The sequence below is a fragment of the Bradyrhizobium sp. 76 genome, from assembly GCF_023073025.1.
Lineage (GTDB): Bacteria > Pseudomonadota > Alphaproteobacteria > Rhizobiales > Xanthobacteraceae > Bradyrhizobium.
On record NZ_JADPIS010000035.1, the window covers coordinates 54,527 to 112,197 of the forward strand.

Annotated in this window: 45 protein-coding genes (1 of these 45 cut by a window edge); 23 read left to right on the forward strand and 22 right to left on the reverse strand. The window is 63.2% G+C overall.

Annotated elements, in window-relative coordinates:
* The first annotated feature begins 350 nt into the window (after window positions 1–350).
* Window positions 351–1,508, forward strand: a complete 1,158-nt coding sequence (locus tag IVB48_RS08150; RefSeq protein ID WP_247399247.1) for a GGDEF domain-containing protein — start codon at window positions 351–353, stop codon at window positions 1,506–1,508.
* A gap of 63 nt (window positions 1,509–1,571) precedes the next feature.
* Window positions 1,572–2,675, forward strand: a complete 1,104-nt coding sequence (locus IVB48_RS08155) for a DUF2336 domain-containing protein (protein WP_247399248.1) — start codon at window positions 1,572–1,574, stop codon at window positions 2,673–2,675.
* Window positions 2,676–2,685: 10 nt separating this feature from the next.
* Here the strand turns inward: IVB48_RS08155 and IVB48_RS08160 are convergent, their stop codons facing one another.
* Window positions 2,686–3,324 (reverse strand): DUF1109 domain-containing protein, encoded by a 639-nt coding sequence (locus IVB48_RS08160; protein ID WP_027516884.1) that lies wholly within the window; start codon window positions 3,322–3,324, stop codon window positions 2,686–2,688.
* Window positions 3,325–3,326: 2 nt separating this feature from the next.
* Window positions 3,327–3,872, reverse strand: coding sequence for a sigma-70 family RNA polymerase sigma factor (locus tag IVB48_RS08165; RefSeq protein WP_027569038.1), 546 nt, complete (start codon window positions 3,870–3,872; stop codon window positions 3,327–3,329).
* 288 nt (window positions 3,873–4,160) lie between these two features.
* On the opposite strand from IVB48_RS08165, the gene IVB48_RS08170 reads away from it, so the two are divergent.
* The 6 genes from IVB48_RS08170 (at window position 4,161) to IVB48_RS08195 (ending at window position 9,807) form a co-directional block, all read left to right on the forward strand.
* Entirely contained in the window at window positions 4,161–4,826 is a 666-nt protein-coding gene (locus tag IVB48_RS08170; RefSeq protein ID WP_247399250.1) for a hypothetical protein, read from the forward strand.
* A gap of 162 nt (window positions 4,827–4,988) precedes the next feature.
* Window positions 4,989–5,768, forward strand: coding sequence for an enoyl-CoA hydratase (locus tag IVB48_RS08175; RefSeq protein ID WP_027516881.1), 780 nt, complete (start codon window positions 4,989–4,991; stop codon window positions 5,766–5,768).
* A gap of 184 nt (window positions 5,769–5,952) precedes the next feature.
* Window positions 5,953–7,383 (forward strand): TolC family outer membrane protein, encoded by a 1,431-nt coding sequence (locus IVB48_RS08180; protein ID WP_027569036.1) that lies wholly within the window; start codon window positions 5,953–5,955, stop codon window positions 7,381–7,383.
* 25 nt (window positions 7,384–7,408) lie between these two features.
* On the forward strand, window positions 7,409–7,966 hold the full coding sequence (locus IVB48_RS08185) for a hypothetical protein (RefSeq protein ID WP_027569035.1): 558 nt from the start codon (window positions 7,409–7,411) through the stop codon (window positions 7,964–7,966).
* A gap of 51 nt (window positions 7,967–8,017) precedes the next feature.
* Complete coding sequence (locus IVB48_RS08190) at window positions 8,018–8,980, forward strand: amidohydrolase family protein (RefSeq protein WP_247399251.1); 963 nt, start codon at window positions 8,018–8,020, stop codon at window positions 8,978–8,980.
* Between the two features lie 200 nt (window positions 8,981–9,180).
* Window positions 9,181–9,807 (forward strand): LysE family transporter, encoded by a 627-nt coding sequence (locus IVB48_RS08195; protein WP_027569033.1) that lies wholly within the window; start codon window positions 9,181–9,183, stop codon window positions 9,805–9,807.
* 9 nt (window positions 9,808–9,816) lie between these two features.
* Here the strand turns inward: IVB48_RS08195 and IVB48_RS08200 are convergent, their stop codons facing one another.
* From IVB48_RS08200 to IVB48_RS08210, 3 genes are all read right to left on the reverse strand, one after another.
* Complete coding sequence (locus IVB48_RS08200; RefSeq protein WP_247359900.1) at window positions 9,817–12,933, reverse strand: CusA/CzcA family heavy metal efflux RND transporter; 3,117 nt, start codon at window positions 12,931–12,933, stop codon at window positions 9,817–9,819.
* Between the two features lie 38 nt (window positions 12,934–12,971).
* Window positions 12,972–14,216, reverse strand: coding sequence for an efflux RND transporter periplasmic adaptor subunit (locus IVB48_RS08205; RefSeq protein WP_247399253.1), 1,245 nt, complete (start codon window positions 14,214–14,216; stop codon window positions 12,972–12,974).
* 145 nt (window positions 14,217–14,361) lie between these two features.
* Window positions 14,362–15,774, reverse strand: a complete 1,413-nt coding sequence (locus IVB48_RS08210) for a CoA transferase (RefSeq protein WP_247399255.1) — start codon at window positions 15,772–15,774, stop codon at window positions 14,362–14,364.
* A gap of 54 nt (window positions 15,775–15,828) precedes the next feature.
* Here IVB48_RS08210 and IVB48_RS08215 point away from each other — a divergent pair, with 54 nt between their 5' ends.
* Together IVB48_RS08215 and IVB48_RS08220 are read left to right on the forward strand one after the other, a co-directional pair.
* A complete protein-coding gene (locus IVB48_RS08215; protein ID WP_007593600.1) occupies window positions 15,829–16,116 on the forward strand; it encodes a hypothetical protein in 288 nt (95 codons plus the stop codon).
* A 175-nt stretch (window positions 16,117–16,291) separates the two neighbouring features.
* A complete protein-coding gene (locus tag IVB48_RS08220) occupies window positions 16,292–17,062 on the forward strand; it encodes an SDR family oxidoreductase (RefSeq protein WP_247399257.1) in 771 nt (256 codons plus the stop codon).
* 245 nt (window positions 17,063–17,307) lie between these two features.
* Here IVB48_RS08220 and IVB48_RS08225 read toward each other — a convergent pair whose 3' ends face one another.
* The 3 genes from IVB48_RS08225 to IVB48_RS08235 are packed head-to-tail and all read right to left on the reverse strand — an operon-like array spanning window position 17,308 to window position 22,950.
* Window positions 17,308–20,676 carry an error-prone DNA polymerase gene (locus IVB48_RS08225; protein WP_247399259.1) on the reverse strand — a complete coding sequence of 1,123 codons (3,369 nt, stop codon included), beginning with the start codon at window positions 20,674–20,676 and terminating at the stop codon, window positions 17,308–17,310.
* Window positions 20,673–22,265, reverse strand: coding sequence for a DNA polymerase Y family protein (locus IVB48_RS08230; RefSeq protein ID WP_247399263.1), 1,593 nt, complete (start codon window positions 22,263–22,265; stop codon window positions 20,673–20,675). Before IVB48_RS08230 ends, IVB48_RS08225 begins: the two co-directional genes overlap by 4 nt.
* Window positions 22,162–22,950: a DNA repair protein gene (locus tag IVB48_RS08235; protein WP_247359906.1), complete on the reverse strand. Its 789-nt coding sequence runs from the start codon at window positions 22,948–22,950 to the stop codon at window positions 22,162–22,164. The genes IVB48_RS08230 and IVB48_RS08235 overlap by 104 nt, the downstream gene beginning before the upstream one ends.
* 163 nt (window positions 22,951–23,113) lie before the next feature.
* Here IVB48_RS08235 and IVB48_RS08240 point away from each other — a divergent pair, with 163 nt between their 5' ends.
* The 3 genes from IVB48_RS08240 to IVB48_RS08250 all read left to right on the forward strand — a co-directional run bounded on the left by IVB48_RS08240 (window position 23,114) and on the right by IVB48_RS08250 (window position 27,518).
* On the forward strand, window positions 23,114–24,349 hold the full coding sequence (locus IVB48_RS08240; RefSeq protein ID WP_247399266.1) for a putative DNA modification/repair radical SAM protein: 1,236 nt from the start codon (window positions 23,114–23,116) through the stop codon (window positions 24,347–24,349).
* The gene (locus tag IVB48_RS08245) at window positions 24,349–25,791 is read left to right on the forward strand and encodes a UdgX family uracil-DNA binding protein (protein ID WP_247399269.1); all 1,443 of its coding nucleotides are present in this window, start codon (window positions 24,349–24,351) and stop codon (window positions 25,789–25,791) included. The genes IVB48_RS08240 and IVB48_RS08245 overlap by 1 nt, the downstream gene beginning before the upstream one ends.
* Window positions 25,792–25,889: 98 nt before the next feature.
* The gene (locus IVB48_RS08250) at window positions 25,890–27,518 is read left to right on the forward strand and encodes an inorganic phosphate transporter (RefSeq protein WP_247399271.1); all 1,629 of its coding nucleotides are present in this window, start codon (window positions 25,890–25,892) and stop codon (window positions 27,516–27,518) included.
* 118 nt (window positions 27,519–27,636) lie between these two features.
* Here the strand turns inward: IVB48_RS08250 and IVB48_RS08255 are convergent, their stop codons facing one another.
* Window positions 27,637–28,809 (reverse strand): M20 aminoacylase family protein, encoded by a 1,173-nt coding sequence (locus IVB48_RS08255; protein ID WP_247399273.1) that lies wholly within the window; start codon window positions 28,807–28,809, stop codon window positions 27,637–27,639.
* 200 nt (window positions 28,810–29,009) lie between these two features.
* On the opposite strand from IVB48_RS08255, the gene IVB48_RS08260 reads away from it, so the two are divergent.
* From IVB48_RS08260 to IVB48_RS08280, 5 genes are all read left to right on the forward strand, one after another.
* Window positions 29,010–30,629, forward strand: a complete 1,620-nt coding sequence (locus tag IVB48_RS08260; protein ID WP_247399275.1) for a GMC family oxidoreductase N-terminal domain-containing protein — start codon at window positions 29,010–29,012, stop codon at window positions 30,627–30,629.
* 188 nt (window positions 30,630–30,817) lie between these two features.
* Window positions 30,818–31,762: a metallophosphoesterase gene (locus tag IVB48_RS08265; protein ID WP_247399277.1), complete on the forward strand. Its 945-nt coding sequence runs from the start codon at window positions 30,818–30,820 to the stop codon at window positions 31,760–31,762.
* A 23-nt stretch (window positions 31,763–31,785) separates the two neighbouring features.
* Window positions 31,786–32,121, forward strand: coding sequence for a cupredoxin family copper-binding protein (locus IVB48_RS08270; RefSeq protein WP_247399279.1), 336 nt, complete (start codon window positions 31,786–31,788; stop codon window positions 32,119–32,121).
* Window positions 32,122–32,278: 157 nt separating this feature from the next.
* Window positions 32,279–32,827, forward strand: coding sequence for a sigma-70 family RNA polymerase sigma factor (locus IVB48_RS08275; RefSeq protein WP_247399281.1), 549 nt, complete (start codon window positions 32,279–32,281; stop codon window positions 32,825–32,827).
* Window positions 32,824–33,585 carry an anti-sigma factor gene (locus tag IVB48_RS08280; RefSeq protein WP_027569017.1) on the forward strand — a complete coding sequence of 254 codons (762 nt, stop codon included), beginning with the start codon at window positions 32,824–32,826 and terminating at the stop codon, window positions 33,583–33,585. Before IVB48_RS08275 ends, IVB48_RS08280 begins: the two co-directional genes overlap by 4 nt.
* 15 nt (window positions 33,586–33,600) lie before the next feature.
* Here IVB48_RS08280 and IVB48_RS08285 read toward each other — a convergent pair whose 3' ends face one another.
* Both IVB48_RS08285 and hpnO read right to left on the reverse strand, forming a co-directional pair.
* On the reverse strand, window positions 33,601–34,005 hold the full coding sequence (locus tag IVB48_RS08285) for a GFA family protein (RefSeq protein ID WP_247288711.1): 405 nt from the start codon (window positions 34,003–34,005) through the stop codon (window positions 33,601–33,603).
* 115 nt (window positions 34,006–34,120) lie between these two features.
* Complete coding sequence (gene hpnO / locus IVB48_RS08290; RefSeq protein ID WP_007608097.1) at window positions 34,121–35,512, reverse strand: aminobacteriohopanetriol synthase HpnO; 1,392 nt, start codon at window positions 35,510–35,512, stop codon at window positions 34,121–34,123.
* A 141-nt stretch (window positions 35,513–35,653) separates the two neighbouring features.
* Here hpnO and IVB48_RS08295 point away from each other — a divergent pair, with 141 nt between their 5' ends.
* Window positions 35,654–36,286: a DUF2147 domain-containing protein gene (locus IVB48_RS08295; protein WP_247399283.1), complete on the forward strand. Its 633-nt coding sequence runs from the start codon at window positions 35,654–35,656 to the stop codon at window positions 36,284–36,286.
* Here the strand turns inward: IVB48_RS08295 and IVB48_RS08300 are convergent.
* A complete protein-coding gene (locus IVB48_RS08300; protein ID WP_247399285.1) occupies window positions 36,254–38,842 on the reverse strand; it encodes an MMPL family transporter in 2,589 nt (862 codons plus the stop codon). The genes IVB48_RS08295 and IVB48_RS08300 overlap by 33 nt on opposite strands.
* A gap of 460 nt (window positions 38,843–39,302) precedes the next feature.
* Here IVB48_RS08300 and ispH point away from each other — a divergent pair, with 460 nt between their 5' ends.
* Both ispH and hpnH read left to right on the forward strand, forming a co-directional pair.
* Window positions 39,303–40,229: a 4-hydroxy-3-methylbut-2-enyl diphosphate reductase gene (ispH, locus tag IVB48_RS08305; protein ID WP_247399288.1), complete on the forward strand. Its 927-nt coding sequence runs from the start codon at window positions 39,303–39,305 to the stop codon at window positions 40,227–40,229.
* A 35-nt stretch (window positions 40,230–40,264) separates the two neighbouring features.
* On the forward strand, window positions 40,265–41,425 hold the full coding sequence (gene hpnH / locus IVB48_RS08310; protein ID WP_027569013.1) for an adenosyl-hopene transferase HpnH: 1,161 nt from the start codon (window positions 40,265–40,267) through the stop codon (window positions 41,423–41,425).
* Window positions 41,426–41,986: 561 nt separating this feature from the next.
* Here the strand turns inward: hpnH and IVB48_RS08315 are convergent.
* The 3 genes from IVB48_RS08315 to IVB48_RS08325 form a co-directional block, all read right to left on the reverse strand.
* On the reverse strand, window positions 41,987–42,622 hold the full coding sequence (locus IVB48_RS08315; RefSeq protein ID WP_247399291.1) for a hypothetical protein: 636 nt from the start codon (window positions 42,620–42,622) through the stop codon (window positions 41,987–41,989).
* A 69-nt stretch (window positions 42,623–42,691) separates the two neighbouring features.
* Entirely contained in the window at window positions 42,692–48,277 is a 5,586-nt protein-coding gene (locus tag IVB48_RS08320; RefSeq protein ID WP_247399295.1) for an RHS repeat-associated core domain-containing protein, read from the reverse strand.
* 137 nt (window positions 48,278–48,414) lie between these two features.
* Window positions 48,415–48,708, reverse strand: a complete 294-nt coding sequence (locus tag IVB48_RS08325; RefSeq protein WP_247399297.1) for an RHS repeat domain-containing protein — start codon at window positions 48,706–48,708, stop codon at window positions 48,415–48,417.
* Between the two features lie 192 nt (window positions 48,709–48,900).
* Between IVB48_RS08325 and IVB48_RS08330 the strand changes: the two genes are divergently transcribed.
* Window positions 48,901–49,821 carry a hypothetical protein gene (locus IVB48_RS08330; RefSeq protein WP_247399300.1) on the forward strand — a complete coding sequence of 307 codons (921 nt, stop codon included), beginning with the start codon at window positions 48,901–48,903 and terminating at the stop codon, window positions 49,819–49,821.
* 21 nt (window positions 49,822–49,842) lie between these two features.
* Here IVB48_RS08330 and IVB48_RS08335 read toward each other — a convergent pair whose 3' ends face one another.
* The 6 genes from IVB48_RS08335 to IVB48_RS08360 all read right to left on the reverse strand — a co-directional run bounded on the left by IVB48_RS08335 (window position 49,843) and on the right by IVB48_RS08360 (window position 56,027).
* Complete coding sequence (locus IVB48_RS08335; protein ID WP_247399302.1) at window positions 49,843–50,592, reverse strand: phosphorylase; 750 nt, start codon at window positions 50,590–50,592, stop codon at window positions 49,843–49,845.
* Window positions 50,589–52,556: a squalene--hopene cyclase gene (gene shc, locus IVB48_RS08340; RefSeq protein WP_247399305.1), complete on the reverse strand. Its 1,968-nt coding sequence runs from the start codon at window positions 52,554–52,556 to the stop codon at window positions 50,589–50,591. The genes IVB48_RS08335 and shc overlap by 4 nt, the downstream gene beginning before the upstream one ends.
* A gap of 76 nt (window positions 52,557–52,632) precedes the next feature.
* Complete coding sequence (gene hpnE, locus IVB48_RS08345; RefSeq protein ID WP_247359918.1) at window positions 52,633–53,886, reverse strand: hydroxysqualene dehydroxylase HpnE; 1,254 nt, start codon at window positions 53,884–53,886, stop codon at window positions 52,633–52,635.
* A complete protein-coding gene (gene hpnD, locus IVB48_RS08350; RefSeq protein ID WP_247359919.1) occupies window positions 53,886–54,725 on the reverse strand; it encodes a presqualene diphosphate synthase HpnD in 840 nt (279 codons plus the stop codon). Before hpnD ends, hpnE begins: the two co-directional genes overlap by 1 nt.
* Window positions 54,715–55,599, reverse strand: a complete 885-nt coding sequence (hpnC, locus tag IVB48_RS08355) for a squalene synthase HpnC (RefSeq protein WP_247399308.1) — start codon at window positions 55,597–55,599, stop codon at window positions 54,715–54,717. Before hpnC ends, hpnD begins: the two co-directional genes overlap by 11 nt.
* Window positions 55,600–55,793: 194 nt before the next feature.
* On the reverse strand, window positions 55,794–56,027 hold the full coding sequence (locus tag IVB48_RS08360) for a hypothetical protein (RefSeq protein WP_007593627.1): 234 nt from the start codon (window positions 56,025–56,027) through the stop codon (window positions 55,794–55,796).
* Between the two features lie 460 nt (window positions 56,028–56,487).
* On the opposite strand from IVB48_RS08360, the gene IVB48_RS08365 reads away from it, so the two are divergent.
* Window positions 56,488–56,985: a hypothetical protein gene (locus tag IVB48_RS08365; RefSeq protein ID WP_027516853.1), complete on the forward strand. Its 498-nt coding sequence runs from the start codon at window positions 56,488–56,490 to the stop codon at window positions 56,983–56,985.
* A gap of 122 nt (window positions 56,986–57,107) precedes the next feature.
* On the opposite strand, the gene IVB48_RS08370 is transcribed toward IVB48_RS08365, so the two are convergent.
* On the reverse strand, window positions 57,108–57,671 hold the 3' end of the coding sequence (locus IVB48_RS08370; protein ID WP_247399310.1) for an MMPL family transporter. Its footprint extends 1,803 nt past the window's final position; 564 of the gene's 2,367 nt are visible here — the last part of the coding sequence; its start codon lies beyond the right edge, outside the window; it ends in the stop codon at window positions 57,108–57,110.

Sequence of the window (57,671 nt, forward strand, 5' to 3'; positions counted from 1 at the left end):
GGGAGGCTGTGTGATCTACCCCACATACGCGAAATTTCCTGTTGCCACCCGCGGCTGGGCGCCTCGCTCAAGAACGGTAACATAGTAATGAAGCACTTTCCTGAGCAATGCCGTCCCAGTAGAGACGGCCCGACGTGCATGGAACCTTAGCAGCCTAGCACGACATATGTCTTCCGAAGCCCTGCTTTGGCTCGACCCCGTCGCACACGATGCCTAATCGCCGGCAAATTCCTGGAGCGATCGACGTCCCCTGCTGCCGCGCTGCACAGCGTGGATTCGGTTTCGAAGGATACCAAACCTAAAGGCTTGCGACGTAGATTTTTGAGCTGACATCCACCACTGGCGGGACCATGAGCACGGCTGCGACGTCCTTTCCCGAGAGGAATGCCGCTGAGGCCGCGGATCTCGCCTTGACGACCGAGGCAGCGGCACCCGAGGTCCTGGCACGCCGGATCCGGCAGCGGCGCCAGATGTATGTCGGCCAGGTGGCGAGCTATTCGCTCGGCGCCTCCGTCCTGCTGCTCTACGCCTTTGACGGCGTGATCTCCATGGGCGTTCCGTCGCTGTTCTGGCTCAGCGGCCTGCTGATCATCGGTACCTTCACCGTGCTATCGGAAGCGGGCTTCGGCGACCGGTTCGAGGATCATTACCTCACCGTCTTCCAGATCTCGGCGCATATGACGCTGCAGCTGCTGTTCCTGCTCGCGGTGCCGACAGTCGGAGTCGCGTTCCTGGCCGTGCTGTTTCTGATCTTCGCCTTCGGCACGCTTCGTATGACATCGAGCCAGGCAATGCTCACCTGGGGTCTCACCACTTGCGGGCTCGCGTTGGTCTTCCTCGCCTCGGACTTGCCAATCGGACTGCCGGTTACGACCCAGCTGCAACGGGCGGCATCGATGCTGTGCTTCGTGCTGGTGATCGGCCAGTGCGCCTTCCTCGGCCTGTTCGGCGCCACGTTGCGCAAGATCCTGTACCGGCGCAGCATCGAGCTGAAGGCCGCCTATCGGCGCATCGAGGAACTGGCGGAGCTCGACGAGCTCACTGGCTCCTACAACCGCCGCTGTATCATGCGGCTTCTCGACGCCGAGATCGAAAAATCGCGGCAGACATCGACCCCTTGCGCGATCGCACTGATCGATCTCGACTGGTTCAAGCGCATCAACGACGCCCATGGCCATCCCGTCGGCGACGAGGTGCTGCGCACCTTCGCGATCACCATTTTCGCCAACATCCGCCCGGCCGACTGCTTCGGCCGCTACGGCGGCGAGGAATTCTTGCTGCTGCTGCCAGGGATGGACGGCGATGCGGCGTCACGCATGCTCGATCGGCTGCGCGGCATCGTCGCCGATCTGGACTGGAGCGCATTCTCCCCGGGCATGCGCGTGACCATTTCCGCGGGCGTCGTGACGCTACGCGACAACGATACTGCCGACACGTTTCTCGTGCGCGCCGATAGCGCGCTCTATTCCGCCAAGGCACAGGGGCGCAACCGCATTGCGACGAGCTGACCAATCCATTTTCTCCCGGCGCGACAGAAGCCGCGGCCGGGCCGAACGCTCCAGGACAGGGCAATGAGATCCAAACCCGGAAAATCATCCGAGAGTCTGCTCGAGGAATTGCAAACTGCGCTCTCGCACGGCACCGTTGCGCACCGGGTCGAGACGTTGCGCCGCGTCACCGATCTGTTCGTGGGCAACGCGGTGGACTATTCCGACGACCACGTCCGCGTGTTCGACGACGTGTTCCAATGCCTGATCGAGCGGATCGAGACGTCCGCCAGGGCGCTGCTCGCCGACCGCCTCGCATCGATCGCGGCTGCGCCGCCGAAGATCATCCGCACACTCGCGCTCGACGAGGTGATCGAGGTTTCCGGCCCGGTACTGTCGAAATCCGAACGGCTGGACGAGGCGACCCTGATGGAGATCGCACGCACCAGGGGCCAGGCCCATCTCAAGGCGATCTCGCTGCGGCGGGTGCTGTCGGAAGCGCTGACCGACGTGCTGGTAACCCGCGGCAACGAGGATGTGGTGCAATCGACCGTCAGCAATCCGGGCGCGCAACTGTCCGAGGGAAGTCTCGCCGACCTCGTGACCCGCGCCGAACGTGACGACGACCTCGCCAGCTGCATCGGCCTGCGGGCCGACCTGCCCCGCCATCATTATTTGAAGCTGGTCGCGAAGGCCTCCTTGACCGTGCGCCGGAAGCTGGAGGCCGCGCATCCGGAGCTCGCGGACGACGTGTCCAGCGCGGTCCAGGAAGCGGCTCAGCGGATCCGCGCCGCCACCACGACCCGGCAGACCGAGATGGCGCGGGCGCTGGTGAAGTCGCTGCACGAGGACGGCCGCCTGACCGAACTCCAGGTCGCCACCTTCGCAGAGCAGGGCAAGTTCGACGAGACCAATGCCGGGCTCGCGGCGCTTGCGGGCGTCGCAGTCGAGACCGCCGAGACCATGATGATCGAAAGCCGGGTCGAGGGCGTGATGATCCTCGCCAAGGTCGCGGCCATGCAATGGTCGAGCGTCCGCGCCATCATCGCCCTGCGCGAGAAGCTCTCAGGCGGCCCTCAGACCGACATGCTGACGCTGCGCGACGCTTACGAGGCGCTGCGCAGCTCGACCGCGCAGCAGGTGCTGCGCTTCCACCGCATGCAGCAGGGCGCGACGCCGGCGGCGTGAAGCTGGCGAGCTAGTAGCGTAGGACCCTCGCCCCCACCAGCGCGCCAATTGCCGTCACCAGCGCGGTGGCGAGCGTGTACCAGGTCGCGACGAACAGCGGCGAGTCATCGGTGCAGTGCGAGGCGTACAGCGTCGCGGCAAGGCCCGCCGACACCAGGCCGGCGAGCGCACCGGCGAGCGCGGGGTGCGACGGAGCACCGTGGCGCAGGCCGAACAGGGCCCCCGCAAGCAGCGGCAGCGACATCGCGGGGATTGCGAACAGGCACACCCTGGAATTCTTGCCCATCAAACGCATCGTCATCGGCATGGCCGGCGCCATCATCGCCTCGCTGCCGATCGCCACCGCGAGCAGCCCGACGGGCAGCAGCAGCAGCCAGCCCCAGCCACGCAGCAAAGCTTCGGGACGCGACAGATGCAGGCTGACGATGATCGCCGGGATCGCGAGCGACAGCGTGACCGCGAACTTCATGTCGAAGAACGGGTTGCGCATCGCGCTCATCACGTCGTGACGCACACCGAGGAAGGTGGCGAAGATCAGGATCGACAGCGGCGCGGCGACCAGCAGCGCCATGGTCAGCACCGCGCCGACGCGCGGCGGGCGATGGGCGTTGTCGGCCGCGAGGGAGCGAATGAGTTGATCGGTATCCATGACTAGTGGTCCCGCAGTTTGGCTGTCAGCGCCGCAAGTCCGCGATGCAGCGCGACCCGCACCGCGCCCTCGCTCATCGAATATTTCGCCGCCGTGTCCTTGATCGAGGTGCTGTCGACCGCGATCGACTGCAACACGTCGCGCTGGCGTTGCGGCAGCGTATTGAGCTGGCTGGCGACTTCGCCGGCCGAGACCGTCTCCTGCGGCGCCTCGCCCGGCAGGATCTCGGCGAAATCGTCGATGTTGACGAAGATCCGCCTGCCCCGTCGCCGCAGCATGTCGATCAGCTTGTTGCGGCCGATCGCAAACAGCCACGGGGCGAAGGGGGCTTCGCTGTCCCAGGTGTGCCGCTTCAGATGCACCGCCAACAGAATCTCCTGCACGATATCCTCGGCCTGGTCGGGAGGCTGCCCGGCCCGCGCCAGGCCGCGCCTCGCGGCAGCGCGCAGCACAGGCGTGACCGCCTTCAACAGACGATGATACGCCGCGTCATCGCCTGCCATGGCCGACCGCATCAGGTCGGTCCACTCGTCCTCACGTCCGCGCACGCGCGCCCCTCACCATGCAATTCGGCCGTTCTTTCAGTTTGTTACGCCGGCGGCAGCATGATCACGAACTCGTGATCATGCTTGGCCACGCAACCGATACGGCCGTCAGGATCTGCGACGGCTCATAACACCGATCGGTCCCGTACGCACCCGCGGCCGGCCGCGACGGCAAGGGTTTGCCGCGCTTTTGCCCGGTGTGGCCCGAAGATTCCCATTTTCTGCCCCGCTGTCGTCACGCGCCAGGGTCTCTGTTCGGTCCGGGACGGGCGGACTTGGGGAGATGTCAACATGATGAAAGCCAGCGGGCGCGCGGCCCTGATTCTCCTGGCCGGGCTTTTCGTGCTGTTCGGGGGCGTTGCACAGGCGGCGCCGAGTCCAGCCGCTAGCAGCAAGTCGGACGGCGCAGGCAAACAGGCGGACGAGGTCAAGCCGAGCAAGCAGCGGCGTCACACGTCGCGCCACCGCGACAACGCCAAGACGGCGCAGAAATCCGACGACAAGGCCGACAAGAAGGACGCTGCGGCAACGGCCGGCGAGGCGAAGGCCGACAATCGTGAGGTCCCGGCCTCGAGCCAGATGCCGCCGGAAGTCACCAACGCCAATGCGCAGCTCGCCGCCGCCGATACGCCGACCGCGGCTGCCGCCTCAGCAATGACCGGCCGGGCCAACGACAACGTCCAGGCCGCGGCCGATAATACCGCCGCCCCGAACCCCGATAGCCAGGTCGTCGCACCCGATCAGCTCAACGATATCGACCGCGCCCTGCAACAGGACAACGCGCCGGCGCAGAAGGCGGTGATTGCCGCAATCGACGCGCAGCCGCGTCCGGCACCGGTGATGGCAAGCAGCCAGCAGAGCTCGGCCTGGGACCAGAGCTCCCTGATCGGAAAGATCTTCATCGGCGTCGGCACGCTGCTGACGCTGGCCTCCGCCGCGCGCATGTTCATGGCGTGACTTTGGCTTGATTACGGCCTGATCGCCGGCCCGCGGGACCTCGTCCGGAACGCGCATCTCGCCGCGTGTTCCGGCCGTTCCTGCTCCGATGGCTTTAGCGCCTCTTGAAGCCCACCGCGCCAGCGGGCACATTGCCCGCTCAACCAAAAGCGTGGGTGGAGCATGAGCACGTTCGAACACATCATCGTCGAAAGCAAAGGCGCGGTCGGCATCATCAAGCTGAATCGGCCGAAGCTGCTCAACGCACTCTCCTTTGGCGTCTTCCGCGAGATCGCCGCGGCCGTCGACGATCTCGAAGCCGATGACGCCATCGGCTGCATCGTCGTGACCGGCAGCGAGAAGGCATTTGCCGCCGGCGCCGACATCAAGGAGATGCAGCCGAAAGGCTTCATCGACATGTTCTCGGAGGATTTTGCCGCGATCGGCGGCGATCGGGTCGCGCGCTGCCGCAAGCCGACGATCGCCGCGGTCGCGGGTTATGCCCTCGGCGGCGGCTGCGAGCTCGCGATGATGTGCGACTTCATCATCGCCGCCGACACCGCCAAATTTGGCCAACCCGAAATCACCCTCGGCACCATCCCCGGCATCGGCGGCACCCAGCGCCTGACCCGTGCGATCGGCAAGTCCAAGGCGATGGACCTTTGCCTCACCGGCCGCATGATGGATGCAGCCGAAGCCGAGCGCAGCGGCCTCGTCAGCCGCATCGTGCCTGCCGACAAGCTGATGGAAGAGGTGATGGCCGCGGCCGAGAAGATCGCCGCGATGTCACGGCCCGCGGTCGCGATGGCCAAGGAAGCGGTCAACCGCGCCTTCGAGACCACGCTCGCCGAGGGCATGAGCGTCGAGCGCAACCTGTTCCACTCGACCTTCGCGCTGGAGGACCGCTCCGAGGGAATGGCGGCGTTCATCGAGAAGCGGAAGCCGGTGAACAAGAACCGGTAAGGAGGCGAGCGGTCAGGCTGGTGTAAGACTCTGCCTTTCCCGCAGAATCCCTGTGATGTAGCTGCAACAAGCACGGAATACATGGGGGTTTCCCCCGCGGCAGTTTGCCTGCGGGACCTCGGCTGGTTAAACAGTTAAGAGAGCCGCCGTCGGCGGGGGCGGACAGCCAGGATTTGCGGATTACATGATTGGGCGTGCCGCCAGAGCTGGTCGCGTGATGGCGCGGCATCGATCGGGCGTGGCTCCTGTGCTCGCGACATGGACCACGCTTGCGCTCTGTTGCGCCCTGCCGTCCGCCGCACGGGCGGAAGCGCTGCCGGAGGCGCTCGCCAAGGCCTACCAGACCAATCCGCAGCTCAATGCCGAACGTGCGCGGCAGCGGGCCACCGACGAGAACGTGCCGCAGGCGCTCGCCGGCTACCGGCCACAGATCGTGGCAAGCCTCAGCGCCGGGCTGCAATCGGTGCGCAATCTGCTGCCCGACAACACCATCCAGACCGCCAATCTGAAGCCATGGATCATCGGCGTCACCGTGTCGCAGACCCTGTTCAACGGTTTCCGCACCGCCAACAACGTGCGCGCCGCCGAACTCCAGGTGCAGTCTGGCCGCGAGGCGCTGCGCAACGTCGGCCAGGGCGTGCTGCTCGACGCGGTCACCGCCTACACCAATGTCCTCGCCAACCAGTCGCTGGTCGAGGCGCAGCGCTCCAACGTCGCCTTCCTGCGCGAAACGCTCTCGGTCACCCAGCGGCGCCTCAACGCCGGCGACGTCACGCCGACCGACAGCGCTCAGGCCGAGGCGCGGCTCAACCGCGGACTTTCCGATCTCAACGCCGCCGAAGTCGCGCTGGCGGTGAGCCAGGCGATCTACGCGCAGGTGATCGGCAATGCGCCGTCGCAGCTTCGCGCCGCCGAAGTCGTCGACCGCTATCTGCCGAAGAGCCGCGAAGACGCGCTGACGATGGCGATCCGCCAGCACCCGGCGGTGATGGCGGCGGGCTTCGACGTTGATGTCGCCTCCACCAACATCCGCGTCGCCGAAGGCGCGCTGCTGCCGAGCGCCAGCGTCCAGGGCAGCGCCAGCAAGAGCCGCAACAACGACCCGACGCTCGGCACCTTCGCCGAAGATCAGGCCTCGATCGTCGCGAATGTCACCGTGCCGATCTACGACGGCGGCCAGGCCGCCGCACAGACCCGGCAGGCCAAGGAGATCACGGCGCAGAGCCGGCTCGTGCTCGACCAGGTGCGCAACCAGGCGCGCACGGCGGCGGTCAGCGCGTGGGTTGCCAACGAAGGCGCCAAGATTGCGGTCTCGGCCTCGGAGTCCGAAGTGAAGGCGGCGACCGTCGCCCTCCAGGGCGTGCAGCGCGAGGCCGCGGGTGGACAGCGCACGACGGTGGATGTGCTGAACTCGCAGGCCGATTTGATCCAGGCCAAGGCCCGCCTGATCGGCGCCAATCGCGACCGCGTAATCGCCTCCTACACGCTGCTCAGCGCCGTCGGCCATCTCGACGTCAAGACCTTGAGCCTGAACACGCCGGACTATCTGCCCGAGGTGCACTACCAGCAAGTCCGCGACGCCTGGCACGGTCTGCGCACGCCGTCCGGGCAGTAGCTTCAAATCGTCCGCCTTGGTGCCGATGAAAAGCCGCCGCATCCATCTGATGGGAGCCTCCGGCTCCGGCGTGACGACGATCGGTCGCGCGCTCGCCGGCAGGCTTGCGCTGCCGCATCACGACAGCGATGATTATTTCTGGCTGCCGACGGCGCCGCCCTACCAGACGACACGCCCTGCCGCCGAGCGTTTGCGCCTGATGCGCGAGATGTTTTTGCCGCGGCTCGATTGGGTGCTGAGCGGAACCGTCACCGGCTGGGGCGACGAGCTCGTCCCATTCTTCGATCTCGTCGTCTTTGTGACGACGCCGCGCGAGCTTCGCTTGCAGCGCCTGCGTGACCGCGAGGCTACGCATTTCGGAGCGGATGCCGTCGCACAGGGCGGCTGGCGTCACGAGGAGGCGGAGTCGTTCGTCGACTGGGCCTCGCACTACGAAGCCGGCGATCGCGACGGCCGCAGTCTCGCAAAAGATGAAGCGTGGCTCGCGAAGCTGCCCTGCCCGGTCGTGCGCGTCGACGGCTCACGCCCGCTTGCGGACCTCGTCGAGCAGCTATGCAGCGAAGCGCAGCGGCTGCCGGGCTGATGTGATACTGTCCCGACGCCACCGCCAAATAACAAAACGGGGAGAGAAACCATGCTCAGCCGACGCAGCGTCCTGCTTGCCTCCCTTGCCGCCGGAGTTGCCATGTCCAACAAAGCCCACGCACGTGCCGCGCAGCCCGCGACGCCGGTCAATTTCGACGTCCCGGCCCATGCCTGCGACTGTCACACCCACATCCATGGCGATGTCGAAAAATTTCCGTTCTTCGCGGGCCGCGTCTACACGCCGGAGCCGGCTTCGCCGGAGGAAATGGCCGCGTTGCACAAGGCGCTGCATATCGAGCGCGTTGTGATCGTGACGCCGAGTGTCTACGGCACCGATAACGCCTCCACCCTGTTCGGCATGAAGGCGCGCGGCGCGGCCGCGCGCGGAGTGGCCGTGATCGACGACAAAACGACCGAGGCCCAGCTCGACGCGATGCAAGCAGACGGCTTTCGCGGTGTCCGCCTCAATCTTGCGACCGGCGGCGTCAACGACCCCAATGTCGGTCGGCCGCGTTTCACCGCCGCAGTCGAGCGCATGAAGGCGCGCGGCTGGCACGTGCAACTTTACACCACGCTCCCCATGATCTCGGCAATCAAGGACCTCGTCGAGACGGCGCCAGTACCCGTTGTATTCGACCATTTCGGCGGCCTCGAGGCTTCGCTTGGGCTGGAGCAGCCGGGATTTGCCGACCTGGTCGCGCTGGTGAAATCCGGCAAGGCCTATGTCAAGATTTCCGGCGCCTATCGCTCCTCGAAGCTCGCGCCCGACTATCAGGACACGGTGCCCTATGCTCGCGCACTGATCGCGGCGAATGCGGACCGCATCGTCTGGGGCACGGACTGGCCGCATCCGGATTCGAGCCGTGTCGAGGGACGCAAAGCCACCGACATCGCGCCGCTCTACCAGATCGACGACGGCCGCCTGCTCAACCAGCTTCCGGTGTGGGCGCCGGATGCGGATGTGCGCAAGAAGATCCTGGTCGACAACCCGGTGCAACTCTACGGGTTCTGAGTCGCGACAGGCGCAATTCGGTTCAACGACCGCGACACAGTTCCACAGTGAAGTGTGGAACTGTTGTCGCGAAGGCACAAACTCCTTGGACTCACACGAACGTGTTTGTGCTCTCGCTCGTTTCTCACCCTTCTGGTTGAGGCGGCGATTCATTTTCGGGGCTACCCACACGCACAGATTTCATTTGTTCGTGCGGGTGCATGCCTTTATCGCATTATCTTGCCGCGCTTTTTTCCGGCATTGGAATTGGTTTCACCGTCGCCGCCCCCATCGGACCGATGGGCATGCTGTGCATTCAGCGCACATTGGCATCAGGAATGGCCACGGGCCTCGCAACCGGCTTCGGCGCGGCGACCGTGCATCTCACTTACAGCGCCCTCGCGGTTTTGGGCCTGGGCTCGCTTGCACAGCCCTGGGTCGAGGCCAATGCCGCCAGCTTCGGCATCGTCTCGGCGCTCACGCTGCTGTGGTTCGCGATCCGAACCCATCGCGGCTCGGTCGCACTCCAGGCGACCGACGACATCGACAACGTGCATCTGGCGCGCGCCTATCTCAGCGCCATCGCGCTTGGGTTCACCAATCCGCTGACCGTCATCCTGTTTCTGGCTGCGCTGCACGCCTTCTCCATGCAGGCCGCGGCAGCCCCGCTGATCGCCGGTGTCTTCGTCGGTTCCGCGATCTGGTGGACCGTGCTCAGCACGATCGTGGCAACGGCGCGGTCACGGCTGACGCCGCGCATGCTGTCGATGAGCAGTCGGTTGGCCAGCCTGATGCTGCTGGGCCTCGGCACCATGATGCTGGTGCGGATCGCGCAGCGGATGCTGTGATCGGCGGCGTCAGCGTGCGCGGCGGGAGAAGAAGGAGATCAACACCGGCAGCGTCACCAGGATCACGATCGGGGCGAGCATCATGCCTGTCACGACGACGACCGCGAGCGGCTTCTGCACCTGCGAGCCGATACCTTCCGACAGCGCGGCCGGCAACAGGCCGATGCCGGCGACGACGCAGGTCATCAGCACCGGCCGAAGCTGCAATTCGCCGGTGCGTATCACCGCGCTCATGCGGTCCATGCCCTCTTCGATGAGCTGGTTGAACTGCGACAGGATGATGATGCCGTCCATCACGGCGATACCGAACAGCGCGATGAAGCCGATCGCCGCCGAGACACTGAAGGCGGTGCCGGTGATCAAAAGACCGAGCACGCCGCCGAAGATCGCCATCGGGATCACGCTCATGGCGAGCAGCGTGTCAGTCATCGAGCCGAAATTGAACCAGAGCAGGACGCCGATCAGCGCCAGCGAGATCGGCACCACGATCGACAATCGCCGGATCGCGTCCTGGAGATTGCCGAATTCTCCGACCCAGTCCATGTGCGCGCCGGGCGGCAGCTGCACCTGATCGGCGATCTTCTGCTGCGCCTCGCGGATGGCGCTGCCGAGGTCGCGTTCACGCACCGAGAACTTGATCGGCAGATAGCGTTCCTGCTGCTCGCGATAAATGTAGGCCGCACCCGAGACGAGGCTGATGCTGGCGACCTCGCTCAGGGGGATCTGCGTGACGGTGCCGTTTGGTCCGGGCGCGCCGATCCGCAAATTCTGGATCGCCTCGGCGCTCCTGCGGAATTCCGGCGCGAGACGAACGATGATCGGAAAGTGGCGGTCGCTTCCCGCCTCGTAGATGTCTCCGGCGGTGTCGCCGCCGATCGCGACCTTGATGGTGGCGTTGATGTCACCCGGCGCGAGGCCGTAGCGCGCGGCCTTGGCACGGTTGATGTCGATCTGGATGGTCGGCTGCCCGAGTGAGGTGAACACCGCAAGATCGGTGACGCCCTGCACGGTTGACAGCACCGACTTGATCTTGTTGGCGGTGTCGGTCAGCGCCTGGAGGTCGCTGCCGAACAGCTTGATCGAGTTCTCGCCCTTCACGCCGGAGACGGCTTCGGAGACGTTGTCCTGGAGATATTGCGAGAAGTTGAACTCGACGCCGGGGAAGCGATCGTCAAGCTGCTTGAGCAGTTGCGCCGTCAGCTCTTCCTTGTCGCGGGTGCCGGGCCATTGGCTGGCGGGCTTGAGCGGCGCGAAGAACTCGGCGTTGAAGAAGCCCGCCGCGTCGGTGCCGTCATCGGGGCGGCCGTGCTGCGACACCACGGATTCCACTTCAGGCCGCGCGCGGATCACCTTGCGCATCTCGTTGACGTAGGAGTTGCCTTCCTGAAGCGAGATGGTCGGCGGCAGCGTGGCGCGGATCCAGAGATTGCCCTCCTCCAGCTTCGGCAGGAATTCGAGGCCAAGCAACCGGCTGAGCGCAACCGTCATCAGCACGAGGCCGAACGCACCACCGAGCATGATGCCGCGGTTGGCGACCGCCCAATGCAGCACCGGCATGTAGATCCGATGCAGGATCAACATCACCTTGGTCTCGGTCTCCCTGACATGCGCGGGCAGGATGATCGCGGACAGCGCCGGGGTCACGGTGAAGGTCGCAAGCAGTCCACCGGCCAGCGCGTAGGCATAGGTGCGCGCCATCGGTCCGAAGATGTTGCCCTCGACGCCGGAGAGCGTGAACAGCGGTAGGAAGGCCGCGATGATGATCGCCGCGGCGAAGAAGATCGAACGGGAGACATCGGCCGCCGCGCTGAGGATGGCGTGGCTTTTCATGCCGAACAGCGTCTCGGACGACATCTGCTCGGATTCCGACATCGGCGTCGTCTGCGTCAGGCGCCGGAAGATCGCCTCCACCATGATGACCGTGGCATCGACGATCAGGCCGAAATCGATCGCGCCGACCGACAGCAGGTTCGCCGATTCCCCGCGCAGCACCAGGATGATCACCGCGAAGAACAATGCGAACGGAATGGTGGCGCCGACGATCAGCGCACTGCGGAGATCGCCGAGAAAGATCCACTGCAGCAGCACGATCAGCAGAATGCCGACCACCATGTTGTGCAGCACGGTGTGGGTGGTGAGCTCAATCAGGTCGCCGCGGTCGTAGATGCGTTCGATGCGCACGCCGGGCGGCAGGATGCTGGACTCGTTGATGGTTTGAACGAGCTGGTGGACGCGCTTGATGGTTGGCGAGCTCTGCTCGCCGCGGCGCATCAGGACGATGCCCTGCACAATGTCGTCCGCCTCGTCGAGGCCGGCAATGCCGAGACGTGGCTTCTGGCCGACGGTGACGGTGGCGACATCCTTGACTAGCACCGGATTGCCGTTGGTCTGCGAGACCATGGTGTTGGCGAGGTCGTCGATCGAGCGGATCAGGCCGACGCCACGCACCACGGCCGATTGCTGACCGATATTGACGGTGTTACCGCCGACATTGACGTTGGAATTGCCGACCGCCTGGAGCAATTGCGGCAGCGTCAGGCCGTTGGCGACCAGCTTGTTGAAGTCGACCTGGAGCTCATAGGTCTTGCTCTTGCCACCCCAGCCGGTGACGTCGATCACGCCGGGCACGGCACGGAAGCGCCGCTGGAGAATCCAATCCTGGATGGTCTTGAGGTCGAGCACGCTGTAGTTCGGCGGACCGACGAGACGGTAGCGGAAAATTTCGCCAATCGGGCTGAGCGGCGAGATCTGCGGCTGCACGTTGCCGGGCAGCGGCGCGAGCTGCGCCAGGCGGTTCAAGACCTGCTGCAACGCCTCGTCATAGGTGTAGGCGAAAGAGAACTGCAGTTTGACGTCGGAGAGGCCGTAGAGCGAGATGGTGCGAATGGTCGTCACGTTCTTCAGACCCGCGACCTGGGTCTCGATCGGAATCGTGATGTAGCGCTCGATCTCCTCCGCCGACAGCCCCGGGCTCTGCGTCACGATGTCGACCATCGGCGGGGTCGGATCGGGATAAGCCTCGATGTTGAGCTGGTTGAACGCGATCAGGCCGCCGATGAGCACGGCGACGAACATCCCGACCATCAGGAAGCGCCGGTTGACGGCAAGGGCGACGAGGCGATCCATTCAGGTCTTCAGCTTGTCTTTTTTTCCCGGCCCGTCGATCAGCTGCCGGACGCCGCGCGGTCGATGAACAGGCTGCCTTTGGTGACCACCTGCTCGCCGGGCTTCAGATTGCTGGTGACCTCGACGAGATTGCCATTGATGAGACCGATCTTGATCTCGCGCAGCTCGACCGACTTGTCCTCGCGTGCCACCCAGAGGCGGACCTTGTCGGCTTCGTAGATCAAGGCCTGCTTCGGTACCGCCGGCGCGGCGCGGTCGCCGGACGAATAGATCGTGACGTTGGCGAACATCTCCGGTTTCAGCAGACCGTCCTTGTTGTCGATGGTGGCGCGGACCAGCAGGCGGCGGGTGTTCGGATCGATCGCGGCGGCGACGTAGTTGACCTTGGCGGTCAAGGGACGGCCCGGGAGCGCCATCACGTTGACGCTGATGTCCTGCCCGATGCACACGGCGGCCGCATCGCTCTCGCGCACGAAGGCGGTGAGCCAGACCGTGGAGAGGTCGCCGACGACGAAGACCGGATCGCTGGCGCCCGAATTGACGTACTGGCCGGGGCCGATCTTACGCTGCACGACCGTGCCCGCGATCGGCGAATAGATCGTGACTTCCGGATTGATGACGCCCTTGTCCTGGAACGCCTTGATGGTCTCGTCGGTGAAGCCGAGGATACGCAGCTTGTTGCGCGCGGCTTCCAGCGCCGTCGCCGATGAGCGCATGTCGTTCTGCGCCTGAACCTGGGTCGCTTCCGCCTGCTGATAGTCCTTCAGGGGGATGGCATGGCCCTCGTAGAGGTCCTTGGCGCGCTTGAACTGGATGTCGGCAAGATCGATCGCCGACTTCGCCTTGTTCTGCGAGCTCATCGCCGCAATGAAATCGTTCTGGGCCTGCACGGTGTCGGCGGCCTCGATCGTGAACAGCGGTTGACCTTGCTTCAGCACCTCGCCGGGCTTGGCGAGCAGCTTGGTCACCCGGCCCGCATAGGGCGAGAACACCGGCGTCGAACGGTCCTCGTCGACTGCGACCTTGCCCTCGGTGACATACTCGGCGCGGAAGGTCTTGGCCTTGACCGGCTCGATCGTCAGCGTCGCCCATTCCGACGGCGTCGGCGTGAAGTTCTGCGCATTCCTGCGCGACTGGCTGGAGATCTCGGAGTGGTTCTTCTCCTTCGCTCCCGCATGGAGGAAGCCGTAAGCCCCGGCACCGGCAAGAGCTAGTAAAACTACGGATGTAATTACCCGTTGTTGTGTAAGCACCTGCAATCGCTTGGTATTTTCAACTACCATGGGGCCCGGTCATGTCTGCGATGATACCAGCGGATGCCAGCGTCATCGGTCGCGCTAATAGTGCCGAATTGTGATTTCAAACAACCTAAAAAACGCCGGCCGCCTTTCGGTTTGCGTTAAAAATTTGCGACACGTCAGCTTCACGTCAGTTTGTCACCGGCCACTCTGCCGGATGACTGCCGAGCGGCATCGCCGGACGGCTCCATTGCGCCGGCGTCTTCGACAGCATCGCTGAATGGCGCACCGCCTTCAACGGGCCGAAGCCAGATGGCATGCTCTCGATGAATGCAGCGTGTACGGCCTCGCCCGTAATATCCGGGGTGTTCAAGCCATTTTCGAGCCGTCCGAGATCCCACAGCCAACGCCCGGTCTGCGCTAGCGATACGCGCACGTGCCAGCTGCCGCCTTCGCGGGCCTGGCGAGCCTTCGCCATCATCGCGCCGAACGCCATCAGATAGCCGGTGGCGTGGTCGAGCATCTGTGCCGGCAATTCCTTCGGTCCATCGATGCCGGCAGCCTGTCCCTCGGCATGGTTGAAGCCGGTCGTGGTCTGCACGAGCGAATCGAAGCCGCGCCGCCCCGCCCAGGGACCGGCATGGCCATAGGCCGACAGCGTCACGTAGACGATGCCGGGATTGATTTTTGCCGCGTCCTCCGGCGTAAAGCCGAGAGCGGCGAGCGAGCGCGGGCGATAGCCTTGTGAGAAGATGTCGGCGTCCTTCAACAGCACGCGCATCTGCGCTCTGCCCGCCTCGCTCTTCAACTCGATGAAGGTGGTGAGCTTGCCGCGGCCGGTGTCGATGGTCAGCCACGGAATGGCCGGCAGTTCGGGGCCTGACACGAGCAGCACATCCGCGCCGTGCGCGGCGAGCGTGCGGCCGGCGACGGGGCCCGCGATGACGCGAGAGAGATCGAGCACGCGCAGGTCTGCGAGCGGGCGATCGCCTTTTGGCGGTCGTTGCGGCCACGGCTTCGGCGGGGCCTCGCCAATCTTCTCGATCGAGACCAGCGGCAATTCGGCGAGCGCGCGGGCCTGCGGCAGCGCCGACCATTCGTCGTAGGAGCGCATCAGGGCAACGACGCCGCCCGCAGCGTAAGCCGCAGTCTCGAAATCCTCGCCCTTCCAATGCATCAATGCAGCCTGCACCTTATCGCGCTCGGGCTCGCAGCCGAGGACCTGGCAGACGACGTCGCGATGATGCGGGAAATTGGTGTGACAGCGGACGAAGCGGTTGTCGCCGGTTCTGTAGACGCCGGCGATGGCGTCCCAGGCGGGCGGCGGCGGCTTGTCGTCGACGCGCAAGTAGCGCTCGGAGCGGCATTCGGCGACGGCATGGCGCAGCTCGACGCTAACGTCCTGCGCCTCGCCGCTGCGCAATCTCCAGATTTCGGCGGCGGCAAGGCCGGCCGCCGCGATCGTCGTCTGGCCGGCAATTGCGACGCGAAACGAGGACGGGATCTGCGGCTCCTCGCCCGTCAGCCGCACGTGCGCGAGCGCGGCGGCGTCACCGCCGGCGGAGGTCCAGATGCCACTGAGAACTTCTGTGGGGCTTTGCATGACCCTTCTCTCCCTTTAGTTTGCGACCATCGCATTAGCACACAAGGACATGCAATGGCCGCCATCGATCCCCTCACCGCAGGCGCCGTGTTCATCGCAACGGCGGCCACCGACGCGGTCTATGTCATGTTCACCTCGGCCGTGATCGCACGCAAGCGCGTGCCCGCGGCGAACTGGAGCGCGGTCTGGTACATGCTCTCCTCCTATGCGGTGATCAGCTACACCGAAAACGCTTTCTATGTGGCTTTCGCGGCGATCGGCTCCTGGGCCGGCGCCTACGTCTCACTGACATTCCTGCACCGCCCGCCCGGCGGCCCGCCGGTGGGGGCGGCACCGGAGTGAGGGCCGCTGTTTCCACACGCTCATTGCGAGCGAAGCGAAGCAATCCAGAGTCTTTCCGCGGTGGCATTCCGGATTGCTTCGTCGCAAGAGCTCCTCGCAATGACGATGTGGAGGCTTTTGGGCGTCTCTCGAAACAGCTACACTCGCTGCGACCAACAAAAAAGGAAACCAAACAATGGATCTCGGTCTCAAGGGCAAGAACGCCGTCGTACTTGGCGGGACGCGCGGCATCGGGCGGGCGATTGCGGCGACGCTGGCCGGCGAAGGCAGCAATGTCGCGGTGTGTGCACGCAACGCGGACCAGGTTGCCGCCACCGTTACGGAGTTGAAGGCCAGCGGGATCCGCGCGACCGGCGGCCCGGTCGACGTCACCGACGGCGCGGCACTGAAATCCTGGATCGAGAATGCTGCAAAGGAGCTTGGCGGCATCGACATGCTGTTCTCCAACGCGGGCGCGATGGCACAAGGCCATGATGCCGCTTCGTGGGAGCAGAATTTTCGGCTCGACCTGCTCGGCGCCGTGCATGCGTTCGACGCCGCGCGGCCGTTCCTCGAGGCCAGCGGTGTAAGCAGCGGCGACGCCGCCTTCGTGATCATCTCATCGATCTCCGCGGCGCAAGCGGATACGGCGAGCTCCTACGGCCCGATCAAGGCTGCGTTGATCCACATGTCCAAGGGGCTGGCACGGCAGTACGCGAAGAAGAAGATCCGCGTCAACGTGGTCTCGCCAGGCACGGTCTATTTCAAGGGCGGTGTCTGGAATACGATCGAGCAGAACATGCCCGAGCGCTACAATGATGCGATGAAGCGCAACCCCACCGGCCGCATGGCGACGCCGCAGGAGATCGCGAGCGCAGCGGTGTTTCTGGCGAGCCCGGTGTCGGGGTTCACCACGGGCTCCAATCTGGTGGTGGACGGCGCGATCTCGAACCGGGTGAATTTTTGAGGCCACGCTGTCATCGCCCGGCTGACCGGGCGATCCAGTATTCCGAGGCGACTGAATCGTGAAGCCGCGGGTACTGGATACCCCGCCTCCGCGGGGTATGACGACCGAGAGTGAGGCGCGCGATCGCTTCAACAAACTCGTCATTGCGAGCGCAGCGAAGCAATCCAGTATCTCTCCGCGGTAACAGTCTGGATTGCTTCGCTGCGCTCGCAATGACGGTGTGGCAGCAGAGTGCTCTACATTCCTCAATGGAAATCCCGCGACGGCGGCAGGATGCGGACGTTGCGGGGGTGGCGAAGTTTTTGCGCGGGCGCATCCGTGTGGGCGCGGGGATCGTCGTTGAGCGGTTCGACCACGGTGGCGCCTGCCGGCACCGGATGCTTGCAGCCGAGGGCGTCGTTGGCGAGGCCGACCAGATCGTGCGAACGGTCGATCATCCGCTGGGCGATCAGATGCGTCACCTTTTCGGGGCTGCTCTGGATATAGCCTTCGACCAGGATGAGGCGTGCGCCCATCACCTCCTTCCGGTACTGCTCCATGATCTTCGGCCACACCACGACATTGGCGATGCCGGTTTCGTCCTCCAGTGTCATGAACACGACGCCGCTGGCGCTGCCCGGCCGCTGCCGTACCAGCACGACGCCGGCACAGCGGACACGGCGCCGCTCGTTGTCATGGTTGATGTCCTTGCAGGCGACGATGCGCTCGCGCGAAAACATCTCGCGCAAAAATTCCATCGGATGCCCCTTCAGCGATAACCGAATGGTCTGATAGTCCGCGACCACCTGTTCGGCCCGCGGCATCACCGGCAACGGCCTGGCATGCTCGTCCGGCTGCTCGCGTGCGGTGGCCACCTCGAATAGCGGCAGCGGCACATCGCCGGGCAGGCGCCGCACCTGCCACAGCGCCTCGCGGCGGTCGAGCCCGAGCGAGCGGAACGCGTCGGCATCGGCGAGCAAGATCAGCGCGCGCTTGGGCAGACCGGTGTCGCGGGCGAAATCTTCCAGCGAGGTGAAGGGCCGGCGGTTGCGCGCGGCGACGATGCGGTCGGCCCAGTCGGGCGCTCTCTCCACATACTCATTCCGAGGGGCGCCTCTTTTCAGCCTTTCCTCATCCTCATCGAGCCAATGAAAACCGTCGATCTGGCGGAAGCCCAGGCGCACGGCGCAATATTTGCCACTTCTTTCTTCCAGCGTGTTCTGCGCAAAGCTGTAGGACACATCGATATCGCGCACCTCGACGCCGTTCTTGCGAGCGTCGCTGACGATCTGCGCCGGGGCGTAAAAGCCCATCGGCTGCGAGTTCAGGAGGCCGCAGCAGAATGCATCAGGGTGATAATGCTTCAGCCATGAGGAGATATAGACAAGCTGCGCGAAGCTTGCGGCATGGCTCTCCGGAAAACCGTAGCTGCCAAAACCCTTGATCTGTTCGAAACAGTTTCTGGCAAAATCCGGCGCATAACCGCGTGCGATCATGTTGCCGATCATCTTGTCTTCGAACTTGCCGATGGTGCCGACATTGCGGAACGTTGCCATCGCACGGCGCAGGCCGTTGGCCTCCTCGGCCGTGAACTTCGCGGCCTCGATCGCGATCCGCATCGCCTGCTCCTGGAACAGGGGCACGCCGAGGGTCTTGTGCAGCACTCTGTAAAGCTCGTCCTTGTCGCCATGCTCCGGTGACGGCGATGGATAGTTCACTTTTTCCAAGCCGTTCCGCCGCCGCAAATACGGATGCACCATGTCACCCTGGATCGGCCCCGGCCGCACGATCGCGACCTCGATGACGAGATCGTAGAAGGTCCGTGGCTTCAGCCGGGGCAGCATGTTCATCTGCGCGCGGCTCTCGACCTGGAATACGCCGAGCGACTCCCCGTCGCACAGCATGTCGTAGACTTTGGAATCATCCTGCGGGACGCTCGCCAGCATCCAGCGTTCGCCCTTGTGCTGCTCGATCAGATCAAAGCACTTGCGGATGCAGGTCAGCATGCCCAGCGCGAGCACGTCGACCTTCATCATGCTGAGCGCGTCGACATCGTCCTTGTCCCATTCGATGAAGGTGCGATCGTCCATCGCGGCATTGCCGATCGGCACATAGGTGTCGAGCCGGTCCTGCGTGAGCACATAGCCGCCGACATGCTGGGACAGATGACGGGGGAATTCGATCAGCTCGGTCGCGAGCTCGACTGCGAGATTGATCATTGAATTTTGCGGATCGAGGCCGGCCTGCCTGACCTGCATGTCGTTGAGGCCCTTGCCCCAGCTTCCCCAAACGGTGTCGGCGAGGGCGGCGGTGACATCCTCGGTCAGGCCCAGCGCCTTGCCGACGTCGCGGATGGCGCTACGCGGGCGATAATGGATGACGGTGGCGATGATCGCGGCGCGATGGCGGCCGTAACGGCGATAGACATATTGCATCACCTCCTCGCGCCGCGAATGCTCGAAATCGACGTCGATGTCGGGCGGCTCCAGCCGCTCCTTGGAGATGAAGCGCTCGAACAGCAGATCGACCTTGGTCGGGTCGACCGAGGTGATGCCGAGCACGTAGCAGACCGCCGAATTCGCCGCCGATCCCCGCCCCTGGCACAAAATGTTCTGGCTGCGGGCGTAATGCACGATGTCGTGCACGGTGAGGAAGTAATGCGCGTATTTCAGATCGGCGATCAGTGCGAGTTCTTTCTTCAGGGTGGCGCGCAGCTTGTCGTCGATCTTGCCGCCGAAATATTTGTCGACACCGGCCCAGGTCAGATCCTCCAGATGCCCCTGCGCGGTCTTTCCCGGCGGCACCGGCTCATCCGGATACTGATATTTGAGCTGATCGAGCGAGAAGGTGATCTTGTCCGCAAAGCGCATGGTCTCCGCGATAGCTTCGGGGAAATCGCGGAACAGCCGCGCCATCTCCCTGGGCGTCTTCAGAAATCGCTCGGCATTGGCTTCCAGCTTCCGGCCGACCGCCTCGATCGTGGTTTTCTCCCGGATGCAGGTCAGCACGTCCTGGAGGGGACGGCGCGCGGGGTGGTGATAGAGCACCTCGTTGGTCGCAAGCAGCGGCACTTTTGCTTTTGCGGCGAGATCATCGAGCTGCGCGAGGCGGCGGCGGTCGTCGCCACGATAGACCAGGCTCGCCGCCAGCCACACGCCCTCGGCACGACTTGCCTTCAGCTTGGCGAGGATGTCCTGCGTCTGCGCCGCATCGAAGCGATACGGCAGCGTCAGGATCAGGAGCTGGCCTTCGGAAAACGCAAGGAGATCGGCGAAGGTGAGATGGCACTCGCCCTTCGCAATCCTCGTGATACCGTCGCCGCGCTTGCCCCGGGTGAGAAGCTGGCACAGCCGGCCATAGGCGGCGCGGTCACGCGGATAGACCAGGATATCGGGCGTGCCGTCGATGAAGACGATGCGGGTGCCAATCAAAAGCTTCGGCTTGTGCAGCACCTCGTCATTGTCGAGCTCCTTGTAGGCGCGCACTACGCCAGCGAGCGTGTTGTGGTCGGCGATGCCGATCACGGGAATGCCGAGCTTGCTGGCCTGCTGCACATAGGCGCGCGGATCCGAGCCGCCGCGCAGGAAGGAGAAATTCGTGGTGATGCCGATCTCGGCATAAGCGGGCGTGTTCATGCGAAGAGACCGTGCACATACCAGCCGGGAGGAACAGGCTTGCCGTCGCCGTCGAAGCACTCCCCCTCGTAAAGACCGTCGCGAAAGATCCAGAAGCGCAAGCCTTCGGCATCTTCGATACGGAAATAATCCCGCGTCAGTTGCTTGCCGTCCTGCCGCCACCATTCCATGGCGATGCGCTCGGGGCCTTCCACCCGCACCACCACATGCTGCGCGCGGCGCCAGGTGAATTGATGCGGCGGCCCGTCGGGCACGGTCGCAAACGGCACATTGATCGGCTCAGGCTTGTCGAACAGCCGCAACGGACGCAGCGGCGGCTCAGTCTCGGTGCGCGCGGGCCATTCGGCCTGCATGGCCACGGCGAGATGATGCTGCGCCGGTGCGGCCAGCACCGCACATTCGGGGATATGGGTATCCTCAGGCAGATGCACGACGACGCGCTTTCCGCCGATGCGCGCGGCGATGCGGTCGATCAGCGCGGCAAGCTCGTCATTGTCGTGGACATGGGCGTCGAGATCGCGCTGCTCCTGCACCACGATCTCGGTGCGGCTTGCCGACAGCCGCACCATGTCAAAGCCGAAGCCGGGATCGAGGGGATCGGCGAGTGCATCGAGACGCTCGCGGAACAGCCGGTCGATGACTTTGCTTTGCGTCACGGGACGTCCGGTCTCGACCATAATCGCGCGCACCGCGCCGTCGGTGCGGAAGAAGGCTGCTTCCAGGCGGCGCGCGCCCTTGCCCTGCTTCTCCATCGACGCAATCAGCGTGTCCGCCAGGCGCGACAGCGTCATCGCGATCATGGTGTCGGTCGCGATCGGCTCGGCAAAGCGTTTCTCCACGATGTAATCGGGCAGCGGCTTTCGTGGATTGATCGGCGCATCGCCCTGCCCCAGCGCATGCGCGAGCAGCGTGGAGAACCGCGCACCGAACCGCGCCGTGATTTCGCTCGGCGTGCGCGAGGCGACATCGCCGATGGTCTTCAGGCCGGCGCGTCGCAGGCCGGTGCTGATGGCCTCACCCGCGCCAAGCGCTGACACCGGAAACCGGCTGATTGCCGCCGCCTCCCCGCCATCGGCAACGATGGTCCTTGAAGATTGCCGCGTCAGCGTGCGCGCGCAGACCGAGGTGCCGGCGATCGCCGCGCTGACGGCAAAGCCCTGGCGATCGAGGGCACGGACAAGGGTTTGCAACAGCGCAGCCTCGCCGCCGAACAGATGCGCGCAGCCGGTGATGTCGAGGAACAGCCCGTGCGGCGGATCGAGTGCCACCAGCGGCGTGAAACGATCGCACCAGTCGGCGATGTCGCCGATCGTCTTGGCATCGGCCACGGCATCGGCGTCGAACACCTTTAAATCAGGACACATCGCCCGGGCATTGGCCAGAGGCTGGCCGATATGCAGACCGAGGCGCTCGGCCGCCTCGTCCAGCGCATGGATCACCAACGCGTTGCTGTCCTTGGCAACGACGATGCTGGGCGCATTATTTTCATGCAGTCCGACGTTGCCGAAGAACCGCTGGATCCGATCGATGGGCAGGCGCGGCAGCCACAGGCTGAGGATACGCCGACGATTCAGAGAACTGGCACTCATCACATTTCCATTCCATGATCCACCGCCCGCACGGGCCATGACGATTGCGCAGGAGCTCGGCATCGAAACGCGGCGCCCCCCAAGCGCTCCACATCGCGCCCGGCGGCGAATGCGCCGCGCGCAGCATCCATCTGGTCTCGGCGGTTGAGGGTAAAGGTTGCGCGGCCATCCGCAGCAACAGGCCGGTGACACCGGAAGATTGCGCAGCCAGCGTCAGCTTGCGGCTCGCCACCAGATCGAACTGCCTCGTCTCGCCCCAGAGCTCGAGCACGACGGCACCCAGCGCGTCGCAGGCGAGCGCATCGGCCGACGTGCGCAACGCACTCTCCACGTCGGCGGCGCGCACCATCACCATGCGGCGCGGATCGAGACCGATCTCGGTGAGCCCGCTCATCGACAGCGCACCGGTTTCAATTTCTGAAAAATCCTGCCGCACCCACAGCAGCGGTTTTCGCGCCGTCATCCGCCCCGCAAGTCCGGTGACAAAGCCCGTCGCGGCCGCGCCCTGACGCCCCTCGCAAAATACCTCGTGGATTGCCGCGCGCGCGAGCCCGCCCTTTAGCGCGTTGTCGGCCTCGCGATGGCCGAGCGCGACACGGTCGCGATGATGCACGACCTCCGCCGTCTCGATGCGCTCGATCTGGCCGCGCAAGGCTGCAAGCGCGCTGATGCGTGCGCCGCTCATGGTCGCCGCTCCTTGAAGGGGTGATTGCCGTGGCTCTCAAAAAGAGAACCAACGGCTGGCTCAATTGTTCATGGTATGTTCTAATATAAAGCTAACGCCGCCTGGAGAGTCAATCGAATTGGCACTCTTCGGGATTCATCAGCTGAATCAAAGGGATTCCAATATGGACGTGCAACGCAAGCTGGAAATCCTGGCGGACGCCGCCAAGTACGACGCGTCCTGCGCCTCCAGCGGCACCGAGAGACGGGATTCCAGCGACGGCAAGGGCATGGGATCGACCGCGCCCGGCATGGGCATTTGCCATTCCTACGCGCCGGACGGCCGCTGCATCTCGCTGCTCAAGGTGCTGCTGACCAACGCCTGCAATTACGACTGCCTCTATTGCGTCAACCGCGCCTCCTCCAACGTGCCGCGTGCCCGCTTCACCATCGACGAAGTCGTCAAGCTGACGCTCGACTTCTACCGGCGCAATTACATCGAAGGACTGTTTCTCTCCTCCGGCATCATCCGCAACCCCGACTACACCATGGAGCAGGTGGTGAGCGTCGCGCGCAAACTGCGCGAGGAGCATCACTTCCGCGGCTACATCCATCTCAAGACGATCCCGGAGGCCGACGATACATTGATCTCCGAGGCCGGCAAATATGCCGACCGTCTCTCCATCAACATCGAGATGCCGCAGGAGACGAGCCTGCAGCAATTCGCGCCCGAGAAAGACGTGCGCGCGATCCGCCGCACCATGGGTCGGCTGCGGCTGAAGCTCGACGAGGCCGAGGAAAGCCGCAACGCGAAGACGAAAGCCAAGCCGCAGCGCTTCGCGCCGGCCGGCCAAAGCACGCAGATGATCGTCGGCGCCGACGCGGCCTCCGACCACACCATCCTCCACACCAGCGCCAATCTCTACGGTTCATACAGACTGAGGCGCGTCTATTATTCCGCGTTCAGCCCGATCCCCGATGCCAGCCGCGCGCTGCCTCTGCGCGCGCCGCCCTTGCTGCGCGAGCACCGACTCTACCAGGCCGACTGGCTGATGCGGTTCTACGGTTTTGATGTCGGCGAGATCGTCGACGACAGTGCGATGCTGCCGCTCGACATCGATCCAAAACTCGCCTGGGCGCTACGTCACCGCGACCGTTTCCCGCTCGACGTCAACCGCGCCAGCCGCGAGGAATTGTTGCGCGTGCCGGGCTTCGGCACCAAGGCGGTCGAGCGCATCATCGCGGCGCGCCGCACGACCACGATCCGCGTCGCCGACCTCGCGCGGCTGCATGTGCCCCGCAACAAGGCGCTGCCGTTCATCGTCCTCAGCGACCACCGTCCCGCGCCGCACCGCCTCGACGAGGCACGGCTGATCGAACGGTTCAAGCCGAAGGCCACACAACTGGGATTTGGCTTCTGATGCAATACATCACCCTCGAGAACGAAACCGATTTCGATGGCTGGCGCAAAGCCGCGCGTAGCCTCGTGCTTCACCAAATGAAACCGGCCGATGTCATCTGGGCCGTGCCGGGCGGCGAAGCGGAGCTGTTCGCGACGCCGTCGTCGTCTCCGCTGCCGGCGGCTGGCGACGGCACCTTCAACGTGCCTGCAAAATTCGTCGAGCTCGCCAAGGCCGCGATCCTGCATCGCGATCCCGAGCGTTTCGCGATCCTCTATCGCCTGCTGTTTCGGCTGAAGGACAATCACGATCTCATCGAGGTCGCGACCGATCTCGATGTCGCGCAAGTCACGGCCATGGCAAAGGCGGTCTATCGCGACGAGCACAAGATGCACGCCTTCGTGCGCTTCCGCGAGATCGGCAGGGAACGCGAAGCACATTACGTTGCCTGGTTCGAGCCAGAGCATCATATCGTCGAGCTCGCCGCGCCGTTCTTCGCCCGGCGCTTTGCCGACATGCCATGGTCGATCCTGACGCCGGACCTCTGCGCACATTGGGATGGCCACGCGCTCTCGTTCACATCAGGCGTCAGCAAGAGCGAGGCGCCGAGCGAAGACCGGCTGGAGGAAACCTGGCGGCGCTACTATGCCAGCATCTTCAATCCGGCCCGCCTGAAGGTGAAGGCGATGCAGGCCGAGATGCCGAAGAAATATTGGAGGAACCTGCCCGAGGCTTCGATCATTAAGCCCTTGATTGAGGACGCCGAGCGCATGACCGGCGCCATGATCGCCAACGCCGCAACCGATCCGCACAAGCCTCAAAAGCGGCCGGAGGCTCCGATGAAACGCAAGACCGCTGCCGACGATCTCGAAGCGCTCCGCGAGGAGGCCGCCCACTGCCGCGCCTGCCATCTCTACAAGGACGCCACCCAGACCGTGTTCGGCGAGGGTCCGAAGTCAGCCAATATCATGCTGGTCGGCGAGCAGCCTGGCGACAAGGAAGACCTCGCGGGCCATCCCTTCGTCGGTCCGGCCGGCCAGATGCTCGACAAGGCACTGCAGGAGGCCGGCGTCGACCGCAAGAAGGTCTATGTCACCAACGCGGTGAAACACTTCAAGTTCGTGCCGCGCGGCAAGATCCGCCTGCATCAGAAGCCGAATACGCCGGAGATAAAAGCCTGCCGGCAGTGGTATGAGCGGGAAGTCTCCGTCATCCAGCCCGATCTCATCGTTGCGATGGGCGCGACCGCCGCGCAGAGCGTGTTCGGCAAGATCACCCCTGTAGGCAAGACCCGCGGCCGGCTGATCGACCTTCCCGACGGTCACAAGGCGCTGGTGACGGTGCACCCGTCCTATCTGCTGCGGTTGCCCGATCCGGAAGCCAAGGTGCTGGAATATCAGCGCTTTGTCGAAGATTTGAAGATCGTCGCCGGTTTGCAGAAGAAAGCCGCGCGCGCCGCCTGAATACGGGCGGGAAAACCCCTTTCATGCGCCGTCTGTCATCCAGCCTTCAAATCCATCGGGGACAATAGCCCTTACAGAAAGTTAAGGGGCGTCCAGACATGACCGATGTTGCATTCGACCGCGCGGTAGCCGATCCCGCGCCGATCCAGCCGGCTTCGCGGCCAAATCTTGACAAGGGCTTCAATCCGCTGACGATGATCCTGTTCTTCGGCATTCTCGCCGCGGGCCTGCTCTATGTGGCCTACAGCATCTATTCGGATGTCGATGCGACCGGCACGCGGGTCACGAGCTACCTGCCCTATATCCTTCTTATCGTCGCCCTCCTGATCGCGCTCGGTTTCGAATTCGTCAACGGCTTCCACGACACCGCCAACGCGGTAGCGACCGTGATCTACACCCATTCGCTGCCGGCCGAGGTCGCGGTGATGTGGTCAGGCTTCTTCAACTTTCTCGGCGTGCTGCTCTCGTCTGGCGCCGTGGCCTTCGGCATCGTCTCGCTGCTGCCCGTCGAGCTGATCCTCCAGGTCGGCTCCAGCGCCGGTTTCGCGATGGTGTTCGCGCTACTGATCGCCGCGATCCTTTGGAACCTCGGCACCTGGTATTTCGGCCTGCCGGCCTCCTCCTCGCATACGCTCATCGGCTCGATCATCGGCGTCGGCGTCGCGAACGCGCTGATGCGCGGCCGCGACGGTACCTCGGGCGTGGACTGGGGCAAGGCCACCGAGATCGGCTATGCGCTGTTGCTGTCGCCGCTGGTCGGCTTCGTCTGCGCCGCCGGCCTGCTGCTGCTGCTCAAGCTGATCGTCAAGAACCCAGCGCTCTATGCCGCCCCTGAGGGTAATAAAGCCCCGCCGATCTGGATTCGCGGCCTGCTGATCCTGACCTGCACCGGCGTCAGCTTCGCCCACGGTTCGAACGACGGCCAGAAGGGCATGGGCCTGATCATGCTGATCCTGATCGGCACCGTGCCCACGGCCTACGCGCTCAACCGCGCATTGCCGGAGTCGCAAGTCGCCCAGTTCGCGAAGGTCTCGGATGCCGCCTCCAAGGTGGTTGCGGCCAAGGGCGCCGGTCATGCGATCATCGGCGATCCCCGTCCTGCGGTGACGCAGTACGTCACCTCGCATCACATCAGCGAAGGCACCTACCCTTCGCTGTCGGTGCTGGTGAAGGATGTCGGCGAGCAGGTCGCGAAATACGGTTCGCTGAACAAGGTGCCGGCGGAAGTCGTCGGCAACACCCGCAACGACATGTACCTGACCTCGGAAGCCATCCGCTTCCTGATGAAGGACAAGGAAAACGACCTTAGCAAGGAAGAGGTCGCGACCTTGAACGCCTACAAGGGCGGCCTCGACAGCGCGACCAAGTTCATCCCGACCTGGGTGAAGGTCGCGGTCGCGATCGCGCTCGGCCTCGGCACCATGATCGGCTGGAAGCGCATCGTCATCACCGTCGGCGAGAAGATCGGCAAGACCCATCTCACCTACGCGCAGGGCGCTTCCGCCGAGCTCGTCGCCGCCGCCACGATCGGCGCCGCCGACGTGTTCGGCCTGCCGGTCTCGACCACCCACGTGCTGTCGTCCGGCGTCGCCGGCACCATGGCCGCGAACGGTTCGGGTCTCCAGGTCGCCACCATCAGGAACATGGTGATGGCCTGGGTGCTGACCTTGCCCGTGGCTATCCTGTTGTCGGGCACGCTGTACGTGATCTTCTCGCGGATCTTCTGAGCCGATCGCGTCACTCGAAGACAAAGGGCCCGTGCGATGCGCGGGCCCTTTTCATGTGTGCCTTCGGCTTGGCCTCACACTTGGCCTTTGTGCCTTCGGCTTGGCCTCACACTTGGCCTTACGCTGCCGCGAGCGATTCTTCGACCAGCTTGACCCAGTACGACGTGCCGTAAACGATCGCCTCGTCGTCGAAATTGTAGGCGGGGTGATGGAGGCCGGCGCTATCGCCGTTACCACAGAAGATGAAGGCGCCGGGGCGCGCTTCCAGCATATAGGCGAAATCCTCGCCGCCCATCAGCGGCGACATCTCGAGCACGTTGGCCTCGCCCGCGACTTGCCCCGCGATGCGACGCGCGATCTCGGTTTCCGCGGCGTGATTGTTCACCACGGGATAATTCCGCTTGTAGTGCAGGTCGATCTTGGCGCCGGTGATCTGCGCCACGCCCGCCACAACCTCGTGCACGCGCTTCTCGACCAGCTTGCGCACCTCCGGCGACAGCGTGCGGATGGTGCCCCTCAGCGTCGCGGTTTGCGGAATGACGTTGCGGGCATTGCCCGCGTGGAACTCGCAAATCGAGATCACGGCCGATTCCAGCGGATCGACGCTGCGCGAGACGATCGACTGCAGCGCCGTGATCACCTGTGCGCCGACCAGAACGGAATCGACACATTTGTGCGGCCGCGCGGCATGGCCGCCGAGGCCCTCGATCATGATATCGACCTCGTCGGTCGCCGCCATGATCGGACCCGGCCGGATCGCGAACGAGCCCACCGGAATGCCCGGGCCGTTGTGCATGCCGTAGACCTGCTCGATGCCGAAGCGCTCCATCATTCCGTCCTTGACCATGGCCAAGCCGCCGGCGCCACCCTCCTCGGCCGGCTGGAAGATCACCACCGCATTGCCGGCGAAGTTGCGGGTCTCGGCGAGATAACGCGCAGCACCGAGCAGCATCGCGGTGTGGCCGTCATGGCCGCAGGCGTGCATCTTGCCCGGGGTCTTCGAAGCGTAGGGCAGGTTGGTCTGTTCCTCGACCGGCAGCGCATCCATGTCGGCACGAAGGCCGATGGCCTTGAGGCCCTCGCCGGCCGGCTTGCTGCCCTTGATCACGCCGACCACGCCGGTCTGGCCGATTCCTGTCACGACCTCATCGCAACCGAATTCGCGCAGGCGGTCCGCGACGAATGCTGCGGTGCGGTGGACGTCATAGAGCAGCTCCGGATGCTGGTGGATGTCCCGGCGCCAGGCCTGAATATCGGGTTGAAGGTCGGCGACGCGGTTCACGATGGGCATGGAGGGTCTCAAGCTTTGTTGAAAATGCAGGCCTGTCTACCATGCAAGCACCAGTCCACCCAACTGGCGGAGGTCTGGGGTAGCTCTGTCCTCTCGTCATGGCCGGGCTTGTCCCGGCCAGCCACGTCTGACTATTAGAACGGAAAGCGCGTGGCTGCCCGGGACAAGCTCGGGCATGACGCCTGTTGGGTGGAAGCAGAATGCCAAGGCGGCTCGAAGGTGAGTTTGACTACATTGTCGTGGGGGCCGGCACGGCGGGCTGCATCGTCGCCAACCGACTGTCCGCCAATTCCAGCAATCGCGTCCTCGTCCTCGAAGCCGGCGGCGACGATAACTGGATCTGGTTCCACATTCCCGTCGGCTATCTCTTCGCCATCGGCAATCCGCGCTCGGACTGGATGTTCAGGACCGAGGCCGAGCCCGGGCTGAACGGCCGCTCGCTCGCCTATCCCCGTGGCAAGGTGATCGGCGGCTCTTCGGCGATCAACGCCATGATCTCGATGCGTGGACAGGCCGCCGATTACGATCACTGGCGCCAGCTCGGCATGAGCGGCTGGGGTTATGACGATGTGCTGCCCCTCTTCAAACGGCTCGAGGATCACTTCCTCGGCGCGAGCGAGCATCACGGCACCGGCGGCGGCTGGCGCATCGAGGCGCCGCGGCTGTCTTGGGACGTCCTCGATGCCGTGGGCGATGCGGCCGAGGAGATGGGCATCAAGCGCATCCCGGATTTCAATACCGGCGACAACGAAGGCACCAGCTATTTCCATGTCAATCAGAAGCGCGGCCGGCGCTGGTCGTCGGCGCGCGGCTTCCTCAAGCCGGTACTGAACCGCCCGAACCTGCGGCTCGAAAAGCATGTGCTGGTCGACCGTCTGATCATCGAACAAGGCCGCGCCGTCGGCGTGCGCTTCATCCAGAATGGCGAGATCATCGAGGCGCGTGCGAAACGCGAGGTGGTCCTCTCGGCAGGCGCGATCGGCTCGGTGCAGGTGCTGCATCGCTCCGGCATCGGACCTGTCGACTGGCTGTCGCCGCTCGGCATCGACATCGTGATGGACAAGCCCGGCGTCGGCCGCAATCTGCAGGATCATCTCCAGCAGCGCGCGATCTACAAGGTCGAAGGCGTGCGCACCCTGAACGAGACCTATTACAACCTGGTCCGCCGCGGCCTGATGGGGCTCGACTACGCCTTCCGCCGCCGCGGGCCGCTGACCATGGCGCCGTCGCAGCTCGGCATCTTCACCCGCTCCGATGCGACGCGCGCACGCGCCAACATCCAGTTCCACGTGCAACCGCTGTCGCTCGACAAGTTCGGCGATCCCTTGCACCGCTTCGCCGCGATCACGGTGAGTGCCTGCAACCTCCAGCCGACATCGCGCGGCACCGTACGTCTGCGTTCGGCGACGCCGGACGAGAAGCCCATCATCGCGCCGAATTACCTTTCAACGGACGACGACCGCCAGGTCGGCGCCGACGCCATCCGCACCACGCGCCGCCTGATGCAGCAGAAGGCGCTGGCAAAATACCGCCCGAGCGAATATCTGCCCGGCCCCGCCGTCGGCGACGACGATGCCTCGCTCGCGAAGGCCGCCGGCGACATCGGCACCACCATCTTCCACCCCGTCGGCACCGCGAAGATGGGCGCGGTGAGCGATCCGATGGCGGTGGTCGACGAACGCCTGCGCTTCTACGGTCTCGACGGACTTCGCATTGTCGATGCCTCGATCATGCCGACCATCACGTCGGGCAACACCAACACGCCGACCGCGATGATCGCCGAGAAGGGCGCAACGATGATTTTGGAGGATGCGAAGTGAATGCGTAGCTCCGTTGGGGCATAACGAAACTCGGGAGAGGACGCTCGATTGGTCCGGTATTTCGCTACGCTCCATACGGGCTACGCTTCCGACTACTTCACGAAAACGTCATCGTCTCCCGCGAATAAACCAACGCCTCCACCCATCACCTCCCCGAAGCCCAATTCCGGGCGAAGTGGAGCTGCGCGATGAGCGGACACGATCACGGCGAGGACGGCTTAAGCCGCCGCAAGGTGTTGGAATGCATGACCTGGGCCGGCACAGGGGTGCTCTGGACCATCACCGGTGGCGTGCCGCGCTCGCTCGGCATCATCGATTCCGCGCAAGCTGCGACCGCGGCCGCGCCCGGAATGACCTTCCTCCAGATCAGCGACAGCCATGTCGGCTTCGACAAGCCGGCCAATCCCAACGCGCTCGGCACGCTCGAGGAAGCCGTCAACAAGATCAACGCGATGCCGGTCAAGCCGTCGTTCATGATCCACACTGGCGACATCACGCATCTCTCCAAGGCCGCCGAATTCGACAACGCCGATCGCATCATCTCGCAGAGCAAGCTCGACGTGCATTACGTGCCCGGCGAGCATGACTTCCTCGACGAGGAGGTGAAGTTCTATCGCGAGCGCTACGGCCGCGGTACCAAGGGCGCAGGCTGGTATTCGTTCGACGCCGGGGGCGCGCACTTCATCGGCCTCGTCAATGTCGTCGACCTCAAGGCCGGCGGCCTCGGCAATCTCGGTGCCGAGCAGCTCGCCTGGCTCGAGGACGATCTGCGCGGCAAGTCGAAATCGACACCGATCGTGCTGTTCGCCCACATCCCGCTCTGGACCGTTTACCCCGAATGGGGCTGGGGCACTGAGGACGGCGCCCGCGCGCTGGAACAGGTGAAAGGCTTTGGTTCGGTCACCGTGCTGAACGGCCACATTCACCAGGTGATGCAGAAGGTCGAGGGCAACGTCACCTTCCACACAGCCCGCTCCACTGCCTTCCCGCAGCCGGCGCCGGGAGCTGCCCCCTCGCCTGGACCGATGAAGGTCGAGGACGCAAAGCTCCGCGCGATGCTCGGTGTTGCCAGCATCAATTTCAAGCAGAACGAGCAGCGGCTCGCGATCATCGACACGCCGCTCCAGGGTTGATGCAGGGCTAACGGAAGCTGACAATGAAGACTCTCAATCGCCGCGACTTCGGTGTCGCCTTCGGTCTCGCTTTGGCCGCGGCCATACTGGTACCCGCCACAACCGCCCGTGCCGACGACATGGAGGTGCATATCGACAATTTCGTCTTCCAGCCGGCCGAGCTCAGGATCAAGGTCGGCACCACCGTGACCTGGACCAACCGGGACGACATCCCCCATACCGTTGTGTCGGCCGGGAAGTTCAGATCCAAGACCCTGGACACTGACGACAAGTTCTCGTTCACCTTCACCAATGCGGGCGACTACAAATATTTTTGTTCTCTGCACCCGCACATGACGGGGATGATCAAGGTTGAGTAACGTCTCGAACCAAGGCATCAACGTCTTGCCCGGCCGGTGGTCCCACGCCGGCCGGGCTCGTGTGCCTTCGGTCACACACAGGGACGAAACGAACAGGGACGAAACGAGCAACGACGAGACGAAGCAACGATCAGAACAAGAGGCAAAGCGAGGAGCGATGCCCGCCAACGACGATTTGCAGAAGGCGCAACGCTTCCGCGAGGCGGCGCTGCCCCATCTCGACGACGTCTACACGCTCGCGCGCTATCTCTTGCGTGACGCCTCCGATGCCGAGGACGCGGTGCAGGAGTGCTATCTGCGCGCGCTGAAGCATTTCGACAGCTATCGCGGGCCGGCGATGAAGCCCTGGTTGTTCGCGATCCTGCGTAACGTCTGCAATGCCGAATATGCACGGCGCGCGCACAAGCACAGCGCGATCGAGGATACGCCCGGCGCTGCCGAGCAGACGCCGATCTGGCAGGAGACCGAGGCTAGCCCCGAAACCGAAGTGCTGCGCAGCCGCGATGCGGGCGCGATCCGCAAGCTGATCGACGCGCTCGCCGAGCCGTTCAAGGAAACATTCGTGCTGCGCGAGATCAACAACCTGTCCTATCGCGAAATCGCCGAGGCCGTCGGTGCCCCCGTCGGCACCGTGATGTCCCGCCTCGCCCGCGCCCGCGCCATGCTGCGCGCGGCCTGGACGGCGGATGAGGAGCAAGCAAGATGACCTGCGACGAAGCAAGAATCCTGCTTCACGCGCTGCTCGACAACGAGCTCGATGCCGGCCATGCGCGCGAGGTCGAAGCCCATATCGCGAGCTGCCCGGCCTGCGCTGCGGAGCTTTCGGCCCAACGTGACATGCAGCGCGTGCTCGCGGACGCCGATTTGCGCTACACCGCACCGGCGAGCCTGCGTGCGCGTATCGAGGCTTCGCTGCCGCAGCCGCAGCCGCAGCGCCAACAGCCGAGCCGCCGCTCCGTGCTGCGCGGCTTTGCGATGGGCTCCGCAGTCTCCGCGCTCGCCGCCTCCGGCGTCGTTGCATTGGTGCTGCGCCAGGACGACCAGCAGCGCATCCTGTCGGAGGTCGTCTCCGCGCATCTGCGCTCGCTCCAGGCCGGCCACCTCATCGACGTGGTCTCGACCGACCAGCACACGGTGAAGCCGTGGTTCAACGGCAAGCTCGACGTCGCCCCGCCCGTGATCGACCTCACCGCACAAGGCTTTACGCTGGTCGGCGGCAGGCTCGATTATATCGACGCCCGCGCCATCGGTGCGGTCGTCTACAAGCGCCGGCAGCACGTGGTGAATTTGTTCGTGTCGCAGACATCGAACGCGGAATACCGCGCGCCCAAGACCGAAACCATGCAGGGCTTCAACTGCCGGCGCTGGGGCAATCGCGGCCTGAACTTCTGGGCCGTCAGCGATCTCGCCCCCGACGAGCTTGCCGAATTCGTCGACAAGTTCGAGGCGGCGATGAAGGGTTAGCCTCTGCGCATCCAGTCATTCGAGCGGAGGAAATCGTTCGAAGACGGGCAGTTCGTGAGCCCGCTTCATCCAGCCAATCCGCTCGGCGACCTGAATGTGCATCGTCGCCGGAACGGCATCGGGGTCATCATAGGTCCCGCTCTGGATATCGATGATATCGGGCATCAGGTTTTCGTTGATGTAGAACAGCCCAGTGCCGCAATCGGCACAGAAGTGACGTCGTCCATGTTCGGATGATTGATAGATCTTCGGCTGACCGCGCACGACTTTGACGGCTTTGAGCGAATACATCGCCCAGCCGACCATCGGTGCCCCGGAGTGGCGGCGGCAATCCGCGCAATGGCAGAGCGCGTGCACCATCATGTCGCCGTTGACTTCGTAGCGGATCGCGCCGCAATGACAGCCGCCAGTCAAAGGCATCGCCCACTCCTCTCCCGGTCAGGTCAATGCCGGAAAATAAGCGTCGATTTGGAATTTCGGGAGACGGACTGCTTCAGCAGGTCGCACGTCGCGACATCAGGCCGCAGCACAGGCCTTACGCCGATCGCCTCACCGCGTTGTCCACCAGCGTCTTGCCGAGCGACCAGATCGCGCCGGGGACCTTGTGGCTGCCGGCGATGACGTCATCGAAGGCGCGCTCGATCCAGCCGCAATCTTCCTCGGTGATGGTGAGCGGCGGCAGAAGCTTGATGGTGTGGCTGCCGTGGCCGGCAACCTGCGTGAGGATCTTGTGGTCCTTGAACAGCGGCACGGTGATGAGCTGGCAGAACAGACCCTTGTTGGCCGCCTCCAGCACGTTCCAGGACGCCCGCAGCCGCAGCGATTTCGGCGGACCGAACTCGACGCCGATCATCAGACCCTTGCCGCGGACTTCCTTCAACAGCTCGTAGCCGGGCACCATGCGCGTGAGCGCGAGGCGCAGCTCGGCACCGCGCTTGGCGGCGGACTCGATCAGCTTCTCGGACTCCATGACGTCGAGCGTGGCGATGCCCGCGGCCATCGCCAGGTCGTTCTTGGAGAAAGTCGAGCCGTGCACGACTGCACGGTCCATCTGGTTGAAGATCTTGTCGAAGATGCTCTTGCGCGTCAGCACCGCGCCGACTGGCACATGGCCGCCGGACAGCGACTTCGACAGCAGCACCATGTCGGGCTCGACATTCCAGTGCTCGACCGCGAGGAAGCGGCCGGTGCGGCCCATGCCGGTCTGGATCTCGTCGGCGACGAACAGCGTGCCGTATTTCTTGCAGAGCGCAGCCGCACCCGGCAGGAACTCGTCGGTGGGCATGTTGACGCCCTTGCCCTGGATCGGCTCGACGACGAAGGCCGCCACCTCGCGCGAGGCCAGCGCCTTTTCGAGCGCGGCGAGATCGTTGAACGGGATCGAGGTGCAGCCCGGCAGCAGCGGCTCGAAGCCGGTGCGGAAATTCGAATCACCGGTCAGCGACAGCGCGCCATAGGTCAGGCCGTGATAGCCGTGGGCACAATAGACGATGCCCGGACGGCCGGTGGCGCCGCGGGCGAACTTGATCGCCGCTTCGACGCATTCGGCGCCGGAATTGGCGAAGAACGCCTTGTCGAGATAGGGGACGTACTTCAAAAGCCGCTCGGCAAGCACGCCGGCAAGCACCGAGACGTCAAACTGGACGAGGTTGGGCAGGTCGGCATCGAGCACGCTCTTGAGCGCCTCGCGCATGACCGGATGATTGCGCCCGATCGCAAACACGCCAAAACCGGACAAGAGGTCGAGATAGCGCGCCCCGTCGCGGTCGTAGAGGTACTGTCCCTGCCCCTTCTGGAAGCCGACATCGTAGCCGATGGTCTTCAGGACCCGAACGAACTGCTCGTTCAGATGCCGATTATGCAGGGCGCTGCGCTGGGCCTGGCGGTCCGCGAACAGCTGAGACATGTCTGGATTTGGGCTGTGCATCCGCTACATACTTCGGTTGAGGGCCGTCTCGTCAACTGAAAACGGAACGTCGCTGAAAACGGTCTGTGCGGCCTTTTGCCCTTTTTCGGACCATCTTCGCAAGCAGAGCTTTAGACCATGTTGCACTGCCAAGGAACTATCATGCGTTTAGCCCTTTACACCGGACTAATACTGGCTGGCGGTTACACCGGCCTGAACCCGGCGCTCGCGGCCGATCCGACCGGCGACTGGCGGGTTGCCGACGGTGTCGCCAACATTCGTGTCGCCCAATGCAATGGCAGCATGTGGGGCGCGGTTTCCTGGGAAAAACAGCCCGGTGGCCGCGACGAGAACAATCCGGACGCGCCGAAAAAGACCCGCCCCACGCTGGGCATGGCGACCCTGATCGACATGAAGAAGAAGCCCGGCGCCGATCAATGGGAAGGTCAGGTCTACAACGCCAAGGACGGCCAGCTCTACAGCGCGACCATCACGCCGGTTGGCACCGACCAACTCGAGATCAAGGGCTGCGTGATGGGGTTCCTGTGCGGTGGCGAGACCTGGACCCGGGTCAGTCCCCCGATTCCCTTGAGCCCCGCCAACGCCATGGCCAAGGGCGCGCCGAAGCCCACCGGCGCAGCGCCGAAAGCCCCGGCAACGACGGGCGCTACAGCGGCGCAGGCTGCGCCCGCAGCCCCGAAGGCCACCGGCACCGCCAAACCCGGTCAGAAGGGCGCCGCCGACCAGGTCGGCGACATCTGCCTACTCCCTGAGATTGCGGGGTTTGCCCATTAGGGCGGGCTGAAACAGCAGCACGGCGGCAAGCGTCGTCACCAGCGACAGCGCGAGCAGCTTGCCCATGCTGGACGTGCCGGGATGGCTCGACAGCCAAAGGCTGCCGAACGCGGTCGCCGTTGTCAGCGCGCTGAAAAAGATCGCGCGCGTCAGGCTGGTCTGGAGCAGGTTTGTCCTGCCCGAGCGCCAGGCCACGACATAGTAGATCTTGAAGGCCACGCCGACGCCGAGCAGCAGCGGGAACGCAACGATATTGGCGAAGTTGAGCGGCAAGCCGATCAGCACGCAGATCTCGAGCGTCACCGCGCCGGCCACCAGCAGCGGCACCAGCGTCATCAGCACGTCGACGAACCGGCGCAGCGTGACCCACAGCAGCAGGCCGATCACCAGCAGCGCATAGATTCCGGCATGGATGAACGCCTTCACCACGGTGTCGCCGGATTTCAGGATCGAGACCGGACCGCCGATCGCGGTCGGCTCGGCAACGAGTACCGCCGCCGCAAATTTGCGCAGCGTGTCGTTGTCGTTGGGATCGCCCTTCGGCAGCGCCTCGACGCGGATGATGCCGTCCTTGCTCTTCCAGGCGCTGACGAGATCTGCCGGCAATGACTTCAGGGTGACCGGCTCGGCCTGCATCGCGTTCCGGAGCTGGTCGAACACAATCTTCATCGGCGCGACGAACACGTCCTGCGCCTTGTTCCGCGTGGCCTCGTCGCCATTGGCGAGCTTTTCCAGCGCGTCCGCGAGCCGACGCGAGGCGACCGCTCCCGGGCCCTTCGCATCGCCTGAGGTCCGGCGCAGATTGTCGACCGAGGATTTCAGCGCATCGACGTTTTCCTTGTCCGACGGCGCGGCGTCGATCTGGTCGGGATTGAGCGCGGGGTTCAGCACCTTGGCGCCCTGCGCGAGCAGCTTCAGCTTCGGCGGCTGGTCTTCAGGAACGAAGCTGTTGAGCGACATCACGCGCAACACCTCCGGCACCTTCTCCAGCTTTGCCTCCACCTGCTTTGCCTGCTCTTCCGACGTGGTCATCACGTTGATGGCATTGGCGCCGGTGTTGGGATCCTTGCGCAAATCGAGGAAGGTCGCGATCGACTCTGCCTTCGGGTTGCGCAGATTCATCGGGTTGAAGTCGAACTTCATGAAATAGAGCAGCGGCAGGCCGGCGACCGCCAGAAACATCGTGCCACCGACGACCAGCACGCGGTGCTTCTCCAGGAAGTGATCGAGCGGCGCCAGGAAGGCATAGCCGACCGGCTCTTTCTCACCGGGCGGGTTCAACAGCTTCAGCATCGCCGGGAGCACGGTGATGCTGGTGAGGAACGCGACCAGCATGCCGACGCCGGCGATCTGGCCGAGTTCGGCGATTCCCTTGTAGTCGGTGGGGATGAAGCAGAGGAAGCCGGCCGCGGTCGCCATTGCCGCCAGCGATAACGGAATAGCCGAGCGCTTGGCAGCGAGGATCAGCGCCCCCGAGAGATCGTTGTGCTTGTAGCGCTCGGAGCGATAGCGGACGCTGTACTGAATGCCGAAATCGACGCCGAGGCCGACGAACAGCACGGCGAACGCGATCGACAGCAAATTGAGCGAGCCCACCATCATCAGGCCGGCGGCGGTTGTCAGCGCAAGACCTACGAAGAGATTGACGAACACCGCGAAGATGATCTTCGCCGAATGCAGCGCCAGCCACAGGATGAGCAGCACGACGAGGACCGTGCCGATGCCGTTGACGACGGCGCCTTCCTGGACGGTTGCATATTCCTCGTTGGCGATCGGGACCGGTCCAGTCAGCCGGACCCGCGCCTGGTATTTGGTGGCGAAATCCAGATCGGCTGCGGCCTTGCGGATCGCATCGGTGGCGCCCTTGCCTGGCTCCAGCGCGTTGTAGTCGAGGATCGGCTTGAACTCGATGAAGGCGCGCTTGTCCGAATCCGTCAGCGGCTCGTCACTGACGAGCTGGCGCCAGGAGAAGGTCGCATTGCCCTTGTTGAGCACGGTCTCGACCGTTTGCGCGATCTGGTTGAAGGGCCGCTCGGTGTTGTCGAGCTTGACCTGCCCGCGCTTGACGCCGGCAAGTCCTGTTTCCAGCGCGCCGGTCAGGCCACGGATCGAGGGATCGCCCGCCATGATCTCGATCAGGGGCGCGGCGGATTCGAACTGGCCGGTGACCTTGGCGACTTCCTCTGTCGGCAGGAACAATAGGCCATTCTTTTCGAAGAACTCGCCGGTGCCGAGCTGCTGCATCGACTGGAAGTCGGTCTTGTTGTCCTTCAGCTTGGCATAGAGCGCGTCCGACGCCGCGGTCGCCATCTCCGGCGTCTTGGCTTCGACCACCGCCGTAATCGTCGCATCGCGGTCGAAGGCGCGATCGAACTGCTGGTCGCGTTGGCGCCAGTCCAGATTTTGGGCAATCAGCGAGTTGATGTCGGTGTTGATGGCGAAATGTTGGGACGTGTAATAGCCCGCCCCCACCGCCAGCAGGAGCCCGAGAACGACGACGAGGGAGGCAAACCGGGTGCAGGCCCTGACGATGGCAACGACGACGCTTTGCAGCACTACTTTTCTTTCTGCGGTTAACAGCTTGCCGGAAACGCCCGCTGTTTAACGGAGTTCCCGGCCGAAACCTATTGCTGTTTTGAGTGGTTATCGCCGTGAGAAGGTTCGAGGTAAACGGCGGAAGACCATGGCAAAATCATGCGGGCCGTCGGTATAGCCGAGGAGTTGAGGCGGGAAAGTGACGAAGCGTGCGCACAAATGTCGCCACTTTGCTGCCACGGGCATTCTCTACTATAATACCGCGAAACTGATCCGGCACGGAACCAAAGTTCATTCCACCTTTCCTTACTGCCGATTTTTTGACACAAAGTACTGCGCCTCCATGCACCGGGGCCCCGGCAGGGGTGGGCGGCTACCGCGTGCGCGAACCGATGGTGCGGATATTGCAACTCATTGGCGCGTATCGGGGTGTCCCCTGAACTTGAGAGCGGATTGGTGCAACTTGCGTGATGGGCGTCCAATGGAAGTTTATCTGGCGCAACCGCGCGGCTTTTGCGCGGGAGTGGTGCGTGCGATCGAGATCGTGGAACGGGCGCTGGAGAAGTACGGCCCGCCCGTCTACGTGCGCCATGAGATCGTGCACAACAAGTACGTCGTCGAGAGCCTGAAAAACAAAGGTGCGATCTTCGTCGAGGAGCTGTCGGAGGTGCCGCCCAAGGCCGTGACGGTCTTCAGCGCCCATGGCGTCGCCCGGAGCGTCGAGGAAGAGGCCGTTGCGCGCGACCTTCCGGTGCTCAATGCCACCTGCCCCCTGGTCACGAAAGTTCACAATCAGGGGAAGCGCTACATCGCCAGGGGCCGCACCCTGATCCTGATCGGCCATGCCGACCACCCCGAGGTCGAGGGTACGATGGGGCAGGTTCCCGCCCCCGTACTGCTGGTCCAAAGCGTTGAAGAGGTTAGGGCCCTTGAGCTGCCGGCGGATACGCCAGTGGCCTATATCACCCAGACCACCCTGTCCGTGGATGACACAAAAGACATCATTTCGGCCCTGCAGGCCCGCTTTACAGATATTCAAGGCCCGGATATCCGGGATATCTGCTATGCGACACAGAACCGCCAATCTGCGGTAAGGGACTTGAGCAAGCTGGTCGACGTGATCTTGGTGGTGGGCGCTGCCAATAGCTCGAATTCGAACCGGCTCCGCGAAATCGGCACTGAGGCCGGTGTCGCGAGTTATCTGATTGCCGACGGCAGCGCGCTCAATCCGGAGTGGTTGAAAGATGCCAGGATCGTCGGCGTGACGGCCGGCGCTTCGGCGCCCGAGGTACTCGTGGATGACGTGATCGAAGCGATGCGGCGGATCGGACCGGTCAAGGTCTCGGTGCTTCCGGGCCGCGAGGAAAACATCGAATTCCGGCTTCCGGCCCAACTGGCTGCGAGCTGACCCACCCGAATTTCAAGCCCAGAAAGAAACTTGTAATGGCTATCCCCTTCTTCAAGGAAATGCGTATCGGCGGCTATTTGATCAAGCAGAAGCTGCTTGGCCGCAAGCGCTATCCGCTCGTGCTGATGCTGGAACCGCTGTTTCGCTGCAACCTCGCCTGCGTCGGCTGCGGCAAGATCGACTATCCGGACGCGATCCTCAACCGCCGCATGACCGCACAGGAGTGCTGGGACGCGGCCGACGAGTGCGGCGCGCCGATGGTCGCCATTCCCGGCGGCGAGCCGCTGATCCACAAGGAGATCGGCGAGATCGTGCGCGGCCTCGTCGCGCGCAAGAAGTTCGTCTCGCTCTGCACCAACGCGCTGTTGCTCGAGAAGAAGCTCGATCTGTTCGAGCCTTCGCCCTATCTGTTCTTCTCCGTGCATCTCGACGGCCTGAAGGAGCACCACGACAAGGCCGTGTCGCAGAAGGGCGTGTTCGACCGCGCCGTCTCCGCGATCAAGGCGGCCAAGGCCCGCGGCTTCACCGTCAACGTCAACGCCACCATCTTCGACGGCCATCCGGCCGAGGAGATCGCGAAGTTCTTGGACCTCACCGTCGAGCTCGGTGTCGGCGTCTCGATGTCGCCGGGCTATGCCTATGAGCGTGCACCGGACCAGGAGCACTTCCTCAACCGCACCAAGACCAAGAAGTTGTTCCGCGACGTCTTCGCGATGGGCAAAGGCAAGAAGTGGAATTTCATGCATTCCGGCCTGTTCCTGGACTTCCTCGCCGGCAACCAGGAATACGAGTGCACGCCCTGGGGCATGCCCGCGCGCAACATCTTCGGCTGGCAGAAGCCCTGCTATCTGCTCGGTGAAGGCTACGCCAAAACCTTCAAGGAGCTGATGGACACCACCGATTGGGAAACCTACGGCACCGGCAAGTACGAGAAGTGCGCCGACTGCATGGCCCATTGCGGCTACGAACCGACGGCGGCGACCGCAGCCATCAACAACCCGCTGAAGGCGATGTGGGTGTCGCTGCGCGGCGTCAGGACCACGGGCCCGATGGCCCCCGAGATCGACATGAGCAAGCAGCGCCCGGCGCAGTACATCTTCTCGGCGGAAGTGCAGAAGCGTCTGTCGGAGATCCGCAAGGACGAAGCCGCCGCCGCGCAGGAGAAGGCCGCAAGGAAGGCTTCGACCGCCGCGTAAGCAGTGCAAACGATCACGAATGAAAAGGGCCGGTTGCCAATGGCGACCGGCCCTTTATCTTTGCCCAGCTCAAGTCCAGGCGAGAGGCAGACGGACTGCGCTCCCTCCCTCATTGCTGGCCCGGACGGGACCGCGCTCTGTAAAAAGTGAAAAGCAACCCCATGCACAGTAGACGCACGCAGGCCGAATGGCGCCGTGTCCGTTCGATTAAGCCACTGCCGCGTCGAGCAAATCGGCGGCAAAATCGGCAGTCGTCGGGGATCGCGCAGTGCTGCACCGCAATTCGAGGCGCTGTTTTCGAGCACAATCAAATGCCGGCCACATTTTCGTTTTTTACGAATCACATTTGACGCGTCGGGCAAAACAGTGGCATTATGCCATCATCGCCCATTCGGAAGCGGTACCAGCCAGTCGCGATAGGCGACGAGCGAAATCTCGCCTTCCCCGAAATCCGACGTGCGGGCTAGCCGTGTGATAGGATTGCGTGCCTGTCACCGCAATTAGCGTGCTGGACTATCCAGTCCAGCACTGTCACCGCAACTAAAGCGCAATTGAAGGGCTCTAAAGAATCTTGAATTGAATTTTCGCGCCATCCGGCAGATCGTGAATCTGAGAAGCCAGATTGCCAAGACTTTTCATGACGCGGACAGAGTCTAGAGCCGCGAGATTTTCAATTAAGAACTCGCCACCCAATACAAACGGCCTCTTGGGGATCAGCCGATCGCGCGGACGCAGAGGACCATGGACGGTTTGCCATTGGTGCGCAAGCGGATGGCCCGTCAACTGTCTAAAGTCGAGCAGCACGATCGAAGCCCATTCTTCTAGTGAAGACGCCATCATTTCCAAATTGCCAGTTTCAGGGTCAAACACTGAAATCTTCTCGTCATTGACCACGAACTGCCGTCCGAAGACATCCTCCGCAAAACAGAATATATCGTCCGCAATGCCCCGGTAGGCTGCCTTCCAGAGGCTCGACGAATTCCAATCTGAAGTACCCCAAGAGAAGAACTCTACTGTCGTCGATGGAAAAAACCGCAATGCCGACTCGAAACAGAAAAATCCGTTCTTCTGAGCCTGAATCTCACGTATCGATGCTCCAATCGAACCAAGATGAGTCAATGGATCATCTGCAGAAGTGAGGTCCCGCGCGAATGGAGCCCCGCCCAATTCAACTAGCCTGCCCATTGCTGGCGTCATTCCTACACTCTCGTAACAACTCGACGACGTCCTACTCTATCATAGGGAGCATGTTCTTCCGAAGCTCGTTCACTTCAAACCTTCGAAGTTCGAGGGCTTAGGCCCGACGATGATTTTGACTTGGCCGCCATCGGGAACGTCCCTTATCTGACCGCCGAATGACCCGCCCCAACCTCGATTGTCGGACGAATCAATCGGCCGGACACTCGCGCCGCTTCCGCCTTCAGTGGCAGCCGCCGGCGGATATTCGTCGCGATCGGTGCCTGATTGAGGTGTCGTTCCAGCCAGCGCTTCTTTCCTGCGTCCGGCGGCGCCTCCCCGATCAACTGTCACGACATCGGGCGCGCCAGCGTTCTGTGCATCCTGAACATGACCTGCCGATTCAGGATATTTTTCCGGATCAACGTAAACCGGCTTCGGCTCAGCCGAATTGCTGTTTAGAACGTTTGGCACCATCCGCGTCGTGTCGTTCAGAGCCTTAGCCCCATAATAGGTTGTGCCGGCGCCCACGGCGGCCATTAAGCCATAGTAGACTGGCACGGCGACACACGGACAATAACCGTAGGGGTCGAAAAGATTTAGCGGATCGTTTTTGACATAGGCATACAGATGAGCCCCGCCATTGTAGCCTATCGGATCCGCCTGCAAGAAGCGCCCCCACGCCGGCGAATATTGCCGTGCGCGATAGTAGTAGAGTCCGCCGGTCTCGGTATCGACCCGCTGCCCCGTAAACCCAAACGGTCCCGCGCTGCCGCTCTTGCCATACGGCAGATAGCCGACCTTCGCCAGGCTGGTCGCGCTTGAATCCAGCGAACCGACGATCGAGCCCAGCATGTCCGGAACCAGTGTCGTGCGGGTCGCCGCCGGAACGTTCATCTGGTTCAGCACGGTGTTCGGTCCGAGACCGTACGCGTACCAGCGCTGGATTGCGCCCGTGCTGCCGTTGTATTCCAGCACCTCGCGATTGTCCGCGTCGGTGACGAACACGGTGGTCGTGCCGTTCACGGTCTTGGTCTTGCGCCGGCCCTGCGCGTCGAACGTATAGGTGGCGGTGTTGCCGGCGCCGTTGGCCGAGACCAGTCGGTTCTCCGAGTCATAGCCGAGCGAAAAAGTGCCGTCGGAGGTGAGATTGCTGTTACTGTCGTAAGTGGGCGACATGGCGCCGACAATCGTGTAACGGTTCAATGAGTCGGCGGCGTAGCTGGTGGTGCTCGCCGCGGGTGGATAGTTGAGCCAGCTATTGTCGGTCACCGTCTGCCCGACGCGCTGGTTGGCCTTGTTGTAGCTATGGCCGAAGGTGACGCTGCTGGCGGTGGGCGTGGCCTGCGCCGGCGCCGGTGTCCAGCTCACCGAGATTGGCCGGTTCATCGCGTCATAGCTGTAGCTTGCAACAAATGGCCCTGAAGGCGACGCGGCCGCCGTAATCGCCGCGCTGGTGTCGCTGGCCCTGGTCAGCCGTCCCGCCAGATCATAGCCATAGGTCACCAGGGGAGCTGGTGCGGGCGACGTCTTGGTCTTCACCCGGTTCAGCGTGTCGTAGGTGAAGCTGATGGTCTGGCCTGCCCGCGTCTTGCGCGTGAGCATATTGTTATCGGCGTCGTAGGTGAAGGTTTCCGGGTTGCCGAGCGGATAGGTCGTGGTGGCGAGCCGGTCCAGTCCGTCATAAGCAAAGCTGGTCGTATGACTATTAGCGTCCGTGAGGCTGGCCAGCAGTCCGTCTGGTGTATACGTTTCTTGGAGGAGCGGCGCGCTCTGGATCGCAGGATTGGAGACCGAGATTTGCCGGCTGAGGGCGTCATAGCCGTAGCTTGTCACGCGCCCCATCGGGTCGGTTACGCTCGCTAGCCGATCGACCAGATCATACGACAGATTGGTGGTATTTCCGTTCGCGTCGGTGCTGGCCGCGACTTTTCCAGTCGGCGTGTAAGTGGATTTGGTCGTTCGAAGCGTCACTTGATTCGCAGACTTCTGCGTTTGAATGATTTGCCCATTCTGGTCGTAGCTAAAGACGGTGGTCAGCCCGCTAGGATTCGTTGTCAACGCAAGGCGTCGGTTGGCGTCAAATGCATTCGTCGTCGTGTTTCCTCTGGCGTCGGCTACGTAGATAAGGTCGCCTTTGGTGTTGTACCGAAACGAGGTGATCTGGTTGAGATGGCCGAGGCCCACATCGCGGACAGCGGAGGTTTGATTTCCGAGATTGTCGTAACCAAATGTCGTGACCGTGCCGAGCGGATCGGTGGCACTGACAAGCAGACCTATGGGGCTGTAGGAGTAGACTTGCGTCGCGTTGAAGTGTGGTGATCCGCCGACATCGGAAGTCGAGGAGACAAGGTTTCCGGTCGGCGGGGCATAATTCATAGCGGTGACGAGCCCAAGCGGATCGGTGATACTGGTCGCTTTGTTGAAGACAGGATCGTAAGTGTAGGACGTCACCTGCGGAGAAGGCGAGGGTCCAAACTTGGAATTCAAGGTAGTGGCTAGAACATTGGTGTTACTGTCATAGCTGTAGACAACGCTGCCTCCCTCCGAGGCAACTGTCCGGGTCAGCCGGTCCAGGCCATCGTATTCCTTGGTCGTGACGTTGACGATGCCGTCTTGCTGAGAGGTGTCATTGTAGATGTTTCCAATGGCGCTGTTATTCAGAACAGCAACGTCTTTCAGGATCTTCCCTCTCGGCGATTGATAAGTGACGTGGCGGTTGCCAATTGCGTCGACGAACTCGGTCCGGGTTCCTCCAACGTAGAATGTCGAGAAATTGCCGTTGGCATTTCCTTGTCGATTGATACGACCCAGGGCATCGTAGACATTCGTGAAGAATGGTCCTCCAGTCGCGGGATAATTCGCTTGCGTTAAGCGATTGGCGCCGTCGTAAAGAAAGTTTGTCGTAAGTTGAAGCGGATCGGTGACGCTGCTGAGATTGTTCTTGGTGTCATATGCAAAGCTTACGGCCCGGCCGGTGTCGTCCACTACTGAACTGAGATGGCTTCCTGAGTAATTGAACGTGAGCGTGCGGCCGATGCTATTCGCCACACTGGAAAGGTAGCTCGTGCCGTTAAAGCTATAGGCGTATTGGAAGCCAAGACTCATACCGTTGGGAAACGACCAATTGGCGATCTGGCCCTCGGAGCCAGAGGCCACCGAATTGAACGTCAACAAAGACTGATCCTTGTTGCGATATGCAAACGTTGTGTAGTTGCCGTATTGGTCGGGTACAGAGCCGGTTAAAATCACGGCGGAGCCGCGGGGCGAGTTGTAGAGAGCCGTCTGGCTGCCCTCATCATGTGGCAGCAGAGTGAATTCTTCGCTTGTACCCGGCCAGGAAATGATGACCGAATTATTGGTTAGTCGGTCGGTGAGCCAGCGCGCGATGACCCAGCCGATCGTCAAATTTTGGGCGTTCTTGGAACTGGCCAGCAGATCTTGCGATACATAAATGGCGGCAATGGCCGCAGCAGCGCTGATGGGCGAGCTTTCTCCAAAGCCGGCCAGCGGATTGCTGGTGCGAGTGGCCTGAATGTTGAAGTTGTGTGTCCAGCCGTAGCCGAGTTCAGCATCAACAAGGTTTGCGGCCGAGACATAGGTCCTGCCAAAGGACAAAGCATAAGGGAAGACGCCGCCGCCGGTTCTCAAATCGTCATGCTGATAGATGTAAGCCCCCGTTACTGCGTCCACGGGATCTGAGATTGTCGGCGTGTTGGGCGCTGGATCATTTGCAAATACTGCCGGGGGAATAGCCGGTATGGCGGGAGTGGGAGGGAATTCCGTTTCGACGCTCTCGACATAAGCGGAAGAGCTAATCGGATCCCCGGAAAATCCGCCGCTTAGGCCTCCGCTGATTCTCTGCGTGACTTCGATTGTCGTGCCAGTCTGGCGGCTTATCGTATACCCAGCACCTTGCCACTGGCTCACGGTTATATTACCGTTCGCTGGCAAGAGGAGTTGAGAGCCGGTCGGAGATCCAGACGCCATGCAGGTTGTGGAGACCGCGCAGTCAATCGCTGACAAATCGGCTGGGGAATATCCAACCAAGCTCGCACGGATGCCCGTTCCCGGCTGAAAGTATGCCGCTACTCCTGCGGACGTCGTACCGTCCGCAAAAAACGTTTTCGCGCCCGTCGCGACGTTCATGTCTACGAGGCGTACGGTTGACGCGGCTTGAATGCCCGTTGTCAACGCTTGAGTCTGCTCCAGGACCGCGGACTCCAGCGAACTCATAGCGCCAATGTCTGTATAAAAATGTCCAACGGCATTCCGGGGAAAACCACTGCCGATGTAACTCGTCTGGGGTTGGACCGTTAGGGAATTAAGCGGCAAGTCAACGTACGGACCCACTAGATTCTTGTTATGAATTTGTGCCTGGGCGCTGATGCCTACACCATGATGATATTGTGTGGTTGTTTTCGCGATGGCATCGCCTAACCGTTGCTCGGCGGCCGCCTCTGCAAGCCAAGTATAATGGGTCATTGCAAGAGCTTCACCCAGAACCAGCTCGGACGAGGGGCTGTTTCCCGTGGCGCGCGCCTCTGACAACAACGTCCGATGCTTCTCGATCATCCCGCGACCGACTTGTCCCCAACCCGCTCCAATCAAATACGAGCCGCCCGCCTTAACCGTTAGAGCCTTTGCGTCGGTAACGGGGCTCGTATGACAGACATTGAAGTCGGGCGACGTGTATGGATGCAGAATACAAATAGACAAGTTCCAAGTCGTGCCAGGTGCCGCGGCAGGACCCGTGTTTTGTCCGTTCGGAGGCAGAGCTCCGTCGATCAACAGAGTTGGAATGTAGTTGCTGCCACTAGGGGTCGAAAACACCGTAACCCGATGTCCGTAAGTTTGATCTGCGTATAGTTGGATCGTCTGGGCCGAAGTCGCCCCGCATTGTGTGGGCGTGACGCCGGGCATCGAGATCGTGAAGCAGGTCCTGTACGCATTGGGTACCAAAGCGCCCCAGTTCTGCGGAAAGCCAGACGGTTGAAGCTGCGAAAGATTTGGGAGGGTAGTCTCGCGCTTCGGCGACCCAGTGAGATATTGAATCGTCTTTCCACCAACCACGTCGCTCAAAGTCCAGGCAGGGTTAGTTGCCTTGATATAGTTGATCAGGCTATTGGCGTATTTGGTCAGATCGCTGCGAATGTTCGCTCTACTTAAATTCCAGATCGAGACGCTATCCTGTGATCCGCCGGCGTCGGCCAAAAATTGGCTTTGACTGTATCCGGATTCGCTCAACAACGCGGTAAATAGCTGGGCTTGATCAAGATCGCTTCCGCGCTGGTCGAGTAATGTTCCGAGCGCTCCCTTGTTGCTTCCGAATAGTGGCTCGTATTCGATGTTGTTGTAGACGTATTCGAAAATCAGGTCGATGTCACATTTGAGCGACGCTGCGAGGGTCGCGATCTCCACCGGCTGCGTTGATCCGACAGCGCAACTTGTCGCAGACGGGGATGTCGAGAATTGTTGCGGGGCCGTCGCTGCATGGACCGGCTCGGGCAGGGCTGATGTCCCTGACATCCTGGCGCGCAAGGTCACATCTGCGCTCTCAATTGAACTCTCGATCGGTTTAGCTAATAGAAATGTCGGAAGCGAATTTGCTGTCTGAGCTCTCACTTGCGGTAGCGGACCGGCCAGCAGCGCGACGATGGCAACTGCAACCGACATGGCTCTCCAAAGATGGATGGCGGAGAGTGAGATTAACATTCCGCGAAGTAAGGAGGGACAGCGCGAAGACGCCATTTGCCTGCTCTCACAAAATACGAGTCCTGGTTCGATCAGAAGTTGACCTTTGCGGAAGGAAGTTAGCTGCCCCATTTCGCGCCGCCGCTTGCATTCCAGTTGAAGCAACCCCAGACGCCGGCGGCGCCTGTGGCCGTGACGTTAATCGTTTCAGACAGACGATTGCCGTTGGGATCGTAGGCATAGACAATGCAAACACCCGTGTCGTAGCTCGCGGTCGTCACTCGCCCCAGCGCGTCGTACGTATAGGCGACGGACCCGTTGGCCGCTTCTGCGAATTTCACGACTCCGAAAACCGAAGCGAAGCAAAGCGCGCCCAAAGCAACAATGACGCTACGACCGAACGATGACACCATCGTCTCACTCCACATTCTCATGTTGAGGCTTGCAGGACGCATCCTCTCATGGCTGCATGCCCTTCAGAACGTCACAGAACCTTCAACGCGCTTCAATCAAACCGTGTAGTTTTCTAACATGAAGAAGCTGGCGCGATCAATCTAAAAGTGATACGTTTATAAATACTCGTTTTAATTGACAGGAATAGTCGAATGCTCCGTAGCTTCTTTGGCGCGATTTTTCTTTCGTTGATTTTCGGTGGCAATGCGTTCGCCCAGAATTGCACCGTCCCCAACAACCTGACAAACGGCGCCAATGCCGACGCGACGCAGGTGATGGGTAATTTCAACGCTCTTGTAACTTGTTTGAGCAGCGCGATTTCACCAAGGAGCTATTTAAGCGGCCTCACGCTTTCAACAGCGGGCGGAGCTGCGAGCTTTGGTGTAGCGGTCGGGGTCGCGACGTCCGACGACACGACGACCTTCCTGAAATTGGCGACGCCGTTGTCCAAAAACACTGGGGCTTGGGCAGTCGGATCCGCGGCGGGCTCGTTGGACACGGGCGCGATAGCGAACAACACCTGGTATCATGTCTTTGTGATAGAAAGAACTGACACCGGCGTTGTCGACGTGCTTACGTCGCTATCCGCAACGGTGCCGACTTTACCCGCGAGCTACACAAAGCAGCGTCGCATCGGATCGATGAAGACCGATGGCGCGGCACACTGGTTGTTGTTCACCCAGGTGGGCGATGAATTCATATGGTCGGCAAACGTCGTTGAGTTGGGAGCCGCGCCCATAACCAACGCGACCGGAAACGTGACCGCACTCAATGGCGTGCCTTCTGGTGTTCAGGTGAACGCCTTGTTTCACGGCGCCATAAATCCCAGCACTTCGGCAAACGGTGTTTTGTTCACGTCCCTCGATGAAGCGGACGTCGCTGTTCTCGGGAATACCGGCTCACGAAATGCGTCACTGTGGGCCCAGGCCCCCGGTCAATTCCTGGCGGGAGATTTCAACAAGCGCACCACCACGTCAGCACAGATTCGCTGGCGTGCGTACGGGCCGACGGGTGCTCCAGATATGTCCATCTATACCTACGGCTGGATCGATCATCGCGGTCGAGACCAGTGAGGTTCAGTTTAAAAATCCCGCTCAGACCGTCTCTGCGACCAGCGCCTCGCTGTCGAGGAGCTCGGTCCCGATCAGGAAGTCGCGGCAGCCGCGCAGGCTCCGCAGCGCGCGGTTGAAGTCGAGGCCGGTCGAGACCAGTCCGTGCAGCGCGGTCGGGTTGCGCGCGATGCCGCGCAGCACGGCCAGCACGTCGATCTGGCCGTTCGGCTTGATGGCGGCGCGGGCGAGCGCCGGCAGCGCGCGATGGGCGGGATCGCTGATGACGCGGACCGCGGCGAACGGCAAGCCGGCCTCGGCGGCGTAGGCGGCCGCGATGTGGCTTTCCATGTCGACGGCGGCCGCTCCCGTCTCCGAATGCAGCGCCGCCTTGCAGGACCGCCCCGTGACCACTTCCTCGGCACCGGCGAGGCTGCCGCGCACCACGCGGCGGCGTCCGGACGTCAGGCGGTCGATCAGGTCGTCGCCGAGCGAGAGGCCAGCGGCCCAGCGGGTATCGCCCGCGAGCACCTCGGTCGCCAGCACGACGTCGCCGGAGCGCAGCGTCGGGTCGAGCCCGCCGGCCACGCCAAAGGAGATCACACCGCGAATCGTCTCGGGATCCAGCACCGTCAACAGCGCCCGCAACTGGGTCGGGCTGCTCGATGAGCAAATGACCGCCATGCCGGGCCCGGCCGCGATTCGGGCCTCCTGAACCAGTCCAGTCACGATCAATATCGGCCGCGGATCAACGGTTTGACCCGCGGTAAGATAGTCCCCCGTCCCCAAAGTCACATTCCGACCCCTACCACCCTGCTGTTGGTGTTCCGCAAGTTCCGATACCGCGCCAATGCCCACAGCGGGAAGAACTTCGGATAACCATGGTATCGTAGATAGAATACACGGGGAAAGCCTGTGGCGGTGTACCGCTGTTCGTCCCACAGTCCTTTTTCGTTCTGTGTTGCAATCAGGTACTCCACCCCGCGGGCGACGGCCGGGTGATCAACCTCGCCAGCAGCCATGAGGGCAAGCAAGGCCCATGCCGTTTGCGAGGCGGTCGAGGGGGCGGCCTCCCAGCCCCGGTAGTCCAGCCGGTAGCTGACGGCATCCTCGCCCCAGCCGCCGTCCTGGTTCTGGATCGAGGCCAGCCAGCCGGCCGCCTTGCGCATCATCGGATCGTCGTGGCGGACGCCGGCCATGTTGAGGGCGCACAGCACCGACCAGGTTCCGTAGATGAAGTTCATGCCCCAGCGGCCGTACCAGGACCCTTCGGGGTGCTGGGTCTTGCGGAGGTAGGCGATCCCGTCCGCGACGTGCTTGCTGGTCTTCGCGGTCTCGCCGAGCTGGGCCAGCATCGAGATGCAGCGCGCGGTGACGTCCTCGGTCGGCGGATCGAGCAGCGCGCCATGGTCCGAGAACGGGATGTTGTTCAAATAATATTCGAGATTGTTGACGTCGAAGGCAGCCCAGCCGCCGTCGTCGCTCTGCATGCCTTCGATCCACTCCCGGGCACGGTCGATCGCGGCGTCATAGCCGGTCGCACCGTGCTCCCGGCGCATCCGGTCCATCGACATCACGACCACCGCAGTGTCGTCGAGATCGGGATAATGGGCATTGTTGTACTGGAAGGCCCAGCCGCCCGGGCGCACGTCGGGCCGCTTCACCGCCCAGTCGCCCTTCACCTCAAGCTCCTGCTTCGGGATCAGCCAGTCGAGACCCTGCTTGGCCGCCGGCACCGCCTTGTCACCGCCGGCTTCGAGCAGCGCGTGCGCGATTAGCGTCGTGTCCCACACCGGCGAGACGCAGGGCTGGCAATAGGCTTCGTCGTCCTTGATCACGAGCAGCTTGTCGATACCCCGGCGCGTGATCGCGCGCGGCGGGAAGTTCTCGTCCTTGCCGAGCGCGTCGTACATCATGACGATGTTGGCCATCGGCGGATAGATCGCGCCCATGCCGTCCTCGCCGTTGAGCCGCTCCTCGGTGAAGGCGAGCGCGGCGTCGATGGCGCGCTTGCGCAGGCTCTTGGGAAACACGGGCTCGACCACGCGCAAAATGCCGTCGAGCGCGCGGAACAGCACGAACCACGCCATGCTCTGGTGCGGCGCCTTGGCGGTCATGCCGATCGAGCGCGGATCCTGCAGGAACAGTTCGTCGATGCCGACGCCCTTGGGATTCTTCGCCCGCGGCTTCAGCGCTGCGAGCACCATCAGCGGCACCATGGTGGTCCGCGCCCAGTAGGAAATCTTGTTGATGTGGAACGGCGACCAGAACGGCAGCAGCACGATCTCGATCGGCAGCACCGGTACCGCGCGCCAGGTCACGACGCCAAACATCGCAAGCATGAAGCGCGTGAAGACGTTGCTGTGAATGGCGCCGCCGTGGGAATGGATCGCCTCGCGCGCACGGACCATGTGCGGTGCGTCGATGGAATCCCCGATCATCTTCAGCGCGAAATACGCCTTCACGCTGGCGCTCATGTCGAATTCGCCGTCATGCACCAGCGGCCAGCCGCCATGGGCGCCCTGCACGCGGCGAAGATAATTGGCGATCTTGGCTTCGAGCACGGCATCGACCGGCTCGGCGAGATAGTGGCGCAGCAGGACGTATTCGGCCGGAATCGTGCAATCGGCCTCGAGCTCGAATACCCAATGGCCGTCGGGTTGCTGGAAGCCGAGGACGCCTCCGGTGGCCGACGCAATGCTCGATTCCAAGTTCCTGAATTCTTGGGCTTCGCGGCTGGTCGCGTTCACGGAATCCATCTCGCTCGATTGCTCCGATAGTCGATTGAATGGGCCGAAATTGACCGGGACAAATGCCCGTCAGGGCCGCCTGTCACTATCCCTTGGCGGCCAGAACCAGATCGGCGGCGCGATCACCGGATCGGACCGATCCCTCGATGGTTGCAGGCAATCCCGTAGCAGTCCAATCGCCTGCAAGAAACAGGTTTTTCAGCGCAGTGACCGGCCCTGGACGCAGGGCATTCTGCGCCGGCGTCGCCGCAAATGTGGCGCGGCGCTCGCGCACGATCTGCCAGGGGGGCAGCTCGCCGGAAACACCGCCCGCCTTGCAGACGTCGTTCCAGATCGCCTGCGCGAGTTCCTCGCGCGGCATGTCGACCAGACGATCGCCGTTGCTGATGGTGACGGACAGCCGGTTCGGGAACGCAAACAGCCATTCCACGACGCCGCCGATCACGCCGAGGATCGGAGCCGATCCCGCCGGCGGCTCGACGCGGAAATGCGCATTCACGATGGCGCGGAATTCGGTCGGCGTCTTCAGGCCCGGCAGCAGGTTGGAGGCAGCGCGCGGCGGCACCGCCATCACGACGACATCGCCCGCGCCGATCTGGATCACATCCTCGCCGCCGAAATTCAGCGCGCCGACTTTGCCGTCATGGGTCGCAAACGAGCGCAGCTCATGGCCGAGCTGAACGCTGTGCCCGCGCTCCTGCAGGAACGTCACGGCAGGCTCGATCAGTACCGCGCTGAGCCCGTCGCGCGCAATCAGGGGACGGCAGGCCTGCCCGCCGGCGAGCAGCGTCTCGCGCACGATCGCGCCGGCGAGCCCCGCCGAGCCTTCGGGGGGATCGACGTTGAGCGCCGCGAGCAGCAGCGGCTGCACCAGGCGCTGATAGAGGACGCCTTCGCACGGAATTGACTTGCCGACCAGCGTCTCTTCCGATGCCCAGATCAACGGCGCCAGCTTCAGATAATCGGTCAGCCCAGTGTCGGGGACGCGGCGGCTCTCGTCGAGCACCCAGGTCGGGAGCCGGCCGTCGCCGAGGTCGATCTGCCAGCGCTGCCCGGTCTTGAGATCGACGAAGGGAAACTGCGCGCGCTCCGGACCGACGAGGCCCGCCTCGGTGCCGATCGAACGCGCATAGGCGCGCGCATGGCTATTGCCGGACAGCAGCAGATGGTTGCCGTTGTCGATGGTGAGATTGGTGGCGCCGTCAAAATAGGAACGGCAACGGCCGCCGGCCTGCTGCGTCGCTTCGTGCACGGCGACCTTGAAGCCGGCATTGGCAAGCCGCACAGCGGCGGAAAGGCCGGAGATTCCAGCACCGATGATGTGAGCTGTTTTTTGCATCAGATGAGAGCGTAACGGAGCAGAATGGCGATGCGTGTGACCTTCGACACACGCACCGGTTCGCGCGGCGCGTTGAACCCGCGCGCGATCAGGAGATCCAGAATGGCATGATAGTATTTCGACATCATCCGCGGCGCGCGCACCGCGCGGCGGCGGTTGCGGTTCATGATCTCGTCCGACTTCTCGAAATACACCTTTGCGCGCTGCGCCAGCGGCAGGCAGACCTTCGGCAGCGCGCGCTCGACGATCACGCGGTCCGGATCGTTGGAGGTGATGCCGGCATGCAGCAGCGCTTCGCGCGGCAGATAGAGCCGGCCGAGGCCCGCGTCCTCGTCGATGTCGCGCAGGATGTTGGTGAGCTGGAGCGCGCGGCCGAGATGATGGGCGAGCTCGATGCCGTCTTCTTCCGGCAGGCCGAAGACCCGGACCGACAACCGCCCCACGGCGCTCGCGACGCGATCGCAATAGAGATCCAGCGTCGCCATGTCGGGCGCGCGGATGTCCTGCGGCACGTCCATCTCCATGCCGTCGACGATCGCGAGGAAATCCTCGCGCTTGAGGCCGAAGGTCTTCACCGAGGCGACGTAGTCCTTCAGCCGCGGCGGCGGATTGCCCTGGTAGAGCGCATCGATGTCGTTGCGCCACGCCTGAAGCGCGGCGAGCCGCTCGTCGCGCGGACCGTCGGAATCGGCGATGTCGTCGACCTGCCGGCAGAAGCTGTAGATCTGGAACATCGCTTCGCGCTGGTCGTGCGGCAGGATGCGCATCGCGGCGTAGAACGAACTGCCGGATGCGGTCGAGCCATAATTGGCGCTGGGCGAGGTCGCCTCAAGCGTCATGTGCAGCCCCCGGTCTGGAAATGGCCTTGCGTCCGACCGCGCGGCGGCCGACTTCGCCGATCATGCCGGCGAGGCTGAAGGTGAGGAGCTCGAGCTTGTTCAGGTGCACGCGCTCGCGCAAGGGATCGCGCACCTTCAAGAGGCGCACGATGCGGTCGGCATAGGCCTGGATCACCGAGACCTCGACGCCGAGGCGGAAATCCCTGATTTCCGCGCTGAGCGACCTGCCCTCGTCCAGCAGCGCTTCATTGCGCACGGCGAGAGCCTGAAGGCAGGCCAGCATCGCCGGCGGCGACTGCGCCAGTCCGAGCTGCTCGACCGAGGCGCCACTCGCGGCCAACGCGTCGCGCGGCAGATAGACGCGGTTGAGCTCGCGGAAATCCTTGCCGCAATCCTGAAGGTGGTTGTTGATCTGCAGCGCTGCGCAGAGCGCATCCGACGCGGCCCAGGTGGAGGTGCTCGCACCATGGACGTCGAGCATGAAGCGGCCGACCGGCATCGCCGAGTAGCGGCAATAATGGATGACCTCGTCCCAATTCTCGTAGCGCAACTTGGTCACGTCCATACGGAACGCGATGAGCACGTCGAGCGCGTGGCGCGGCGCCATGCCACGTTCGGCCAGTGCGTGCCGCAATCTGACGGCCTCGGCCTGGGTGTCGCCGGTGCCGAGCAATTCCGCCTCGAGCAGGTCGAGATAAGCGAGCTTCTTATCCGGCGGCAGCGTGGCGTGGTCGGCGATGTCGTCGGCGGTGCGGACGAAATTGTAATACGCCAGGATCAGCGCGCGATGACGCGGATGAATGATCCAGGACGCGACGGGAAAATTCTCGTCGCGCTCACCCTTGCCGGATCGCAATTCGCTCGCAGAGGTCATCGAGGGCTGGTCTACAATCGTTTGGACAGGAAGGGCTTTTTCGCTCGCGCTAGCCCGTGCCGGCGATGCCGCCGCGGCCCCCATATAGGGGAATACGGCCGCAAAACCAATCCTGTCTCTCGATGGCTGCCCTTCGCGGATCAGGTCCGAAAAGGCGGCCCCGGGGCCGCCTTTTTGTGGGCCAGTGGCCGAGCTTACTGGTTGTGGTTCTTCAGGACCTGGTCGCAGGCCTGCGAGATCTTGGCCCGGTTCTCCTTGAGGCAGGCCAGGATGGTGAAATCGCCCTGGTCGATGACCGGACGGCAGAGCTTCTGCACATCGCGCGAGCAGGCCTTCTGCTCGGCGTCGGTGCCGCGCCCTTGCTGGGCGAACGCTGCGGTCGAGAGGGAGGCCGACAGCAAGGTGAGAGCGACGAGAAGCTTACGCATTGTATTCCTTCATTCTGACGGCAGAATCGCACCTATCCCGGGCAGCACTGGGCGACGACCGGAACGGATTGTTCTGATGGCAAGTCGCCGCGGGAGTAGCGGCCTCGGAGAAGGCACAAGCACTGGCAAATGCGGCCAAATTGGCGCCACGTCCACCAAATCAGGTCTTCCCTGCGCCTTCTCTGGCAAATGTAAGAGACTGATACTACGTCATAATCCAGGTGCGCCGCGTTTTGCTGCGCACCTGTTGCAGAGCTGCATCTCTCCATCCCGCCTTGGGCGCCAGAAACATGCCGAAACGCAGAGAATCCGACGCCAACTATGGAAAGTGCGCTTCGCGATGCCGACATGTGGGCGGCCGGCCATTGAACCTGACACAAGCTCGGAACACTAAACCTTCGATGTGGCGAGACGTCCTTGGTGACAAGCGGACGTCGTTCGAAAACGGGATATTTTGAAGATGAAATTCTTTGGGCGATCTGAACTGGCAATCAAGGCGGCCGGCATCGGCGCAGTGCTGCTCTTCTCGGTTTCGACAAGTCAGGCTCAGTCGTCCGGACCGTTTGCAGGTTTCGAGGGCGCGTGGACCGGCACGGGTACGGTGTCGCTGTCCGACGGCTCCACCGAGCGCATCCGCTGCAAGGCCGACTACAAGGTTGCCGGCACCGGTCTCAGCCTCAAGCAGGCGCTGCACTGCGCGTCCGACAGCTACAAGTTCGACCTCACCAGCGACGTGACCAGCCAGGGCGAGCGGATCTCCGGCAATTGGAGCGAGACTAACCGCAACATCTTCGGCAATCTCCAGGGCACCGCCGGTGGCGGCCAGATCGAGGTGTTCGTCGAGGCCAACGGCTTTGCCGCCAATCTGTCGCTGCGCACCAATGGCACCAAGCAGACGGTGCAGATCTCATCCAAGGGCGAGATTCGCGGCGTCAACATCACGATGACAAAGGGCTGACAGCTCTTACCGCTTCGAAAGCAGCAAGCCCCGGTTCTCGCGAACCGGGGCTTTGTTGTTTTTCGGAGACGCGGCGCGATCGTCCGGACCGCGCCGATTTCATGTCTTATGAATGAAGCCGCTCAGATCGCCGGCTTGTCGGTGCCCTGAAGCTTGGCGTGCAAATTGATCAGCCACATCGCCGTCGGCCGCAGGATGAAGAGATCGGCGACGAGCGCCATGACCATCGAGAAGGCGCTGAGCCAGCCGAACAGCCGTAGCGACGGCAGGTCGGAGAACACCGTGACGACGAGACCGCAGGCGAGCACCAGCGTGGTCAGGATCAATGCCGGGCCCACCAGCACGGTCGCGCGCTCCACCGCGAGCGCCGAGCCGACGCCCGGCTTGCTCTCGAGCCTGAGGCGGTTGAGGAAGTGGATGGTGGCGCTTAAGCCCAGGCCGAACGAAACGGTCAGAGCCACGACACTGGCGAATTGCAGTCCCTCACCCATCGCCCACAGCACCGTTCCCGACATCACGACGGGGAAGATGCCCGGCAGGATGCAGGCGAACATCACCACCCAGGACCGGAAGGCCAGGCCGATGAAGATCGCGACCAGCGCGAATTCGACGGTGAGCCCGCGGTTGAGCTTCTCGATCATGCCGGCCGAGTTGCGCGCGGCAATCGCGGCAAGACCCGTGACCGC

Coding starts and splice junctions, on each gene's coding strand:
- IVB48_RS08150 (WP_247399247.1), top strand. CDS start 351: ATGAGCACGGCTGCGACGTCCTTTCCCGAGAGGAATGCCGCTGAGGCC.
- IVB48_RS08155 (WP_247399248.1), top strand. CDS start 1,572: ATGAGATCCAAACCCGGAAAATCATCCGAGAGTCTGCTCGAGGAATTG.
- IVB48_RS08160 (WP_027516884.1), bottom strand. CDS start 3,324: ATGGATACCGATCAACTCATTCGCTCCCTCGCGGCCGACAACGCCCAT.
- IVB48_RS08170 (WP_247399250.1), top strand. CDS start 4,161: ATGATGAAAGCCAGCGGGCGCGCGGCCCTGATTCTCCTGGCCGGGCTT.
- IVB48_RS08175 (WP_027516881.1), top strand. CDS start 4,989: ATGAGCACGTTCGAACACATCATCGTCGAAAGCAAAGGCGCGGTCGGC.
- IVB48_RS08180 (WP_027569036.1), top strand. CDS start 5,953: ATGATTGGGCGTGCCGCCAGAGCTGGTCGCGTGATGGCGCGGCATCGA.
- IVB48_RS08185 (WP_027569035.1), top strand. CDS start 7,409: ATGAAAAGCCGCCGCATCCATCTGATGGGAGCCTCCGGCTCCGGCGTG.
- IVB48_RS08190 (WP_247399251.1), top strand. CDS start 8,018: ATGCTCAGCCGACGCAGCGTCCTGCTTGCCTCCCTTGCCGCCGGAGTT.
- IVB48_RS08195 (WP_027569033.1), top strand. CDS start 9,181: ATGCCTTTATCGCATTATCTTGCCGCGCTTTTTTCCGGCATTGGAATT.
- IVB48_RS08200 (WP_247359900.1), bottom strand. CDS start 12,933: ATGGATCGCCTCGTCGCCCTTGCCGTCAACCGGCGCTTCCTGATGGTC.
- IVB48_RS08205 (WP_247399253.1), bottom strand. CDS start 14,216: ATGGTAGTTGAAAATACCAAGCGATTGCAGGTGCTTACACAACAACGG.
- IVB48_RS08210 (WP_247399255.1), bottom strand. CDS start 15,774: ATGCAAAGCCCCACAGAAGTTCTCAGTGGCATCTGGACCTCCGCCGGC.
- IVB48_RS08215 (WP_007593600.1), top strand. CDS start 15,829: ATGGCCGCCATCGATCCCCTCACCGCAGGCGCCGTGTTCATCGCAACG.
- IVB48_RS08220 (WP_247399257.1), top strand. CDS start 16,292: ATGGATCTCGGTCTCAAGGGCAAGAACGCCGTCGTACTTGGCGGGACG.
- IVB48_RS08225 (WP_247399259.1), bottom strand. CDS start 20,676: ATGAACACGCCCGCTTATGCCGAGATCGGCATCACCACGAATTTCTCC.
- IVB48_RS08230 (WP_247399263.1), bottom strand. CDS start 22,265: ATGAGTGCCAGTTCTCTGAATCGTCGGCGTATCCTCAGCCTGTGGCTG.
- IVB48_RS08235 (WP_247359906.1), bottom strand. CDS start 22,950: ATGAGCGGCGCACGCATCAGCGCGCTTGCAGCCTTGCGCGGCCAGATC.
- IVB48_RS08240 (WP_247399266.1), top strand. CDS start 23,114: ATGGACGTGCAACGCAAGCTGGAAATCCTGGCGGACGCCGCCAAGTAC.
- IVB48_RS08245 (WP_247399269.1), top strand. CDS start 24,349: ATGCAATACATCACCCTCGAGAACGAAACCGATTTCGATGGCTGGCGC.
- IVB48_RS08250 (WP_247399271.1), top strand. CDS start 25,890: ATGACCGATGTTGCATTCGACCGCGCGGTAGCCGATCCCGCGCCGATC.
- IVB48_RS08255 (WP_247399273.1), bottom strand. CDS start 28,809: ATGCCCATCGTGAACCGCGTCGCCGACCTTCAACCCGATATTCAGGCC.
- IVB48_RS08260 (WP_247399275.1), top strand. CDS start 29,010: ATGCCAAGGCGGCTCGAAGGTGAGTTTGACTACATTGTCGTGGGGGCC.
- IVB48_RS08265 (WP_247399277.1), top strand. CDS start 30,818: ATGAGCGGACACGATCACGGCGAGGACGGCTTAAGCCGCCGCAAGGTG.
- IVB48_RS08270 (WP_247399279.1), top strand. CDS start 31,786: ATGAAGACTCTCAATCGCCGCGACTTCGGTGTCGCCTTCGGTCTCGCT.
- IVB48_RS08275 (WP_247399281.1), top strand. CDS start 32,279: ATGCCCGCCAACGACGATTTGCAGAAGGCGCAACGCTTCCGCGAGGCG.
- IVB48_RS08280 (WP_027569017.1), top strand. CDS start 32,824: ATGACCTGCGACGAAGCAAGAATCCTGCTTCACGCGCTGCTCGACAAC.
- IVB48_RS08285 (WP_247288711.1), bottom strand. CDS start 34,005: ATGCCTTTGACTGGCGGCTGTCATTGCGGCGCGATCCGCTACGAAGTC.
- hpnO (WP_007608097.1), bottom strand. CDS start 35,512: ATGCACAGCCCAAATCCAGACATGTCTCAGCTGTTCGCGGACCGCCAG.
- IVB48_RS08295 (WP_247399283.1), top strand. CDS start 35,654: ATGCGTTTAGCCCTTTACACCGGACTAATACTGGCTGGCGGTTACACC.
- ispH (WP_247399288.1), top strand. CDS start 39,303: ATGGAAGTTTATCTGGCGCAACCGCGCGGCTTTTGCGCGGGAGTGGTG.
- hpnH (WP_027569013.1), top strand. CDS start 40,265: ATGGCTATCCCCTTCTTCAAGGAAATGCGTATCGGCGGCTATTTGATC.
- IVB48_RS08315 (WP_247399291.1), bottom strand. CDS start 42,622: ATGACGCCAGCAATGGGCAGGCTAGTTGAATTGGGCGGGGCTCCATTC.
- IVB48_RS08320 (WP_247399295.1), bottom strand. CDS start 48,277: ATGTCGGTTGCAGTTGCCATCGTCGCGCTGCTGGCCGGTCCGCTACCG.
- IVB48_RS08325 (WP_247399297.1), bottom strand. CDS start 48,708: ATGGTGTCATCGTTCGGTCGTAGCGTCATTGTTGCTTTGGGCGCGCTT.
- IVB48_RS08330 (WP_247399300.1), top strand. CDS start 48,901: ATGCTCCGTAGCTTCTTTGGCGCGATTTTTCTTTCGTTGATTTTCGGT.
- shc (WP_247399305.1), bottom strand. CDS start 52,556: ATGGATTCCGTGAACGCGACCAGCCGCGAAGCCCAAGAATTCAGGAAC.
- hpnE (WP_247359918.1), bottom strand. CDS start 53,886: ATGCAAAAAACAGCTCACATCATCGGTGCTGGAATCTCCGGCCTTTCC.
- hpnD (WP_247359919.1), bottom strand. CDS start 54,725: ATGACGCTTGAGGCGACCTCGCCCAGCGCCAATTATGGCTCGACCGCA.
- hpnC (WP_247399308.1), bottom strand. CDS start 55,599: ATGACCTCTGCGAGCGAATTGCGATCCGGCAAGGGTGAGCGCGACGAG.
- IVB48_RS08360 (WP_007593627.1), bottom strand. CDS start 56,027: ATGCGTAAGCTTCTCGTCGCTCTCACCTTGCTGTCGGCCTCCCTCTCG.
- IVB48_RS08365 (WP_027516853.1), top strand. CDS start 56,488: ATGAAATTCTTTGGGCGATCTGAACTGGCAATCAAGGCGGCCGGCATC.